Genomic DNA, 56245 nt, shown 5'->3' on the forward strand with positions numbered 1-56245 from the left:
TAAAATTATCATATTCTCAGTTAGCAAATCTAAAGGACATACTGAGTGGTTACTGGGGGTGAATACAATACTCGTTACGCTGCACCGCAGCTCCGCACAGTACCCATCCAGTATTGCGTCAGCGCAGGATGCGACCCTTCGTTCCTCAGGGGGACATACTGAGTGGTTACTGGGGGTGAATACAATACTCGTTACGCTGCACCGCAGCTCCGCACAGTACCCATCCAGCATTGCGTCAGCGCAGGATGCGACCCTTCGTTCCTCAGGGGGACATACTGAGTGGTTACTGGGGGTGAATACAATACTCGTTACGCTGCACCTCTCACCACCTTATCATCTCATCGGGAATTATCCAGTTATTTGGCAAATTGCCATTTGCCACTACGGGATTTTACATCACACCAATCTCACCACCTCACCACCTCACCCTCTCACCCCCTCACCCTCTCACCCCCTCACAAAAAACAAAAACCCCATATGACGAACATACAGGGTTTTTCTTCTTTTTCACAGACTTACGTTTTATATGGGGCCTAACAATCAAACCTTAACCCGATTGAGAAGGATTATTCTTGATTATCAACCACCTATACTGTTTTAGTAAAAAAAGAGAAGCCTATCGCAGAAATACCTGTTTAGTACTTCTCTTTCCGTAAGTTTAGTATATTGAACTAAAACAGAATTATATTATTCCTCCTTCCAATTTCGAATTACATCTTCAATTTCTTCTCGAGTTTTTCCGCTTTTCTCTTGCATCTTTCCTACTATTTCATCAAATTTTCCTTCAGCGAAAACTTTATCGTTATCAAACCATTCGCCGTATTTTTGTTTAACGGCTCCTTTTACTCTTTTCCATTTTCCTTCTAATTCTAACTTATTCATAGGTATCGTTTTTATGGTTATTATTTAATTTATACGGTGAACTGTATTGTCCACTTAAACATTTAGTCTTCATCGGTTGCACATTCATCTAAACATGCCCCTTGGCTAAATACTGTTTTCTTTAAAACTACGGCTAATACAGCTAGGCCTGCAGCCGCACAACAAAGGATTTTTCCATACTTGTAAATTTCATCTTTTTTCATAGGTTCTCTTTTTTAAATTGATTTATAAAAATTGATCAAGCAACATTTTACAATTTATTTTTCCTTTTGTTTTATGCTATTCGTTGGGATGAGTTGGTCTATTATACGTTCCTTTTCGTTCCTTGAACAAGGCGTACAACTACCATGATTAAGGCTACTAACAACAAAATATGTATCAGTTCTCCAATTACTTGCCCAAAGGCAAAATAACCAACTCCCCATCCTAGCAGTAGAAGAATAACAATGATCCAAAAAATATCTCTCATTTTTTTTGATTTTATTATTTTTACTCTATCTATTTAGTCATCCTATTTTCTAGTGATAACTTCTTTTTCTTTGGTAAGAAAAAATTTCGTTCTAGTTGAATATACTCGTTATTTCGTATTTATTTTCTGTTTAAAATAGAACAGTGTATCGCGATACTGTACGTTTTGTTTTTCTTAAAAAAGAAATCGCTTTCTTACTTAAATAAATACAAAAAGCGTACTATATCGAGATTATTTACAAAAAATAACTAAAAAAATAAAGCTAAAAGTTAACGTAAAGCAAGTGAGCCCCTTCGTTCGCTCCCCCTTGTAAATAATCTAAAGATTAAAGGCATTAAATCACAAAAAAACAAATAATGTAGAAAAAAACGGGGATATCATACACTAAATGTATACAATATCCCCGTTAAGTGTAATATAAAACAAAAATAAGATGTATTTCGTATTGGGATGTTGTTTATACCCAAACGCTAAGAAGAATTCCTTAAGAAACTTCGTTTATTTTCTTTTGGTTTGCAGCGTGTTTAGCGGCAATATAACCGAACACCAATCCCTGTCCAATTGTTGCTCCAGCACCAGGATATACTGGGCCAAAAACATTAGCTGCCGTATTTCCAATAGCATAGAGTCCTTCGATTTTCTCGTGATTCTCTACAAGTACTTCTGCATGTTCATTCGTCAATACTCCACCACACGTACCCAAATCAGACAAGACAATTTTTACCGCATATAATTTTCCTTTGAGCGGGCGCAAACAAGGATTCGGCTTTACTGTTGGATCCCCATAATATTGGTCATACTTACTTTCACCTCGTTTAAAATCTGCATCTACCCCACTATTGGCTAGTGTATTAAATCGTTGAAAAGTTTGATCAAATACACTTGGTGCAACCTTTATTTTTTTCGCTAGTTCATGAGCATTAGGTGCTGAAAAAGCAATTTTTGCGTCATACCAAGCCTTTGGAATAGGCATCATCGGAAAAACAGAACCTGCCAATAGATATTGGTTGCGGTACTTTTGATCAAAAATTAACCACATTTCACCAACTGGGTGTTTTTCTTGTTCCAGTTGTAGTACCTTTTGTCCGAAAGACATATAATCAACGGATTCATTAATAAATCGTTCTCCTGCTGCATTAATCATAAAACTACCAGGAAGTGAACGCTCTGCCAAAAGTACTTGAGGGCCTTCTTCCGCTGTAACTGGAGCAACTGCTGGAAACCACCACGATTCTTTCATATTGCCCAGTGAAGCTCCCATCTCTTTTGCTAGGACAATCGCATCACCCGTATTTCCTTCCGCCCCAAAACTCAAGTTATTTCCCAAAGTAGGCGATTGATACTGTTGACGCATCAACATATTATGATCAAATCCACCAGCTGCTAAAACAACCCCATAGCGCGTTTTAATCTCTACCTCTTTTCCTTGCTGCACTACCGTAACACCTGTCACTTTACCCTCATCTACATGAATGGCTGTAAGTGCTGTATTTGTATATACTGGAATTCCCGCTCGCAATACCCCATCAAACATCCCTGCAGCAATAGCCTGACCACCAGCAACGTATTTCTTTCCTAAAAGCAATCCTCCAACTCCTTGAACTAACCGTTTTAAAATAATCGGAAAAGCTTTCCATGGTTTTTTCAGCATCAGGTTAATCCATTTGTAATCATAGCCTGTTACTGGCATAGGCAGAGGCGCTTCCATTTTACCTAAGCGAAAGCGTTCTTTCTCTTTGCCTAGTCGATTTAAATCAAACGGCCTGGATTCACAAGTACGCCCACTAGCCGATCCTCCTGCTACTTCAGGATGATAATCGGAATAGCCCTTTGCCCAGAAAAAATGTAAGGCAGTTTGTCGATACAGCATAGCTATCGTGGCATTTCCTTTATTGAGAAAGGCCTCCCATCGCTCTTTGGGATATTGTTTAGTAAGCAATGCCTCTAAATATTGTTGTCCCGCTTTTATATCATCCTTTGATCCATCTACCTGCAATACTTGGTTACCTGGAATCCAAAACGCCCCACCGGATAACGCAGTTGATCCTCCCACATAAGGCGTTTTTTCAATGACAAGGGTTGATAGTTCATTTTCATGTGCAGCTAGTGCAGCCGCTAAACCTGTTCCTGATCCAACAACGAGTAAGTCTATCGTTTGCTGTTCTATTAATTTGCCTGTTGTTGCTTTTGTATTTTTCATCTGTTTAGAGTTAAATATTAGAGATAATCCTTTTCAATCTACAAGACAAACCGAATTGCTTTCTATGCTTTACCTATTTATTACCCTCAACTAGTTGAACAAAGGAAGATGAACAATCAAAATAGGCTGTGCATGGAGCAGAAAGACGAGTTACTGTTTTATATCTGTAGTATATGAGTACTCTCCCTTATCAAACCTTCAACTAAAACCCTAAGATACAACATTTTATTTATATGTTACACAATGTAACACTTAAATACTTATCTTTGAAAGATGAAAACGAATCAAAGCCAACAGATGAAAGAGCAGCCAACAGCAAGAAAAGATGCCCAACAAAACAAACAAACGTTGATACAAACTGCGCTAGAACTTTTTAAAACACAGGGGCCTGAAGTATCTTTAACGGATATTGCCAAAGCGGCCCAAGTATCGAGAATGACTTGTTATCGCAATTTCCCTGATAAACAAGCTCTCATTGCAGCGGTATTCCAACATAATTTAGATCAACTGGCGAGTTATGCCCAACAGCTGAAAGATGAAGACCAAGCTTTTTTTAAATTACTTCATGCCGTAGTAGAGCTACAAATGGATTATAGTCTTTTGCTTCCACACATGAAAGAAGAACAAAACCGAGAAGCTTCTCAATTCTTATTTTCCATTTTCAGCGATTCGGTTACACAAGCGAAAGCGGCTAATCAATTGCGTCCTGATTTTACACTAGAAGAAGATTTAATTCTCGTATTGATGATGATGGGAGGTGCGATTGCTGCGTTTACAGCGACGCAAGATAAGCAACAAGCGCAACGTGCCTTGAGTTTACTTGTACAAGGATTGCAATACTAGCTCCCCTAAAAGAATCTAACACTCACAAAAGAAGAAATTCCTATCTTTGGTGCAACTTTCAATTCAACTTATGGAGCCGATTCAACTTATTCCCTACACCCCAAATGATTTTGCTATCTTTTATTCTTTAGTAAAAGAGGACCGCGTAATGCAATATGTATCTGGTCAAGGGCTGACTGAAAAACAAGCACAAGAAAAATTTGCTTCTATTCTTGAAGTAAATGCACAAAGTCCGATGTTGGGTTACTTTAAAATATACGATGCCACTGGCGCGTATTTGGGGGATGGTAAAATGGAGTGGAACAAACGCGATCGCACACAATTGGAAATTGGTTATATCCTTAAGGAGTCGTACTGGGGCAAAGGGTATGGAACCCAAATTTGCTCCGAGCTTTTAGCCCTTGCAGCACGCACCAATCCAACTACTTCTATCATTGGAATCATCGATCCAGCGAATATAGCATCACGAAAACTGCTTGAAAAGTTTGGATTTAAAAGCTATTTTATTGGTATTGAAGATGGATTACCTACAGAAAAATTGATTTTAGAAAAAGGAGTTTGATTTTTTATTCTTTTCATTTTCAATTGCTCTTTCATAAAAAGGAGCAATTTCCAAGACTATTTTCTCTCCATTACGAAACACTTGTATTACCGAATCTCCTTTTACTTTACTAATAGAATCTCCTACTTGTAACTTCCCCCAGAAATAACCATTAATACCTTTTATTTCAGTCTGATTAGTGAAAATTAAAATTGAGTTATTATGGTCTGAATTATCAATTTTTTTCTCTTTTATAACTCCAGATAATTCCTTAGTTATCATTCCAGAATAACCTTTATTCAAATAAAACACTATGTCTTTTTTATACACGTTAAAATAGAGAAGTAGAGCTATTCCAACTAAAAAAACAACCATAAACCAAATACTTCCTTCTTCTTTTTTATTTTTTGTCATATTATTCTTACTCATTTAAAAACCAAGTTTTCGTTGAGCTTATCCTTACTCTACCCTTTATTTTTATCTATTAATTCTTCTTTTTTATGATTACATCAACCGTTTCTCGTTTATCATATACTTCAACAGATTCATTTCCTTTCAGATGCTCATTCAAAACTACATAAACCTCTACGAAAGCTCCTTTATCGAAAGAAACGCTGTACAATCCCTTAGTATCGGTTTGTACAACTCTAGTCTCACTTGCGGAATAACTTTCATCAGGACTATTATCATACTTCCAACAAACAACAGTAACATCAGCCCCAGGGATTGGTTTTTTATTTTCGGCCTCATATACTATTCCTTCTATGGTCAGGTCTTGTATATCTCTATGGCAGGAGCAAAGAAAAACCATTACGATGACTAGTATATAATTTCTCATGACTTTATTTTTATGGTGTATATGTCCTATTTATCAACTCTTTTTTTCTAAAATCAAACAACACTCCTGAGATAAAAAACAACAGCTTATTTGATTGAAAAATAGCCAATTAACTTATGTCGTTTTAAGGAGCAGTTCCTATAAAAAATGCTCGTAGATATATGCATCCTCAACTTGTCCTTTCTCCACTAGAATTTTAAAGATCATAATCAAACTTTCTAATTTATGAGCATCTCCAGAAGCATAAAAAACATGATGTTCTATTTTATACCCTAACCAGTTTTTTTCGGATAATTCAAATAACTTCCATTCTTTATTTGCTAGAGTAACATCTACAGCTACTACATCAATTTTGATATTCCACCCTGGGTTATCAATAGTTTCAATTGTTATTCCATAATCATGCTCCCAATCTCCATCACAATTTGAACTATACCAGTTCTGTAACCATTGTATCATATTTTTATAATTATTTAGAAAAAAGTTTATTTAGCCCCAGTTCAACTGACGCTCCAAGGTTTTTTTCGAATATAAGATATCCTCATAACATTTGCTAGTAATAGAACTTAGTATAAAATCATTAGTTATTTAGCAGATACAGTTGGGGCCTACTTCTTAATCTGAACTAGCAAATAAGCATTGCAAAGCCCTTACAACCGAATCGAAGTAATTTGATTCGTGGATTTTGTATTTCTATTTAGGTGCGACTATGCTATTTATATTCGCTGGAGGGGGTGGTCCATCACTGTGAATAAAATTAACGAATATAGGTTTCTTCTCTTTACATGCTTCTAGCAATTCAATCAACCTAGTTACTAATTCTAGAACTTGATGGTCAAAAAAGGAAAATTCCGTTATCCTATCATTTTCCCTTAAAGTAACAAAAACTTCGACATAATCTCGGAAACCTGCCTCATCATTCTCTTCATTTATTTCATTTTTTATGTGTTGAATGACAGTAAAAATCTCTTTCGCTCTTTCTTTCGTGATTCTGATTTTATTAAACTCTCTTGTATCTCTAGTTCTATTTATATCCTTATACAATAACATGGTCGGGTCGGAATCAATATAATAAGTAAATATTGTATCTCTAACTTCATAACTAAGATCAATACTCCAATTCTGAGCCGATAATGTATTACTTTGTATTAAAACAAATAGAATAAATAATATTTTTTTCATCACCTTTTATTTACTTGACGGTCTATAAGTCATGCTTTTTTTGTTTTATCAGCTCTTTTTTTCTAAAATCAAAACAACACTCCTGAGATAAAAAATAACAGCTTATTTGATTGAAAAATAGCCAATTAACTTATGTCGTTTTAAGGAGCAGTTCCTATAAAAAATGCTCATAGATATATGCATCCTCAACTTGTCCTTTCTCCACTAGCATTTTAAAAATATGAATCAAAGCTTCTAATTTAGTTGGATCTCCTGATGTTGTAAATTTATTATTTTCAACAGCATATCCTATCCAATTTTCTTCGGACAATTCAAATAGATTCCATTTTTTTACTGCCACTTTAGATGACAAATTAAAAACCTCAATTTCTAAAAGCCAACCGGGATTATCAAGGGATTGTATTTTTATAACATTTTCATGTTCCCATTCTCCATCACAATGTGAACTATACCAGTCTTGTAACCACTGTATCATATTTGATATAATTATTTATTATTACCCCTAGGCAAAGGCGGAGGAAGCACAATATGGCTTTCTAATATTACCGCTACCTTTTTATCCTTTACGATACTTTCAAACAGTAAAACTATATTCATAAAATCATCATTACATTGCTCAATAACGCAATAAGGTAACTCTATTGTTTTTTCTATTTGCTCTTCTCGTAATAAAATTTTCGAATTAATTCCATCCTTATTATTATCATTTGAGCAATCCCAATCAATATTTTTCTTCTGTAATGATAAAATAGCCTTATGTATTTTTAATGTTTCCTCCTTGTCATAATCATACTTTTCCAATTGTACATTACAATCTACATCCCTGATCATTCTTATTCCTTCTCCCCTAGAATTAACATAGTATGAATCTACTGTATATTTTTTTTCAATACTAAACTCAATGGACCAATCTTTCGTTTTATTTTTATTGGATACACAGCTTCCAAAAACAAAAGAAATTAACCCTACTATTAGTATATTTTTTATTCTCATCATTTCAATTTACACTTCTAATCTAAAATAGTAAAAAAAAGCAATTAATTCTTGCATAAAAAGGCGACTTCTAACTCTCTACACAGCATCTCTATTAATCTCGTGATCTTTTCATTTATCGTCATATTTACCCCTAAAAACAGATTCAATAACTGTAGCAGATAAGACTAGGGCATAATACTATACCACCATTTCTTTTTCTCCCATCTAACATTCAATTTATCTAAAACTTGCTCTTCTAACTCTTGCTTAAATTGTTTATTTTCACTTCTACTTAAATCTCTTAACAAAAAATAACTTCGTGCATTAATTGTCCTTTTATTTAAAAATCGAGGTCCTTCTCCTACAGCTATCAATGCTAAAGTTGTAGTATACTCATCAATCCTTTTTATGTAACACAACAACACTGTTTTTCTATCTTTTAATGAAAAATATGCGTAATACATCGTTCCTTTTTTCTGATCACTTAATCCTCCAAATGAGGAGTTATCTAGCGGTACTTGTAATGAAAGTTCCTTTTGTTTCAATTTCTGTACTTCATTGATTACTTTATCTTCCGAAAGATTTAAAATGTACTGTTCTGCATAGGGGTAACTTCCCACCATAGACAAAGAATACAAAAAATTAAGCATAAAAATAATAACTAAGAAACCAAGCAATATTGTTAAAAACTGAACTATTCTCTTCATAAAAACGATCTAAAATTAGACATCCCTAAATACATCTATTAACCTACAAAGGTCCAAACTGCTAAAATTACTCTTCTATCCATTAAAAGCCTACTTGTACCAGTAATTCCTAATTAGAGCCTTTTTTTAATAAAAAACAACAATCTAGAAGAAAATATCATCATACAAATAGTTGCTAAGAGAAAAGATAGTATAGCGCTTCTTATTAAAAATCCACTTACATCATTCTTAAATAAAAAGCTCAAGCTGCTTGACTCAAAAAAACATAATATGACTCCCTTGATGTGCCAATCCAAATGGATAGTAATTCGTTTCTTCAATGATCTCGCCAACAATTTGATTGAGAAAGTTGGAAGAAGATGTCTGTTTAAATTAAAAACTAGATTTCATTTCTGAAATAATCTATTATCATTATCAACACCAAAATAGAAGTTCCAATTGCAAAAATTAGAATCTTAAGATCATAACCAAAAAACAAAAGTTTCAAAGATTTCTCTCTTTTCTTTTTGGATTCTCTTCTTCGTTCATAAAAATAATAACCCCAGCAAAGGACTGAGACTACTGAATATGCTAGTATATTTTTCATACCTATTGCTTATAAGGTCATTTTTATCATCAACAGTGTTTGAAACACATTGCCTACTCTTTATTAAACTGTGATTCGGAAGAAGATTGGCAGGCATAAAACACAAAGCCCAACAACAAAAGTTTGAAGAAACGGATTGCAATTGTATCTTCTCTCTTATTGATGATTTTATAGCTAAAAGAAAAATTCAATCGATTTTTTAAAACAAATTAAATATAAAAATCATCCATTAATTACACTTCAATTCCTTACATTTTACAACTTGCATATCATAAACAGAGTTTTTAATTTCTATCACATACTTTCCTTTTTCTTTACAAAAAATCGCTCTATACATTTCTTTATCTAGATTATAAATTTTAATAATTGTATAGGACGTATTATCAATCCAACCTACACTAAAATCAATAGTATATTCATATTTATCAACTCCCTGCCAATAATTAAATTTTAAAACAACATCATCTCCTTTAAGCAAATCTTTTGAAACAATTAAAGGGTTTCCCAACATATATGAATGAGTATAAAAAAGTTCATCTTTTTTATAGAAATCAAAATCTATATTTTGAGTAACAATCGTATCATCCACCAATAAGATAATATTACTACTATAATTATTTTGGGACAAACATGTTGTTCCAAGTAAAACTATAAATGCTAAACTTAGCATCACCTTATCTCTTAAGTACTCCATTACTATAATTAGAAAGTATATTATTAATTGCCCTAGAATCTATTTTCATAATTTCTCTTCCTGTAGAATTATAAAACATTCCACTCTTTTTATTGTAATCATTAGGGGGCTTATGTCCTGGAGTATTCCCAATCCGTCTCTATTCTTCAAATTTCTTGATTAAAACTAGAAGAAAATATAAGAACAAACGCTTTACGATTTGATGAATACATACTTTGTAGGGTATTGCCTTATACTTTTAAAAGTAACTCTTTAATTTTATTATCAAAAAAATAATCCCTCCAATCAATAACGCATAGTTGCTAAAATAAAAGGAATTGAAGTATACTACTGAAAATACCTCTCTCTATAAACCAGATTCCTTCTTTGATTCAAAAACAAATTTGGATATTTTACTATTATATTTAAAAACATATTTAATAGTTGCATTATAAATAAACTCTTTGTTACTATCATCATAAAAGACCATATCATAAATACCGACATCAAACACTAAAAATTGCCCATCTATCTCTGGGCTAGATAAACGATAAAAAATAGATTTAGGGTGATTTTTATTAACTACAGGTAAGTTAAATTGTATTTTATCATTGATTAGCTCTATTTCATAATCAAAACATGTATTATTACAATCACAAAAACCACAGGTAAAGTATAATATCTCTTGTTTTGAGATAAACCCTTCTTTTACTGATGCTTCATAACAATCATTAATTATATAGGTATATAAATCACTCATTGTTTGTCCTCTCATTTCAGTAATTGTCATGAGTATGATTAGGAATATAGTCAAAATGCTATTTTTTTTCATAACTAGTCAATTATTAAAATGTTTAAATGTTCTTGCTTCTCTTTTTTTGCTAAAGCCCTCTCTGAAGGCAATTTATAAAAAACGTCCCCCTATACTTTGTTGCAATATCCATATTTTTTACTAAATTCATATGAGATACTTGGATTAAAACCCATTTTTATTTATTATAAAATACTAAGCAACATCTTCAATATAATAGTATCTCAAAGCAAAAAAAATCATCCATTTTTCCAAACACAGTACCTCTTTCTTCATTATTAACAATAAAATCACCTTTCAACTTTAATGAAAATAAATTATTACTAGTCTTAACGGTTATGTAATACTTTTCATCATCAATAGTTGTTATTAAATAATAAAGCCTCTTATTCTTTTGAAAGGATATCCAATGTTTCAAATTTTGTTGTACTATTTTCATAAACTTAAAACTACACCAAGGATGTAATCTACATTTAACTAAAACTTCCTTATTTGAATCAAGTATTCTTAACGTAGAATATATAAAATAATCATTCCTTACTAACCTAAAAACCTCCTTATCCTCACAATAAAAAACACCATCCTTTAAATAATAAACCATCCTATTTATTCTTTTTAATCAAACCAATTTTTATTCTCAAATCAAGCCCAATAAGAGATTTTAAAAATAAACAAAGCCATTCACTCAACGAGTGGCTTTGCTTACTATATTTCCTTCCCAGTCAGTTACATTTGGTTTATGCAACTCGTGCCAACGTTTTACAAAATCATTTATATTTCCCATATCTGATTTTATCAACTTTTTTAGTTTGGCAAGTGCTGCTTCATAGCCTGATTCAGTATAATAGCTACCTATTTTATGTTCAGGTAAAAACATCATATAAAACAAAGGGGGGCCTTTATATCAGTTATGAAAATTTTGTCTCAATTTTTCAATAAATTCTTCATTTTTAGAAGTGATTTCCCAAAATGAAGAATCAATTAATTCGATAATATAATCACAATTTTCTTCCTTTTTATCTTCAATATTTTCTTTATCACCTACCAATACTAAATCATAAATTTGGACTATTTTCTTATTTAAATCTATTAATTCATCATAACTCACTTTCAAACCTTTTTTTACTTCAGCTTCAAAAGCTAACATATCGAATCCTTTAACTGATACTCCTTCAATCCAGACAATTTTCCAATTAAGCTCTTTAGCGGTATTGATAAAACACAAAATATCTCCTAAATTTATTGATAGAATATCTTCGTTTGAATCTCCAAATAATAGTATTTTACTCATATTTTAATGGGGTTGGTTTATTAAATATTATTTTCAATACAAATCCCTTTAATATTTTTTGCAAAATATGGAATTCTATCAATTCTATCTCCTTTTTTCCAAAATACAGTATTTTTGACCCTTACCACAAAACTATTTATATTAATAGTTGGTCGATTAATCAAACTAATTTCATAACATTTATCCTTTTCTATTTCTACATGACAATCCCCAACATTATCATATTTTTCTGATACGACCAAAATCGTATCTCTTTTTTCAAAAAGACAACTAATCAGATACGCTTCTTTAAAGTCTTGTATATTAATGACTCTCATAAGTTTTATTTTTTCATTCGAAAAACAGTAACTTACTGAAAAACATATAATAAATAAATAAAATATTTTTATTTTCATCTTTTTAAATTATTAATTAAAATTTCAGGATTTTTCTTCTTTGAGCCTTCTATATACGGTTTTTTACTTATATACAATCCTTTGGGGGCTAAAATTACATTAGGTTTCTTAAATTTTTTATCAAGACTCATTGCATCATTATGTGCTTTTTGACTTGGATTAACTATCTGCATTGTTTATACTATCCCTGATTCATCTACCTCACTTCCTTCACATGAACTTACTACAATCCATCGACCTGATGAATTATAATGACTATCAGTAGCATTTACATTAACTTGAACAGTTGTTGAATGAATTGCTTCAAGTAATTTTTTATCCGATTTCGATTTAGCTTTAGTATCTTCTGTTCCAACTTTACCATACGCATCCATAGTTAAGTTTAACTTTGTTGATGCTTGTAATCATGCAAAAGCTTCTTGCTTCTTTTCACCTTTATAATTACTTCTTCCCCTATCATTCCTGTTGGATCAGTAAACATAATCGGACCCTTGATGTGCCAATCCAAATGGATAGTAATTCGTTTCTTCAATGATCCGATTAGAAGAATATATTTCATTGTCAGTTATTCTATATTACCTACGTCAAAACCATCATAATAGTTAATATTGTTTTCTTCTACTAATTTATAAAATAACCTATTTAAGTTATTTAATGAATCAATTGTATGATGTTCAATTTTGGAAACTTGAAGATAATACTCTATATCATCTTCCTGATTGATTTTTTCAGCTTTAAATATACAATCAAATTCATATCCAAGTTGTTCAAGTTTAACCCCGAATTCTTGTAATTTTTTCTCGTTTTCATCCAAAAAAAAATAACTCCATAATAGTTTTTCGTCTATATTAAAATCGCTTCCTTCTTTTAAATCTTTAAAAAAATCAATAATTGTTTCTTTACTTATCATACTCATATTTTTTATTCCCTAATATTTGGTTTTGGTTATGCTTGACCTACAGGTATAGTTTGTGTTTGAACAAAATGGATATCTACTTCTGTTTGTTCCCAATTTAAGATTTTACCTCTATCTTATACGCCTTTAACTTTAACTTCTGCACTAAATTTATCTACTCCTTGTTTATTTAGCTTATTCACTTGACTATTTGCTCTTCTTGAAGTACCATTTGCATTTAATTTTCCACTACTAACACCAACTTTATGCCTCACATTCTTAGTATCATTCTTAATCTCATAACCATGTTTTTCCTTTGTCCTTGATTTCGATTTACCATAAACGGACTCAGAACTATCGCTCTGTATATTATTAACAGTATTTGCACCTATAATAGTTCCTAAAGCAACTTCTGCAACTCCTTTAGCCACTAACTCAAGCTATATAGCTTGGCGTTTTTTACATATAAAAGCCCTGCAAATTGCAGGGCTTTATCTCTTTATTTTTTGCTTAAAGCCAGAAGACTTTTGGTAGTGAGGTATTTCAGTCTTTGATATAAAACTCTTGTAAACTCCAATAATCTTCACCATCATTTCCACCAATTCTAATTTGACTAACGGGTTTATTCTATTACAAAAGTGAAAAGTTATATCTGTCCTAGAACTTTTAAATAATAAGAAATTCACAGTTTACCCCTATTTTATCAGCTTCTTTTAAAAATTTCGTCGCTAAATCTAAACAATCAACTTCAATAATTACTTTCTTATCATCCAAAAGAATATCAACATTATTTTTAGATTCACTTAAAGATTTTCCAAGAATATCCATTTGAAGTTTTGTTAAAGAAATTTTCTCTAGTCCTTCTCGCCAACCATTTAATATTATTCTTATCATATTTATTTTACCTTAATTGTTATAGGTGAAAGAACAATTCCTTTATATTTACCTGTTGTTCGTTTCCCTCCTTGAATAATTACTTCATTGGCATTATACTATTGTCCTAAATCTTTAGCAATATCCCTTTATTAATACTTAAATCGGAGGTACTAAAGCCTTCAAAGCGTGTAGTAGATAAAAATAAAACCCTACTATTTTTACACTGTAAGGTTTGTTTTATAAATAGAGATATGAAACTTACCCGTTGTAAAAAAGTATTAATCTTTCTTTTTTAACTGCCTCAATTGAGCCATCGTTAAATTATCTTTTACCTCTCCTTTAATCATTATTTTATAGTCATCAGGCTCTCCACATCTCCAATTTACTTCAATAATAGTATCTTGCTTATGAAAAGAAAACGTCAATTCTCCCTTTCTTTTTATGATAGTATCCCCAATCTCTAATAATCCTTTATAGTTATTTATCCATCGCGTTTCATCTTTGCAATTGCACTTTCTTCCTGTCACTAAGTGGATTCCTTCTGAATTCATATTATACGCACTTGTTGACGGCTTTTTTTCTAGAATTTGTAAGCATTCTACCGCCAAAGCGTGTTTCTTATCTATTTCACAATCGCCTTCTGCACAAGAAGATAATGACAACAATAACACGATAATTCCAACTCTTTTTAAAAGTCTCATTTAAACCAATTTTTAATTATTTTTATTTAGAATGGCTAATTTTATTTGCAAAAAATCTATAACAGCATGTACTTCATGACCTATTATCTCATTTTGATTTAAAAGTAAAAATGTATACTCGTTTTATATGCTATGGCTAGTTCAAACATTTTGATCAAATCTCTTAAATCAGCCTTACTCTTTTTCAATTCATTTAAGATTTCGTTTATAACAGCAAAATCTGTTATATGCTCATCTTCAAATTCATCAATCGTACAAGATGCAATTTTATCAATCATAGAAAAAATGCCCTCGTTCCATAAAGTATTAAATTCTGAATCGGTTAATTCCATTTCAACAAGCTGTTCTTTTTTAGCAATATTATAATCTAAATCATAGGCTGCTTGTTGATCTATAGGCACTGATATTGTTTTTGACATATTAATCTACTGTATTAAATATACTATCCTTTTTGATCTTTCAATAGAAATCATCATGGAATGATTAAAGGTATAAACCCAACTAAAGATAATGAATTAATCTACACCCAAGCAATTCCAATAATCTCCTTGAAATTATGTTTCTTTTTTAGTTCCTGATTCATTACTTTTCATAAAAGATGTATTTACTAGCACTATTTTACGCTCAAAACAAAAAAACAGAAATACACTTCACTTTAAAGCGTATTTCTGTTTTACAAAAGTGAATCACCACCAAATCATCCCTTGTCCCCTTTAAAATAAGGCAATACCTCTTGAGCCAATTCCGCCAGTGTTTCACCGATATCACGTTTACCAAACTGTATTCCTAAAGCAGCGTGATTCACCCCAATTTCCTCCCACTGATGAAGTAAATCCAGTAAACCATAACGCCCCGTTTTCAGGACAAATCCTCCCCTAAGTGGCGTTCGTGGAAAATGCGGATCTTCATCCAATTCAATCCATTCATTGGTCATATGCGGTTTGAATTCCCCCTGAGGGATTAGATTTCTAAATGCCGCTATTTTTTGTTTTAATCCCAATGTATCCTCCTTTGTTGTTGTAGGTCCGGGGTATGTGATCCAACCATCAGCGTGAGTAGCAATCCAATCTAAAGATTGTTGACTCGCCCCTGTGACTAACATCGGAACCCCATGGTGTATAGGTTTAGGCACCACATTTAAATCCTGCATTTGCGTTAAACTCGAATTCATTTTAGGTGTATCGATGCGATGTAAGGTCTGTAGATCTTGGAAAACCTCGCGAAACAATTCCCCTCTGCGCTCAAAAGACTTCCCAAAAGCAGGAAACTCAGCATAACGATCGCCAGACCCTACCCCCAAAAGCAATCGACCATTGGCCAATTGATCAATCGAAGCGGTTGCTTTAGCCAAAGCAATAGGATGCTGTAAAGGCAAAACAATACTCGCTGTACCTAAAGCAACCTGCTCCGTTTGTCCTGCGAGATACGCCAAGTATGTCAAAGGATCATACACCTGCCCTACGTCTCTGAAATTCGGATCATAGACGGGAATATCCCTCACCCACAGCGCGCCAAACCCACTGCGGTCAATTTGTTGGATGTACTTTAAGTGTTGATGTAAGGGCTCCGTATAAGATTCATAAACCCGTAACGGTAAGAAAATACCCAAGGTCAGTTTTCCTGGGCGAAACACGCGATTAAAAACCGAATGTGTAGTAAAAGAAGTATTCATATTAATAGATATTTAGATATCGAGAATTATAGATATAATAGAATATAACAATAGCGCGCTTAGCTGACATTATCGAGCCAATGCTTTACAACGTATGTTGAATATAATGCGCCAATTCGGCTATCTTCTCTTCATTGCGTTTGTAATACGTCCATTGACCATTGCGGACAGATACCAGCAATCCAATAGTAACAAGCGAAGTCAAGTAGGCTGATGTTGTAGATTGAGACAGTCCTACCTTTTTTTGAATGACACTCATACACACCCCAAATTCATGAACTTCAGGTTCAATGTCTTCCAATTCAAAAAAATCATGAGGCGATTTAAGCCACTTCAGTATTTGAACGCGATGTTCATTCGATAAAGCTTTAAAGAGTTCGGTCATTTCTATATATCGAGAATTTACGATGCAAAGAAAGTAAAAAATCCCAACATAGTATAGATAAAATGTTTATTTTGTTTTCAACAAGAACACAAACACTCATTACACACTGAATACCAATAATATAAATAAAAAAAGACCTCCTTATATGGAGGTCTTTCCGTTTTACTTATTTTTTAAAGAAGCCATATCAATTACAAATCGATATTTCACATCTCCTTTTAGCAAGCGTTCATACGCTTGGTTGATGTCTTGCATCTGAATCATTTCGATGTCTGAAGTGATGTTGTGTTTACCACAAAAATCTAACATCTCTTGCGTTTGTGCAATTCCCCCAATCAAAGATCCCGAGAAACTAATGCGATTGAGAATCAAGCTGAATGCAGATACTGGAAGTGGATGCTCTGGTGCACCTACCAACGTCAATCTTCCATCGCGTTTTAATAAATTAATATACGCATTGATATCGTGCTGAGCCGAAACACAATCCAAGATAAAGTGCAACGTATGAGCATTGGCTTTCATTTGCTCTTTATCCGTAGATAAAATAACATCATCCGCACCTAGACGTTTTGCATCCTCTACTTTAGAAAGAGACGTTGTAATAACAACAACTTCAGCACCCATCGCTTTGGCAATTTTTACCGCCATATGACCTAAACCACCAATACCAACAATTCCTACACGTTGCCCTGGCCCTACATTAGCATGACGCAACGGTGAAAAAGTAGTAATTCCAGCACAAAGTAAAGGAGCTGCTGCGGCTAAATCTAAATTTTCAGGCACGCGTAATACAAAGTCTTCATCCACCACTACAGCTTCAGAATAACCTCCAAAAGTTTGTTGGTTCAAGTGAACATCAGGACTGTTATAGGTTCCAATGTTTCCATTTTCACAATATTGTTCCAATCCCTCTTTACAGCTCTCACATGTACGGCAGCTATCAACCATACAACCTACACCCACTAAATCTCCTACTTTAAACTTAGTTACTCCTGTTCCTACTTGGGTTACACGTCCAACGATTTCATGTCCAGGTACATTAGGGTATTGGGTTCCGCCCCACTCATTGCGAGCGGTATGCAAATCAGAATGACATACACCACAGTATAAAATATCGATCGCCACGTCTTTTTCTGTCACAGCTCTACGATTAATCTCCATCTGTTTTAAAGCCGCATCTGGAGCTTCCGTTCCGTATGCTTTTACATTTTTTGTTTCCATTTTCACTTTTTTTTATTTCGATTTTATTGGTTTTATGCTGAGGTAAAAGTACCCATTAGATGCTATATTTCCGTTGCTCTACAGCTCAAAGTTCATTGCTCTACGGCTCAATTCACACCAATTTCAGAAGGTGGAATTCCATATTGTTTTTTAAAAGCAGTAGAAAAATGGGACGGATTTTTAAACCCAACTTCCCAATAGACATCCTGCACTTTAGCCTGCTCTTCTTTGAGCTTGATATAAGCTGTTTCTAAACGCTTTTTAATGATCCATTTCTGTGGGGTGAGCGTACTGACCTTTTTAAAATCCCTTTTAAAAGTCGCCAAACTACGTCCGGTATAAGTCGCCATTTGTTCAATCGTCAGATCATCCTTATAATGTTCATGTAAGAAATCGAGAATATCTATTTTCCACGGTTCTGTGAAATCAAAAAGCAGCGGATAAAATACCGTCGCATTATTGAGTAGCGCGTATATTCCCTCCAATAACTTAAGGTGAATAACTTCCTTACTGGGTTGTATATTTTGATCAAAATAAGGCGTGAGCGACTCAAATAAACTGGTAATATCTGGGCGTTGTTCAATAGCAAAGACATTTTTATCTGAAACTGATACCTTTTTAGGCAATTGTGTTTTGTCTAATTTACTGTAAAACTCGCGTAAAACATGGCGATTAAAGGTTAACGAAATCCCTTTATAATGTTCATTTCCAGCACTATTTTTATGCATCACCAACTGATGATTGCGTCGAATGAATACACATTGACCCGCTTTTACTCGCGTTCTCTTGTTTCTATCTTCAATAATCTGTTCTCCTGAATACACATAAACCAAAACATGTTCTGGCGTTGCATGAAAGCATTTCTCGCTAAAATCTGTATAACAGGAAAGAAAGATTCCTTCATAGTTTAATGTTTTTAGGGTATTCTGCGGCATAATTCATCCTTTTTTTAGTATGCTAAATATACGAAAAGGAAGAGGGTTTATCTTACTCTAAGGTTCATTTTTATTTTCTCAAACGTTCATTTTAGGACATAAAATTCCAAAATAAGTAAAAGAACGTTTTAAAACGACTTTACATCCACCCCCTGCTCCTAAAAAAAAGAGTATGATACACATACTCTTTTTCGACTTGACTTATAAATTAGTCCCCAGGTAAAACTTGAAAAGTGTTTTTATTGACAATGATTTGTTTCTTATTTCATCTCAAATGAAAACGAATATATTGAACGAATTATTCGGCTACATTCAGTTCAACAAAATTAGAAGTAGTTTCGTCATTTTCATTTTCCATTTTTTGAACAATTCATTCATTTTGTAATATATTGCACGCCCTAATCCTTAAATCTACACTGGTTATGTCTCTTGCTGTTACTCTTGATGATCTATACAAATTATATGAAGCTAATCATCCGCAACACGCAAAAGGGATGATCATCATGAATCAAGTATATCAGCCTCTAGAGGAGGGAGTAGATTATCGCCAACAATTTGATGGCCTTATTTTGAGTTTTATGACGCAGGGTCACATGGACGTTCGCATTCAGACAGAAAGCTATCGCATCGACAAAGGAGATATTGCCATTATTTTACCACAGGTGATTATTGAACCCTTAGCTGCAAGTACAGATGCAACCATGACTACCGTAGGACTTTCTTTGGATTTTCTAAGTAATTTTCCCGTTCTGCTTCAGTTGATTCACAACACTACCCTACGCAATCATCCCTTAATTCAATTAAACGAGGAAGACACCGCTGTTTTTAAAGAGTTACTGCACTTATTGCAAAATGTATATGTGAAAAATAATGCGTTCAAAACAACGGAAACCCTACATTACCTTACGCTTTCCCTAATTTCTTTTGTTCTTGAAGCTTATGCGCCTACGGATCAAACCAATCATACGCCGATTAGTCGATCTTCTGCGATTGTACACGAATTTTATCAGCTAGTATTGCATCAAGCGACACAGCATCGAAGTGCCAAATTCTATGCGGAACAACTGCATCTAACCCCTCAATATTTAACCACGTTACTCAAAGCAGAAACGGGTAAATCCATCTTAGAATGGGTTACCTTCTTTGTGATGATACAGGCGAAAACCTTATTAAATACAACCAACCTGTCCATCAAAGAGGTTAGCCACGAGTTGCATTTTACTGATACCAGTTTATTTTGTCGTTATTTTAAACGAAATACGGGCCTTTCCCCAGAAAATTATAGGATACAAACGGGATTACCCACAAATCTAGCTGCAAATAAAGTGCGTTAAACACTGCGTCTAATTCGACTCAACGAAGAGGACGTAATCCCCAAATAGGAGGCTAACATACTCAAAGGCACTCGGTTGACTAATCCTGGATAATGAGCTAAAAAAAGTAAGTAACGTTCTTTTGCTTCTAGATTCAACATCATATTGGCCGTCTTCAATTTGCTTTCGGTTGCAAAGGCATGTAGTTTAGCCATCAATAAGGGCCATACCGAGATTTTCTTTTCGAGCTGGCAAAAATCAGCATAATCAATGCTCCAAACACAAGCATCGGTAATTGCTTCTACATAATCATTCGCAGGAGCTTGAATAAAGAAATTGTGCAAATCGCCAACAAAACGCCCTTCATAAATGAAGTAACGCGTAAAATCATCCCCTTTTTTATTGTAGTATAATGAACGGAATACCCCCGATTCTACGAAGGCAATCGCATGGCTATTCTTACCACTTTCTACAAAATACTCCCCTTTCGCAATGCGTTTAAACGTAAATACGGCTTGTATGCGTTCGCGTTCCGCTGCTGTAAGTGTGGCAAATTTCTCGATATAGATTACTAGTTCTTCCATGTTCTTTTATTTCCCGTCACGATAAAGTTAACGAATCTCCTTTTTAATCTTCTTTTTAATCTTCTTTTTAATCTCCTTTCAACTTCAAAATTTCTTCTCTTTGAGGTCCTGTTGAAAGATAAGTGACAGGTACACCAACAGTTTGTGCAATAAAATTAAGATACGCTTTATACGCTAAAGGCACTTGATTTTCTGTTTTAATTTGAGTGAAATCACCCGTCCAGCCTTCAAAGGATTGATAGATGGCTTGTGTTGTTTTTTCATCTTGATGAACACGGAAGTACGCCTGTTTTTTTCCTTCCACTTCATAGTGGGTACAAACAGGAACTTCTTCCCTATCACTGAGAATATCGCCTTTTGTGACAATCAGTTGGGTAACGCCATTCACCATACAGGCATACTTTAATGCAGGTAAATCCAACCAGCCCACACGTCTTGGTCGTTTCGTATTGGAGCCAAATTCCCCTCCTTTAATGCGGAGTTGCTCTGCTTCTGCTCCCGTTAACTCTGTCGGAAAAATCCCTTCTCCAACACGGGTTGTATACGCTTTTGTTACGCCAAAAATCTCCCCTACTTTTTTAGGAGAAACCCCCAATCCAGTACAGGCACCTCCAGCAACTGTACTCGACGAAGTCACATACGGATACGTACCGTGATCGATATCCAACATCGTGGCCTGCGCTCCTTCTGCTAATACCTTTTTTCCTTCATTTAACGCTTGATTGACGTATAGCTCTGTATCGGTAATCAGTAGTGTTTTCAAGAATGCAATCCCATCCATATAAGCCGCTTCCATTTCCTTTAAAGGGGGCAAGTCGCACTGCAACTGTTCCAATTCTCGGTATTGTCGGGCGAGTATAGCCTGTAATTCACTGGTAAATTGTGCGCTATAAATATCACCCACACGCAAGTTTTGGCGGAGTATTTTCGCTGCATATGCAGGTGCAATTCCATTCTTTGTAGTACCTATCGTACGATAATCGGGATGGGCTTCATAAAACTGATCGAAATAAGCATAAGTAGGTAAAACCAAATGAGCTTTAGCCGAAAGCAACAACCGCTTAGGTAGAGCCAAAGTAGCATCCAAAGCCATCAACTGTTCTATTTCTTGTTGCAATTGGATTGGATTCACCACTACGCCTGTTCCAATTACATTCATCGTATTCGGATAAAAAACACCCGATGGAAGCAGTTTCAACGTTACTTTTTCTCCGTTGTAGTAAATGCTATGCCCCGCATTGGCTCCCCCATTAAAGCGAGCTACAATGTCATATTGGCTGCAAATGTGATCGATAAACTTACCTTTTCCTTCATCTCCCCATTGGAGTCCGACTAAAATATCCATACTCATGTTGTTCAAACGTTAAAGAATTAAACAACAAAAGTAGAGGGCCTCCTTTCAAAGGCAATTGCCATATGACAAAAAAGGTTTTCTATGGCAAATTATTTCATTTAAAAACTTGATAATCAATACATATCATTTATCTTCTTCTATAGTAAAAAATAATACTAAGGCGTACAATGATCAAATTTCACCCGTAAATATTCTTCATACAAAGGGGCTTGTAATGCTTTTGAGTCTAGGGAGTCAATGTTGCTTCTCAGTAGCTTTGGCTCTTTCGCAAATCGCGTTGTACCGTTATACTTCAACAAGAAGAATAACAGCAACAGACTCACAATACCCAAGCTATAGCGCACATATCGCATCTCGTTCCACTCGTTTAGGGTTGTCTCAATTTATTTAAGGTCGCTTCAATCATTTCCATGCGCTTCTTCACTTTTTCAGCAGAAGCATCCAAGGTATACCCTTCTTCCATTAATTCCTTGATCAATAACATTTTTTTAATGTTCTCGTAGTTATAGCGTCTGTTTTTTCCTTCCTCTTCCGTTAAACTGCTAATAATCCCCTTCTCTTCCCAATAGCGAATTTGACGTGTTGGAATGCCCGTAATTTGAGCAACTTCCCCAATGCCTACAACCAATTTATCTAAAAAATCAAAGTCAAATGACAGTTCTTTATTTTCCTTATTCTCCATGATTTGTAAATAACTTACAATTAATGTTGTAAATATAAAATATAAGTCCTTCATTTGCAATTGTAGATTATTTACAATTAATGACACTTAAAAACAACTTAGGTATGAAAAGAACAATTTTAATCCTTTGTATTTGTTTCACCTTTCTTTCATCTTTGACTATGACAGCTCAAACTCCTTCAACAGAACAAGTAAAAAAAGAGATCCTTCAACTTGTAGAAGACACCTTTTCTCAAGGCGCTTTAAATGCGCTAAACTATGAGGCGATGTACCAAGGCTTTCACCCTGACTTTGCCATTCTTATTCCTACAGAGACAAACGGCCTGTTTAAACTGCCACTAGCTACCTGGGTAGCCTTAGTAAAAGCTTACAAAGAGGACGCTCAACAAATGGCTTCTGGTGTGCGCAACTTAGAGTACCTCATCGACGTACTGGATGTAACGGATACGATTGCGCTGGTAAAAGTGCAATACTTTAGAGCCCAACAGCTCATCATCACGGACTACCTCTCGTACATCAAATTTGACTCCCGTTGGTTGGCCGTTTCAAAAGTTTCTAAAGACCATATTACTAACCCTTTAAATCTCAATTTATAATGAAACAATTCGTTTTACTCACGCTTAATTTAATTTTTATGATGACGATGCAAGCACAAACAAAAGAAAAAGCAGCTTTACTTTTAATTGAAACACAAAATGAGTGGATGCATCCACAAGGCAATCTCTACAAGGCTTTAGTAGAAGATCAAGCCCTAATGCAACAGTCGATCCAGCAGATTGAAAAGGCGTTGACTTATGCGCGTAACCATAACCTGACAGTCATTCATGTGGGTTTGAGCTTTACTGCAGGATATCCAGAACTGGGCCTAGCTACGAGTGGTTTACGCCATGCCATTCCCAAAGCAGGCACCTTTCAAGCAGGTGCATTTGGCACTTCTTTCTATGAAACGGTTCAACCTATTGAGGGTGAGTTTATCGTTAAAGGTCGCACAGGAGCGAGTGCCTTTACTGGTTCAAACCTCGATGTGTATTTGAGAAATAACCACATAGAAAAACTTTTTTTAGTAGGCTATGCTACCCATGTTTGTGTAGAAAGTACTTTTCGAGATGCACATGAAAGAGGATATCATGCGGTTGTGCTCTCTGATGCTACAGCAGCCTTTAATGCGACACAACAACAGTATTTCTTAGATGAAATCGTCCATCACTTTGGAAGTCAGCAAACAACGGAAGCATTTACATCTAGCAAGTAAAAACAAAAAAGACTCATTCTTGCGACAGTAAGAATGAGTCTTTTTTTATCGTATAACTAATATAAACTTATTGTTTTTTCCCCTCAAAAAATATACGCTTTTGATTTTCCATTATTTTTTTTCCAGAAAACTTTAGTGTTTTTGTCTCTGCAACATAGACCAACACACCTGCTAATTCTCCTGTTTTATGCATAACATCCTGATGATCTGTATGTTCAGAAACGAACTGAACTTCCATCTCAATAGGCGTTCTATCATTACCGCTCATTCTGATTTTGTTATTTCCCAAATCTTCAACTACGAGCAATTTATTAAATTCTTTAGAATCATATGCCCCCATATAACTCCCTGCAACTGTTGCAGATGCAGATCCTTTTTTCACTCCTCCACTGTTGTCATCACTACTGCTACAACTTGTTCCTGAAAACAAAATACCAAGGAATACCAAAGAATAAGATACAATTTTTTTAATCATGATTTTCTTTTTTTAATACTATTATATGAATCGAACAAAGGTACCTCAATTCCTTTTCTATAATAAATTATTATTAAAAGAACAACTACTAATTAAAAATATATTTCGTTTTTTATAGAAAATTAACTACAAATTACTCAATTTAAACAAATAACACATAGAATATAGGCTTTATAAAAATGTGTTTTTTTAGCAATCCAACTTCACCAAACTTCCGCTTCCCTTCCCCCATGGCCTATTTTATTCTAACCGTGCGATTTTTATTAACTTATTTCACTATAAATCAAGATTTTAAACAACTATAAAGGTCCTTATCTAAACTATTTTGAACAACTAAGATTTGCATTTTTCTCAATACACCCTAATCTTCTCTTACATACAACATAAAAACTACGCATCCTTTTGTTTGTTCCTATACTGGGAAGGAGTCATCCCCTTGTATTTCTTAAACAATTTAGAGAAGTGACTCTCATCGTTAAAATCTAATTCAAAGGCAATTTCTTTTAATCGCATTGTACTGTACTTCAAGCGGATTTCTGCTAATTTCAACTTGTAATCCAGAATATAATCTTGCAGCGATAGTCCCACTTGTTTTTTAAAATACGCCCCAATATAACTCTTAGCCATACCAAATTCCTGCGCCAAGGAAGCAATAGACAATTTATCTCGATCAGCAATATGCTGTTGAATGTAGGTGATTACCTTCATAACATCGCGTACTTTCTGCTTTTCTGCTGTAGAATTGTAATCACTTTGAATCAAATTACGCGCCACGAGATTGAGCAATATCCCCATCGCTTGGCGAATAATCAGGTAATCTTGGATTGGGTTTTGTGCTTCTCGCTCCATGGCATATAACAGCTGTTCAGCCAATACGCCATCTTCCGCGATGCGAAATACACAACCGGCTTTGGCGTGGTAATTATGTGTAATATAGCTCAGCTTCGTCAAGTTATCACAGGTTTCGATGCGATCTGCTTCTAGGCGAATTTGCGTAATAAAACTTTGCGGACACGCAATCACCAAAAAGCGACTGCGCTTCGCACTATCGAAGCTGTATTTTGCATCAAAAGGAATCAAAAAGAGCTTGCCTTGCTGAAAGGGAATCGCTTGATCTTCAAAATGAGTCACCCCATCTCCTTCTAACACATACACCAAGGTTAATTCTGCTTTAGACTGCATCGTATAGACATCAGCAATACAAGCTACTTGTTCAATAAGAATGGGATCAACTCGATTTAACTGCATGGCTTAAACCAACAAAAACCTTTTTAGATACAATTTATTTTGTATCGAGCGTGTTTTCTTTGCAAAGAAATAAAAAATAATCGAATGAACGAATATAAAAACAGATGGACTATCTTGCGTTACCTCGTCGTAGGGGCGTTTTTATCCCCTTTGGATTACTTCATCGTCAACATGGCTTTACCAGCCATTAAAACCTCTTTTCAAGCAACCGATAATCAACTGCAAATGGTGATTGCTATTTATGGACTAACCTATGCAGCTTTAGTTGTTTGCAGTGGAAAATTAGGGGATATATACGGCCGAAAAAACATTTTTACGCTGGGCTTGTGGATTTTTCTCTTCTCGTCCATTGCCTGTGGCTTATCCCCAACGATTCAATTCCTCATCTTTGCTCGCTTTTTACAAGGGATTGGAGCTTCTTTACTAGCGCCACAAGTATTGGCTTCAATTAAAATACTCTTTGAAGAACAAGAACGCGCCAAAGCCTTGGGATTCTTTGGGTCCGTATTTGGATTAGCCGCTATTATGGGACAATTATTGGGAGGCGTTCTATTAGAACTCCAACTCGGAGGCTTGACTTGGGAAATTATCTTCTTCGTCAATGTTCCTGTTGCCGCTCTTTGTTTATACGGAATCTACACCAATATGCCTACAGAACCCCTGCGAAAACAACGGTTGGATTATGGTGGTGTTATACTGATTATCAGCACCCTACTTTGTTTTATAACACCACTTATCTACGGGAGAACGTTTCATTGGGCCTGGTGGATATGGGGACTTATCGGCTTGAGTTTGATCTTATTGACAGCATTCATCCAGTATGAAAGAAACAGAGAAAAACAACATAAAAATGTAGTGATATCCTTGCGTTTATTTCACAACAAAGCCTTTGCACTGCATCTGCCGATTATCTTATTCTACAACTTTACAGCTGGACTATTCATTTGTTATCCCTACTATTTACAAACGCATTTACACTGGTCTGTTTTAGCTACTGGATTGGCAATTGTCCCTTATGGCATTGGATTTTTTTTAGGTCCAATTCTATTTGCTAAAGTAGAACGAAGTGCTGCTTTTTGGATTCCATTTGCCTTAACGCTCTTAAGTCTTTCTTTTGTCTCTCTTGGCTTGTTCTTTTACAACTTCCCTACCCCTAATCTCCTTACACATGGTTTATTTTTATGTGCAGGTCTAGGTCATGGGCTCATTATGCCCGTCATGATGAAGGAAAGCATTCGCCCCATCACCGTAGAGCAAGCCGGACAAGCTTCGGGTATTATCAGTACCATTATTCAAGTGGGTAGTGTATTAGGTGGAGCAATTCTAGGTACTGTCTTTTTTAGTTTGAGTGAAACCCTTGGATTTCCGATCGCTTTTGCCACAGCTTTAGCTACAATTGGAACGGTACAACTCTTTGGTATCCGTTTCTATTTAACCAATAAAAAAAATAAAATCTTTTAAATCAATACAATGCATACAACCGCGCTTATCGAACTTGGTAAAAAACAAGTTCAAGATTTTTGTCACCACATCGAAATGTGGTTCAATGGCACAGCCACAGACCAACAAGCCCTATATGAGGCAATAACCAATACGTTTGATCCTGCCTTCCAATTAGTCAACGGAGATGGCAATACGGTCGACTTCCCTATGTTAACACAATGGCTACACCAAGTGTATGGGCAATTTCCACAGCGAAAAGTGGAAGTAAAAAACATAGAAGCACAAGCAACTTCGCATCATGTTCTTGTTTCTTATACTGAAATTCAATATACCGATGACAGTCAAAATACAAGACAAGCTTCTGCGGTTTTCCGCTATGAAAATGGACAAACCTTGTGGTATCACTTGGTTGAGGAATGGGTGTAATACAAGAAAAAGCGCTAATCTTACTTAGCGCTTTTTCATTTTATTTATCTGTTAAACCAGCATGTTTACTAATTTCTTATCCCAAACTGTCGCATGAGACCACTAATTAATCCATTTGTATGCTTTCATTTCTATTCACTGCCAATTGAGCTACTTTTTCTGCATATTGATCTCCCCAATGTTCCATAGCAGCAATAATGGGTAATAAAGTTGCTCCAAAAGCAGTTAAATGATAGGCCACCTTTAAGGGATATCCTTCGTATACCTCTTTTGTTAAAACCTCATAATCGACCAATTCTGACAGCTGTTTATTAATTACGCGTAAACTGGTGTGTTTAATCGTTTTTTGAATATCAGTAGGTCGTTGAATCCCAGTAGCAACACAATCGATGATGCAGGGTTTCCACTTCCCTCCCATCACCTTCAATGTCACGGTTACACCATAATCCAAATGCTGTGGTATTTTATTTCTATACATAATCTAAAGGGCAAAAATCAAAACAAAATTAAGAAGAAAACCGCAAAGCAGTTGCTTTTGTACTAGTGGATAAAATTGTCCATAGGATTAATTTGTGTCTTATTCCAGATTTGAAAGCATCAAAATACCTTTGCCTCAAATTCAAAACACATGAAATACATTTTTCTTATCGCTGCTATTTTAGCTGAAGTTATCGGTGCATTAGCTACTAGACAATCCAATGGTTTTACAAAATTAATTCCCTCAATTATCGCTATTTTAGGCGTTGTAGGAGCCTATTATTTACTGTCGCTTTCGCTCAAACAGGGAATGTCTATAGGAATTGCCTATGGTATTTGGGCAGCACTTGGTATTACCGTACTCGCCCTTATTGGCTTAGTCGTTTTTAAAGAAACCCTAACCATCATCCAGCTTTTCGGACTTGCACTGATTATCGCAGGGGTATTAGCTCTTGAACTAGGAAAAGCTTAAGCTGAATCCTAAATTAAGCCTTACTATTCATCCTTTATTCATCCGTTCCGCTTCCTTCTTTTGGGGATATACCCCTCTAAATCGAATAATCCTTGTACTTTTGCTTTCTTTATTAAAATTTGTATGACAAGATGAGTTACAAAAAATTCGACATAGAAACATGGAACAGAAAAGAACATTTCTACCATTTTAAAGATCAATTGCGTTGTGGGTTTAGCTTAACCACAAAAATAAACATCAGCAAAGTCCTTCCTTATATCAAGGCGAATGACTATAAATTCTATCCCACAATCATTTATTTACTGGCAAAGGCAGTGAATAGACACGCTGCTTTTAAATTTGCCATGAAAGAGGGGGAACTTATTCAATGGGATATTATCCATCCTGCTTATACGATTATGCATCCAGAGACGGAAACATTCTCTGAATTATACACGATGTATACCGACGATTTAAAGGTATTCTTAGCGGAATATGATCAAACACACGACCAGTATAAGGACAATTATGCCTTATCTCCTCAACAAGGCATCGAAAATATATTCAATATATCAATGATTCCCTGGGTAAGTTTTGATGGTTTTAACCTGAATGTTCCAGGTTTTGGCGATTACTTTGCGCCTATTTTTACGTTGGGAAAATACTCCATTCAAGGGGATGAGATTTTAATGCCGATTTCCATTCAAGTGCATCACGCTACTTGTGATGGTTTACATGTAGCTCAATTATTACACAGTTTACAAGAATTGTGTGATGAAATTGGGCAATAGTTTTTTTGCTTTTTTGTTGGTTGTTATTTGCTTTTTCGTGAAGAGCAAAGCGCACAAAGAACGACTTCACAAAAAAGCAAAAAAATTGTCTTTTACAAATTGTGAATCCAAATCTTCAATACGTTCAGCGAATCATCTATCTCTTCTTTGTTTTAGGTACATCCTTACTGCTGTAATAAAAGATTAGCTCGTTCAAAAACTTCTCTTTTTTCTACAAGTTGATGCTAAACACATTATCGTTTACTCTTGATTTTTCATACAAAAAACTAAATTCTGTTTTAACGTTGATTTTGTTCTAAGCTTTTTAGCGCCCGTTTGTTCTTTCTTTTATTTTTTTTTATGCTTACCATCTACAGGCACTTCAGTCGCTGTCTTTTCAATCCTGCTACGCTCTCTAGCCAAAACTTCTTCTGAAATTTTAATATCTGGATACCCTCCCCTTCTTCGTTGATTACTAATATATCCTGTATTAATAATCAATTCTGCTGAAGGAGCGTTATCTACTAAAGTAATGGTATAAAATTTTTCCTTTTTATCGAGTTTAACTTCTTTCGTTTCGCATTCTTTAAAAGAAACCACAAGATAATTATCCTTTTTATTTTTCACTCTTATTTCAAATTTTCCGTCCAAATCTGTGTTTACACTATTTTTTGTTCCTTTTTCCACGATAGAAGTTTCAGGTAAAGGATAACCATCCTCTCCTAACACCTGTCCTTTAATTACGCGTTTACCTGCTAAGACATTCAAACTGCATAACAGTATGAAACAATAAAGTAAATTTTTTTTCATTTCTTTCATTCTTTGGGGTGAATAAAACTAATGTAGTAAATAAATCAATTGTTCTACTGTTGTATAACTATTTAATTTCTATCAAAACAATAATAGGTACCACTGTGTTTTGCTTTTTTGTCTTTTTGTTTTTTTGAAAGATTATCACAAAGCACAAACCTCACTTTCCTCACCATCTATCTCATGGGTTTATATTTGTTTTGGTATTCGATGAATCTACACTGCGTTCCGATTTCACCTCCTCACCTCCTCACCTTCCTCACCATCTTCACAAAGCACAAAAAAACAAAAAAGCCCATCTCCTTACAAACTGCACGTACAAACTTATATTTTCCCCATGATGAACTGCGTTCGTCATATTTTTTTGTAACTTAAGGTGCAATACAACTATGTTTGTCCTTAAAAGTAGTGTCGAATGGAGAAAACGCAAAAATGGTATACCAAACCTTTCGTAGAGGAAGTGATTTACTTCTGCGCCTTGTTTGCACTTATCATGCTGCCCGAATTAATGAAGTCCATCTCACAAGCAGATTTCATTAAAACCCTCCTATTCTTTTCCCTTGTCTATGGGCAAGCGATTTTTCATCGCTACTTTCTTTTTTCTTTATTTCTCAACAAAAAATACCTCCTCTATGGAATAGCAGCGGTTATTTTCACGCTACTCGGAGCGGGTATATTACTGGCTGCAGATTATTGGTGGATTGACCCAACCTACTATTTAACGGATGAAGATACGCTCCTAGACCATTATGTCTCGCATCTCGTTCTTTGTGTAATTAGTACAGCGGCTATTCTATCCATCTTGTTAGTTCGCACCTACTCGCATGAAGTGCAAAAACGCAATGAAGCACAATTGATGCTGAGTGAAATTCAAATCAAATACTTACATGCCCAACTGAACCCCCACTTTGTTTTTAATATGTTCAATAACCTCTACGGGGTTAGCTTAACGGATCCTACGCGTACGCCAGATCTCATTCTCCAACTTTCAAACTTAATGCGGTATCAATTGGAAAATTCTAAAAAAGATACCGTTACCTTAGAAGAAGAATTGGCCTTTATCAGCAATTATATCGCACTCGAAAAAGAGCGCGTAGGACAACGTTGTGTCATTACCTACACGATTGAGGATCCTGAGAAATTAGCTCCACACTACGTGATTGCTCCCCTATTGCTCATTACCTTAGTAGAGAATGCATTCAAACACAGCTTAACCATTCAACACCCTTGGTTTGTATCCTTAGCAGTAACCATAGAAAAACAAGTCATTCATCTAAAAGTGGCCAATTCGTTAGGCGATCAACTCCTTCAGAACAATTCAACAGGCATCGGACTAATCAATATCCGCCAACGGCTTGAATTACTATACCACAATCGTTTTACCCTAGAAACAACACAAGATCAAAACACGTACACCACGAACTTAATTATACATTTAAACTAACACACCCACACCCATGAACAAGACACTCAAATGTATGATCATTGACGACGAAGAAGGCGCACACTTAGTCCTCCGGCATTACATTCAAAAACTAAAACAACTCGACTTACAAAAGTCGTTCTACAATCCCATCGAAGCCATGGAATACATGTATGAAAATCCTGTAGACCTCCTCTTCTTGGATATCAATATGCCGGGTATCACAGGATTAGAAATGCTCAAAGCCCTTCAAAATCCGCCCCTTGTTATATTGACCACCGCTTATAAAGAATATGCATTAGAAAGCTATGAATACCGCGTAGTGGATTACTTAGTTAAACCTTTTGATTTAGCGCGCTTTATGGCTGCAATAGACAATGTATTTTCCCGCTATAAACCCATCAGTGAAACGACAGACGCAATGCCGAAAGAACAAGAAACATCGTATATTTTGCTTCGCGTAGATGGTGATACGCTTAAACTGCACTACAGTGATATCACCCACCTGCAAAGTTGGGGAAACTACGTCAAAGTATTTACCAAAGAAAAACAGTACCTCAGCCCAATTACAACCACTGAAATAGAAAAGAAATTAGATCGCAATCACTTTATGCGCATCCACAAATCGCATATTGTTGCCTTGAATCAAATTAAAAAGATTTCAGGAGGTCAAGTGGAACTAGAAAGAGGAGTTATCTTACCGATAGGATCGACGTATAAAAGAGAATTACTCGATAAATTAGAAGAGTAAAATAGTCGTCTACATCCCCTAAACAGATGTTGCTGAATGCGTTTGGTCATAAAAATCAGCCCGTTCATCCTTTTTTTTTGATGGAAAGAAAATGCAAGGAGATATTTGCCTCATATATTGAAACGTATGCTCCTTTCACATCCATAAAACATGAAAAAGAAACTTTTATATATCGCCTTGGTCAGTGTATCCACTGTAGGAAGTCTAGGACTACTTAGCTGTTCGGATAAATCAGATAAATCCGAAACACCCACAAAAAAAGAAGAACAAATGACAACGAAGTTGGAAAGAATTGCACAACAAAACGGCAAAGCAGATAAACCTGGTTTTACGTACCAAGTACATTTTGACCAAGGCGCAACGTATACGGGAGCTGTTGGTTTGGCGACACTAGATCCTGCTCGCCAATTACAGGTTGATGATGTATTCAATATTGCATCCATCTCCAAGCAATTTACTGCTTTTGGTATCCTGTTATTGGAACAAAAAGGAAAACTAGCGCTTGATCAGTCCCTATACACTTATATGCCAGAATTGGGTGACTATGTAAAACCCATTACCCTTGCGCATTTAATCAACCATTCTAGTGGACTATCTGATTATATGCAAATTGCCTATAACAAAGGACTTGATGGACAATATCCGCTAAGCAGTGCTGAAACAGTACAACATTTATGCGAATTAACCCATACAGAGTTTGAAGTAGGTACCCAACAAGAGTACAGCAATACGGGCTATTTCTTATTGGCGCAGATTATAGAACGCGTAAGCGGTATGTCAATGAAAGACTTTAGTCAGCAGTATATTTTTACTCCTTTAGGGATGAATAATACCTTCATCGTCGATCAGTACCCGATTGAACGCCATCACGTTTTATCGTATAATGAAGCAGATCAACCCGATGAAGTATTTTGGACCCACACCGGAGATGGTCAAGTACATAGTACTGTTGGCGATTTAGTCCGTTGGGGGGAGAATATGACCTCGGGAAAAGTAGGTGGATCAGCACTTGTCAAAAAGTTTGCTACGGCTTTCCCTTCGGTTACCCCTGAGGGCAAAGACATTGTCGATTATAGTCCCTATGCCTTTGGCATTGGATTAAGCAAAATACAAGGCCTAGATGCCCTAGAACATTCCGGAGGATGGATGAGTTACAATTGTAATTTGATTCGCATTCCCAGTAAAAAATTAACCCTAGTGGTCCTGAGCAATAGTGCCAACATCGATGCTGTAGAAATCAGCTATCGACTTGCTCAAGCGGTACTAGAATAACCCCAATTTAAAAAAAGCAATGAAATCTATTCATACCCTACTCCAGCATTACCAAAAGGAAATTCAAAACAAGAAGATAGCCCAAGCCTATCATTTTCTCTTGCGCTTTTTGATGCAATCTAAAGCAGATTTTGCTCTTCATCACAAAGCGGAATTTAAGGTAGGGAATATTGCACCTGGGTATCTCGATTACAGCTATTTTTCTTTTTTTAATCGAGAACTAAGAGACAAGAAGTTGAGATATGGCATTGTGCTCAATCACGCTAAAATGCAAATCGAACTTTGGTTAATGGGGCAAAACGCTAAAGTGCAACAAGAGTATTGGAAAACCTTGAAAAAAAGCAAATGGAATGCACACCGCACCGCCATGCCTCAGTATGCTATTTTGGAGGTGGTTCTATTGGATGAGCTCAACTTCGATCGGACAGAGGATATGCTCTTGGCTATTCGGACCAAAGCCTTACAGACCATAGTGGAAATTAATCCTTTGCTTTAATTCCGAACCCCTTTAGTACTGTACTTCAACTAGATGGTCTTACAAAAAAGAAAAAAGTACAGTACCTCTCAATTTTAATTTTACAGAAATGAAAAAAACAATACTCTTAGTATTCCTACTCTTGAGCGGGGTACTCTGTGCACAAACGCAACTGAAAGGCACAGTAAAAGACACACAAAATCAGCCTGTTGGATGGGCTACTTTACTCTTACAAGCGATAGATAATCCCAAAGAGGAATACGTGACCATGAGTGAAGAAAATGGAAGCTTCAGCTTTACAATAAACAAGAACAAGGGAGATTATAAACTGCTGGTGAGCTTTATTGGTTATCAGGCAGTAGAACAGCAACTTTCCTTAGCTGCTGCCCATACACCGCTAGCAATTACCCTTGCTAGTGATGAAAACATCCTCGATGAAGTGCTTATTACCAGCCATAGAAAAGCATTGAAGGTAACGCCTGGTAAAGCAACCTTAAATATTGAGCAAAGTAATTTAGCGCAAACACAATCAGCTTATGATGTATTGAAATCATTACCTGGTGTGACCATGAGCCAAAGTGGAGAACTTAAAATCAAAGGGAAATCAGGTGTAACTGTACTCATGGATGGACAACCGACACAGCTCACAACGGAGCAATTGAAAACCATCCTCAAAGGCACCCCGGGTTCTACCCTACAGACGATTGAAATCATGAATATTCCACCTGCCAATATTGATGCTTCAGGAACGGGTGGTGTTATTAATATTATTTCAAAAAAGAAATTAGTACAAGGTTTCTACGGTTCTGTAAATTCAACAGTGGGTATTAGCCATAAAGTTAGTACCGATCACGCCTTGAACCTCGGATACGGCAATGACCATTGGAACTATAATTTGATGTATTCCTACAGTTATGCGCCCGATCGATGGAGAGAGAACTATGAGAAAAAAGACGTAGCAACGGTGAATCAAGATTGGTTGGATCAGTCTCAGCGTACCTTTTTGAACAGCAAGTCACATCTAGTTAAGTTTGATGTCGCGAGAACCTTTGAACGAGGTCATGTCTTGCGCTTAACAACATCTTTCGACTATAATGATACGCCAAGTACCGTTAAGACACATACAACGACAGGTACAACAGAAGCTTCCCCTGAGCACTCCATGCAAAAAAATGACAGCAAAAGTAAATTGACCACGTTTAAAACGGATCTACAATACACCCATAAATTGGCAGAAAAAGAAAGTTGGACTACCTCAGCGGGTCTAGTATATGTCAAATCGGATGTCACAGATTTTATTGTAGGAAAAGTAGCTCCTTTTGCACCTGGAAACCCTTGGATGACAAAGCAACATAATGTATACCCAACAGATCGCAAAGAGTTTAATTTTAAATCAGATTATCAAAACACCTTATGGGACGAAGCACAATCGAGCGCTAAAGTTGAATTTGGTATCAAGAGCAATTATGCGAGTTTACAGACAGATGAGCGTTTACATACCTTACTTGCGCAAGGTGAAGACCTCAATCAGCTGAACCGAAGTAAATTTGAATATAAAACGGGGGTACATGCCTTTTATGGATCTATTGATATAACACAGGGTAAATGGGCTATTATAGCAGGTTTACGTGGAGAATACACCCATATCAATGGGGATACCTTACAGCATAAAAACTTAGTCAAACAAGATTATTTTTCTCTATTTCCAACCGTACAGGTTACCTATACGCCTAGTGAAAACTACGCCATCATGGCATCCTACGCTCGAAGAATAGAACGACCTGAATTTGACAAATTGAATCCTGCTGTTCGCTACCTCAACAACACCACAAAAACTTGGGGTAATCCCAATTTACAACCCGAATTTTCGAATAATATCGAACTGACGCAGCAATTTCTAGGTTTTATTGATCTGACTTTAGGATATAGCCGCATTACAGATCCGATGTTGTATAGCTATTTTAATGAAAGCGTAAACAGCGCTTACTTTACTAGTGTCAACGGAAAAAGTAGAAGCGAATGGCAAGCGTCTTTATCGTTGCCCATTCCAGGATTCAACGGTTGGGAAAATTATCACGGTGTTTATTTTTACAATACTAAGTTTGATAATAACCGAATCAATACAAACAAAAATAGCATTGGTGTATTTACGTACAACAATTTTAAATTACCGGCGAAGTTCAGTTTGGAAGTAACGGCTTGGTATCAAAATGGTGGAATCGACTCTAACTTTAGCTATCGCTCACTAGGGGAAGTTAATGTAGGGGTAAGTAAGAAATTTTGGCAAGATCAATTTACCGCCACCTTTGCGGTAAGTGATTTATTCAAAACGGGTGGTTTTAGAACATCCATTCTAGAAGATCCTAATCAACAAACGCGTTTTACGTTCAACAATGATATGAGGGTATTCAAGTTGGGAATCACTTACAATTTTGGAGGTAAAAACAAAAAAGAAGAACACAAAGAAGAAGATCCAACACTAAATAAAGCGCATCCTGCTATAAAGGTTATAAAGTAACTATTAATAACTATGTTTAAACACGACCAGTGCATTCAAAATTTTTACGTGATCTCTTCATTCATAATGCTTAATGTAGAATCATTGGTCAAAAAGGAACCCTTGAGGGTTCCTTTTTTTATACTCTTCTATTTCCGTTGGTCTATAGCCCAACGCAGTATATCATAATTCCCCTCCTGTTCATCCTTATTATTTGATAAGACACTATGACACAGCTATTTTGCACCACCAAAAGGAAGATACAAGCCCCACTACACCAATAGATCGCTTAGATCGCTTCCTTTTTACTACCCTTTTGCAATCTAGTTAATTTCTATACATGAACAAGTTGATTCACACCCATTATTCAAAACCTACAGTTGTCTTTTTTTTACTGCCTTTTGCGCTCTTGTTGAAAATTGCACTTGTACTTTATAGTCTTGATTGTCTATCAGTCCACGGCTATATTTTTATTCAAAAGGATTGGTTTTACTTTATCAATCACCATGTACAACAATCCCCCGAAACCCTGGCAAACCTCACTCAATTGGGTGATGCCTTAATCTTGTTGTCTTTTTTAACGCTTTTCATTCTGTATGCGCCTAAACTTTGGGAAGCACTCTTGACTAGTTCCCTCCTTTCCTTTCTCTTTGCTATCATAACCAAGGAGGTATTCGCAATTCCCAGACCTGCAAAAGCCTTTGACTATACCACATTCAACATCATTGGAGAAAAACTATCAGGATCGACAAGCTTTCCCTCAGGACATTCGATAACGGTATTTACCGTATTGACAGTTGTCCTGTTTGCGATGAGTCCGCAAAATAAGAAGTACAAAATCCCATACTTTGTTGGAATGATCGTGTTGGGCTTACTTTTTGCTTTTACACGTGTTGCCGTAGGAGCGCATTATCCCTTGGATGTACTTGTGGGCTGTATATTAGGGTATACTTCAGGGATATTGGGAACCTATATTAGTCAACGATATGCCTTATGGCCCTGGATTTACAACAAAAAGTACTATCCCGTATTCTTTGTTATTTTTCTGATCTGCTGTATTATTTTGCTCTTTCGCATACAAAGTGAAAACTTATTTATTTATTATTGTGCTTTACTCAGCTTTCTATTTTCGCTCTATAAAATGACACAACGCTATGTTCAAAAATAAATATCAAACCCGAACATTTGCCTTTTGGATGAGTATCATCAATACGGGGCTATACCATCTTCCCTTTTTTCAATTTGTATTTCAACATATTGAATCCAAAGGGATTCATAAACTTGCCTTAATCTGTAGCCTATTTCTCCTCATGATCTTGGCTAACTTCTTTGCTTTTTACCTCTTCCTTGCGCTCGCACATCGGTTAGGGAAAGGACTCTTGAGTTTGTTTTTTGCACTGAATGCAGTAGCCCTCTATTTTATCCATACCTATGGTATCATTATAGATGAAAGTATGATTGGCAATCTATTGAATACGAATTATGAAGAATCGAGTAGTTTTTTCTCTTTTAAACTGGTGGGGTATTTTCTGTTTTTAGGAATTGGACCTAGTATCTTAATCTATCGAATAAAAGTAATCAAAGATCAGCTAAAAACCGTTCTCCTTAGCTTTGGGGCTTCACTCCTCGGAATCATCCTCTTAGTCTTGATGAATGCGACGAATCTCCTGTGGATTGACAAACACTCCAAACAGTTGGGCGGTTTAGCCATGCCTTGGTCCTATACCGTTAATACTGCGCTTTTCTATGTTCACCAAGCACAGCAAAACAAAAAAGAAATACGCCTACCTGATGTGACGCATACTACAGAGGAAAAATCTATTGTTGTACTTGTGATAGGGGAATCGGCAAGAAAGCAAAACTTCTCCCTCTATGGCTATGAAAAGAATACCAACCCACTCCTATCTCAAACCAAACAGCTCTATCACTTTGATGCACAATCCTCCGCTACCTATACAACTGCTGGGGTAAAGAGTATTTTGGAACACAAAGAGACCAACGACTTATATGAGATATTGCCCAATTATTTATACCGCAATCAGGTTGACGTCATTTGGAAAACAACCAATTGGGGAGAACCTCCCGTGCATATTGCAAACTATCAAAGCAAAGAGCTGTTGCGCCAAAATTGTGTAACAGGCAATTGTGACTATGATGAAATACTACTGACCAACCTCAAAGAAGATATCTTAGCGAGTACGAAAAACAAAATACTGGTGGTCCTGCACAGCAGTACGAGTCACGGACCGACGTACAACACAAAATACCCCCCTGCCTTTGAAGTATTTAGTCCCGTTTGTTCTAGTGTAGAACTAGCCAATTGCGAACAAGAGGAACTCATCAATGCGTATGACAATACCATTGTTTATACGGATTATCTCTTACACCGCATCATTGAAGACCTTCAAACCTTGCCCGATTTCAAGAGTACGATGGTATTTGTTTCAGATCACGGGGAATCACTAGGAGAGAAAAACCTGTATATGCACGGCTTACCCATGAGCTTTGCGCCTAAAGAACAGTATGAGATCCCATTCATCGTCTGGGTGTCTGACGATGCTATAAAACTCAAACCTAATCCTTTATTATCTCAACATCACGTCTTTCACAGCGTCCTCCATTTCTTAGGTATAACGAGTCCTATTTATGATGAAAAGATGAATATTTTTGAACCGTAACGCAACAAACATACCGTTACCCTTCTTTCGGAACTACTAATCAAAAGAGAGCTTCCTTTGGTCAAAGAAAATTGTCTAAATACCTAAACTGAAGGTTATTTGCTTCCATAATTTAAATCATTAAAATGAAAGCAACAATTTTTAGTTTAGGTATGCTATTAGCCGTTTGTAGTGTAAATGCTCAAAACCAAAATCCTTTTCAACTGGGTGTAAAAGTAGCGTCAAATCACGCGAATATTGCAGGTAATTTAGAAAACCTAAGCAAATCAAGTGCTATGGGATTCTCTGCTGGGGTTACAGCAAAATACCACATGGATCGTTTTTTCGTTCAAACTGAACTATTGTACAGCGAATCTAAATCTTCTCTGGACAACCCTTTAATTGACCGTGCAAAATGGAAAAGTATTGACCTTCCTGTTTCGATTGGTTATACCTTGTTTGATTTCAATACCGTACGTCTTCATGTATTAGCTGGGGGTGTTTATTCTCGAGTAATCAACGACAAATTAAGCGCCATTGATAATCTAACAACGGGCGATTGGAACCTCAACAAAAACAATGTCAAAGCACAAGTAGGTGCTGTGGTAACGATGGGCCGATTTGCAGTTGAATTAACGTATGCACGTCAATTAAACAGTCTTTCTAAAAACTTCAAATCCAAATCAAATCAAGTGCAACTAGGGGTCAGCTATATGTTCTTGTAATAAAAAGAAAAAAGCATAGCTTAAGGGCTGTGCTTTTCTCTTTTTTAACCAAAACCATTCATCAAAAAATTCATTCCATTGGTCAAAAAATAGTTCACGGAATCAAATCATTATCCTTTATTTACCTTTGTAGTTCAAATTTAAGTGATTCATGCATCCAACGATCAATATAAGCAAACACAAACGCCTTTTTTTTATTTTATTCTGGTCCGTCCTCGCTCTTTCGGTATGGCCGTATATCCACATCAATAATCGCCCGCTTTATTGGCTTTTACATTGCTTGACGATTATGTTTTGCTTTATTACCATCGCCCATTATTTAAGTGATATTGTACTGCCTAAAGCTTTAAAAGAGGGGAAAATGAAACGCTTTATTCTGGTTTTCTTTGTGGGCATCCTTTTTCTAAATATACTGATTTCCTTCCTCTTTACGCTATTTCCATACTACGTCAACGATACTGTTGTACTCCGCGATGCAGGTGCCGTTACTTGGCAACAGTTTTTTGTACATAAATTGTTTAGCTCCTTTCCTTCTGCTATGGCTATTGTAACAACAACTTGTGGTATTCGATTCTATGAGGAACACTATAAAATTGAACAGATAAATGCCAAATTGAAGCAAGAGCATTTAGAGGCGCAAATTAAGCTCCTACAGGATCAAATCAATCCACATTTGATGTTCAACATCCTCAATCACATTCACATCCTGATGCAAAACAACGTAGAATTAGCGTCAACGGTACTGCTTAAATTCTCGGATATCCTGCGTTACCAGCTCTATGAATGCAACCAACAGCATGTTTTCTTGCATCAAGAAATTCAATATTTACAAGATCTAGTAGCCATTGAAGAAATTCGATGGCAAGAGGAACTCACGGTTCAATGTGTATGGGAAATCGAAACTAAACAGTTGCAAATTGCTCCTTTACTACTGGTTCCTCTCGTAGAAAACGCTTTCAAACACGTCTCTCGATTGCCTCATCAACAGGGTTATGTATACATCCACTGCAAAGAAGAAAAAGGAAAGCTAACTTTAGCCATCGAAAATTCCTATAACGACCGATACAAAAGAGAAAAACAGCAAGGTGGTATTGGAATTGTCAATATAACAGAACGATTAAAAATACAATATCCTGATGCACATACGTTTCGATTAGAGGAAAAAGAAGATACCTTTACTGTAGTGCTCCAAATTGATTTAAACCATGACAACAGATAAAAATACACTCCAACTAAAATGCCTCGTCATTGATGATGAACCTCTAGCGCGAAGAGCTATTGTGGATTTTATTGCGCAAGTAGACTTTTTAACTGCCACAGCTTCGTGTGGATCTGCATTAGAGGCTCAAGAATTAATGAGTAAGGATAAGTTTGATTTGCTCTTCCTCGATATCAATATGCCTTATTTATCGGGTATTGATTTTTTAGAAGCTATTAGTCAACCGCCCATGGTTATTTTTACAACGGCTTATTCGGAACATGCGTTAGAGGGCTACCGCTTGCAAATTGTAGACTACTTACTAAAACCCATCGCCTTTAAACGCTTTTATCAAGCTGCCCTAAAAGCCAAAGAATGGTATGAGCTGAAACATCAACAGAAAGCAGAACTAGGCTTAGCGGATGGCTCCATGTATATTAAACACGAGGATAGTTTTGTCAAAATTCAATGGGCAACCATCCTCTACATCGAAGGCATGCAAAATTATGTCCGCATTCACACCCCCCAAAAAAGCTATATCATCCACCAAACAATGGTAGCCTTAGAGGAGTTATTACCCAAAGAACACTTTTTTAGAATACACAAATCCTATCTCATTAACATCAACCACATGAGTTCTATTTCTGGGAATAAGGTCCTCATCCAAGGTACTTCTTTACCCATCGCACGTTTGCGTAAGGAAGCACTCCTCAATGATATTATCTATAAAAACTTATTAAGCAAATAAAAAAAGAGACGAATTACAATTCGTCTCTTTTTTATTTGCTTATTGTTTTGTAAGGCCAAATGGCCTTTTCTTCTTTATTTATTTGTCATGTTAGGGGGCAAATTGCCATTTGCCAATACATCAGGGGCAAATGGCCTTTTCTTCTTTATTTATTTGTCATGTTAGGGGCAAATTGCCATTTGCCCCTACAGGGCCCACTTTAATTTTACGGCACCGTAAAACGTCGTGGTGAATCGTGGATCGGCTTCTTTTTTCTCTTTAAAAATATTCTTAATCTTGCGCTCATTATACGAAAAGGAACGAACAAGCGAACTACCTGCGGTTAGAGACAAAGTTAGATGGTCATTAAACTTAAACTCCGGTCGCAAACCGGCAACAATCTGTTGGAATCCCAAGAGCATATTTTTGTCGTCTTGTTTAATCACCGCCGTCATCCCTTGTAAATCAGCTGCTAGCTTTACATCCACCATTTCATTGACCTTATACCCTACTTCTGCGCCTTGAGGGAAAGCTACGCGTACATAGAAATCACCATGGGTTTCCCAATTAAAATAAATACCTGGTAAAACCATAGGTACCCCAAAACTATTCGTCAAAACAGGTCCCACTCCCAAGGCTACTTTCTTGTTGAAATGCTTGATGAAAAACACCCCTCCTTGTCCCAAGATAGCCTGACTATTAATCACTTCCATATCTGTATATAAACCAACGGTTCCCATCACTAAAAGGGACCAAGAGTCGCTAATCGAACGAAAGTGTTTAACCCCAATTTGCGCATTTAATAGTTCAGTCGGAAATAGCTCTTCTTCATATAATTTATGCTGCATTTTAGCATAGGCTCCTTGTGCAATAATGGACCAAGTACGCGGTTTTCCACGCTTATCCATGTGCATGGATAGGGGAATTTCAATGTTTATTTCTGCTCTTCTAAAATCTGTTTTCGCAGGTGTTTTCAAACTGTCTATCGGTCGTACATAGTTGGAAAAAGGGACATAATCCACCTTAAATTCTCCTATCATCTTTTCTTGTGACTGCATCGTTAACACTCCTAAAAGGAAAGCCCAACAAACGGCAACTAAACGTATCTTCATTTCTTTGATTTTAGTGCAAATCAATTCCAAATCCCTCAACCGCGCGAATCTCTTTGACCACTGGTTTATTTTATTTGATGAATAGCACCTGTACCGGCATAACCTAATCCAAGAATGAGAGAGCGAAAGACAACTAAATAAGAGGAATCTGCTATCTTTGTCCGATCAATTTCAACCTCAACTGTATGACAACCTATATTGCTTTGCTTCGCGCTATTAACGTAAGTGGTAAGAATAAAATTACGATGGATGTTCTAAAACAGCTCTTCCACACGATCGGATTTGCCCAGGTACAAACGTATATTCAAAGTGGTAACGTCATCTTTCAATCGGAAGAAACGGATGTCAATACAATCACAAATCGCATCGAACAGGCCTTAACGGACCAACTGGGTTTACTCGTTTCCGTTCTTACACTACCGCTTACTTCCCTTCAAACAATCCTGGACCACTGTCCTTTTACACAGCCTAAGCAACAAGCACAGCTGTATATTTCCTTTTTTAATTCCAAACCTACAGTGTTCGAACCCGCAGCTTTGCTAGATAAAAAAGCACCCGAAGAACACTTAGCCCTAACGGATACAGCAGCTTATTTCGTCGCAACAAATGGATACGGTAAAACCAAAATAACCAATGCTTTACTGGAACAAAAACTGCATGTCGTGGCTACTACCCGCAATTATAAAACCTGTTTGAAACTACTGGAACTAGCAGCACCGCTACAATAAACTTATATTTTATAGAATGACCCTTCTTCTAGCGCCCAACTTATCTTTTATTTGGCGAATACTTCATTGTATATAAACAACATAGCTTCATTTTCCTTTCTCTAGAACACAGGGAATAAAGAAGAAATAAGCATTGGTCACTAGCGTTATATTGTGTATCTTTGGTCTACTTACTCTTGTTTAATAAACATTATTACATAGTCCATATGAAAAGGCTTTGGAAACTAGAAATTCGCTTCGATCAAACGGCTGACAAACCCATTTATCTGCAAATAGCGGATGCTATTATTGATGCTATCCAACAGGGCAGACTTCAAAAAGGTGATATTCTACCGAGTACGCGAACCTTGGCAGAAATGTTGACGGTCAACCGCAATACGATTGTCAAAGCCCTTAGTGTTTTATTAGATGAAGAGTGGTTGGTATCTGTAGAGCGCAAAGGCATCTATATTGCGCAAACGATGCCCCAATCTAGACCAGTAAAAAGTAAAACTCCTTCAGTTACGCTAACAGCTGCGGACCTACAACATCCTGCGCCACTTGTTTTTGACAATGGATACCCGGATAGTAAAATTGTACCAGTCAAAGAATTAGCCCGTGCCTATCGACAAATTTTCAACCGAAATGCAAAATGGCAAATGATGGGATATGGCAATGCGCTAGGGGATCCTCGATTTATTCAACATATTGCGCATATGCTCAACCACCAGCGAGGCATGCACGTAAAAGAAGATTGTGTATGCATCACACGTGGGGGGCAAATGGCCATCTATTTGATTGCGCAATGTTTACTTCAAAAAGGAGATGCTATTTTAGTGGAAAACCCCGGTTATCAATCTGCTTGGCAAGCTTTTGAACACGCAGGGGCAACCTTGGTTCCCATTCCAGTTGATGCAGAGGGCATTTGCGTGGAAACCATGAGAGAAAGACTGCAACAAAATACAACGATTAAAGCCGTTTACCTCACCCCTCACCATCAATTTCCAACAACCGTAACACTGAGTCTACAACGACGCCTAGAGATTATTCAACTGGCGAATCAATACAATATTACCGTCATTGAGGATGATTATGACAATGAGTTTCACTATACCTACCGACCTGTACTACCGCTGTGTAGTTACCCCGAACTGGAAAATTACGTCTACATTGGCACCTTAAGTAAGGTTGTAGCGCCAGCACTCCGCGTCGGTTTCTTAGTAACAAGTCACAACAGCTTGATTGAAAAAATAACCCAATTGAGAAAAATCATCGATATTCAAGGAGATCGTATCATGGAACAAGCCGTACTTCAACTTATTGAAGACGGCATGATCAAAAAACATATTAAAAAAGCGACAAGTTTATACAAAGAGAAAAGAGACTTCACACGTCAACTCATTCAAAAATACTTAGGGGATCGGGTAACGTTTAACCTTCCAGACGGTGGATTAGCCTTTTGGATTAAACCGCTATATCCGCTTGATTATACCCTATTCATTCAACGCTTAGCAGCGAAAGGCGTTCAGCTAGTCAATCCAAATGACTACTATGCACCTTCCACTACAGCGGATGGATTGCGTTTGAGTTTTGGTACGCTTTCTACCCTAGAACTAGAGCGAGGAGTTCGCCTCATCAGTGAATGCCTACAGGAATACGAACCCTAAGCTTATTTCCATTGCGCTAAGGTTGTGATTCCCCCTTCTACTTTATCCCCTAGTTGTACGTTCACCGTACAATCCAAAGGCAAGAGTAGATCCACCCGTGATCCAAACTTAATAAACCCCATTTCTTCTGTTTGCATAGCTCGTTCACCTATGCGCAAATAGTTGACAATGCGATTAGCCAAAGCACCTGCAATTTGCTTCGCCAGCACTTCTTTGCCATTAGCATGCTTATAAACAACACTATGGCGCTCATTTTCAGTGGAAGATTTCGGATGCCAAGCCACCAAGTTTTTTCCTTTGTGGTAACAGCTATACACGACTTCGCCTTCAATGGGATTTAGGTTGACATGCACATTAAGCACACTCATAAAAACGGAAATTTGCAAGCGCTTTTCACTGAAATACTCATCGGGTTCTACTTCTTCAATCACCACTACGGTACCATCACAAGGCGCTTGAATACAGGAGTCGCCTTGAATCAATACACGCTTTGGAATTCGAAAGAAAAAAAGGACTAAACCCAATAAAACGGAAGTTAAGAGCAAAATAAACCCTTGTACATACCACAACGTTGTACTCAGTAAACCAAACGCTAATCCGTTGCACAATAAAAATACGCAACACGCAACAGTAATCGGACCTTTTCCTTCTCGGTGTAATTTCATGAAATTGATATTTAAAAGTGAGTCCCTCCAAGTACCTGCTGCGGTCAACCGAAATGACAGCGAGTTGAAACCAAACAGCAGATGACAAGAAGGATGTAAAAAATTAAAGATGATGTTGTGTGTAGTGCACGGTGTACGGTGTACCGCTGTTAACTGTAAACCATTCACCGTTAACTATTCACTGTCAACCATTAACTAATTTGAGGTTCCAGTTGGATTCGAACCAACCTACTGGTTATTGCGTAACCAGGCCTACCACTCAGCCACAGAACCATTTTTTGGCGTACAGTTTACGGTTTACGGCTCACTGTCAACCGTTAACTAATCTCGAGGTTCCAGTTGGATTCGAACCAACCTACTGGTTATTGCGTAACCAGGCCTACCACTCAGCCACAGAACCATTTTTTGGCGTACAGTTTTCGGTTCACTGTTAACCGTTAACTAATCTCGAGGTTCCGGTTGGATTCGAACCAACCTACTGGTTATTGCGTAACCAGGCCTACCACTCAGCCACAGAACCATTTTTTGGTGTACAGTTTGCGGTTCACTGTCAACCGTTAACTAATCTAGAGGTTCCGGTTGGATTCGAACCAACCTACTGGTTATTGCGTAACCAGGCCTACCACTCAGCCACAGAACCATTTTTTGGTTTACGGTTTACCACTGTTAACTGTCGACCCATAACCCTCAACCCTTAACTAATTTGATACAAACATACAGCCTCTCTGGAGGACTAGAATGATACAGAATTGCGATTTTAAGGGTGGTCCAGAAGGGGGTTTGTGAGGGTTGCTCTTTGCTTTTTTGTGAAGTTGCAAGATTCGCTGAGATAGAAGGTTTATTCCTTTTTTATAAGGAATTACTAGTCTGATCGCGCTCACGAATAGTATGTCTCCCTGACGCAGGAAGGGTCGCATCCCGCGCTCACACCCTGCTGTGGAGCAACTAATCGGAGTATTAGTAAGAGTAACAAGCGTCGATTAACAGATGCGATGCTTCCTTCGTCAGCATGACATACACCCCTCACAAAGTCCTCCCTTTCTTTTTTAAAGGGTAAAAAAGAAACAAAAAACCCTTCAACTAATCCAAATAAAGGTCAAATTAGTTTTCTATTATCTGCTAAGTCGTTTTTTTGTTTTTTGTGAAGTTGTAGGTTTATCGATTAAAGACGATTTGCAAAAAAAACTCTTTAAACAGAGTCTTTCTTTAATCAATAAAACCCACGATTTCACAAACCTCACAAAGCACAAACCTCACCCCCTCAAACACCTTTTATTTTTACAGCCTTTTCAAACATTTGACGCTCTTTATTTGACTTACGTTGGAGGTAGATTGTCTTTTGTAAAGATGTTTTTTGCTTTTAAGTAAATTGGTTTTGTTTTTTTGCAAAAGGCTTTTTGCAAATCGCCTTTAATCGATAAAACCCACGATTTCACAAAGAGCAAACCTCACAAAAAACAAACCTCACAAATCCCTCCTGGCCCACCCTCATATTCCAATACTGTACCACAACAATCCCTTCAAAGGGCCTTACTTTTAACCTACAATTTGAATAATCAATTTAACACGATGTAAAATGAAAAAAGTAGTTTTTTATCATGCAGGTTGTCCCGTTTGCGTGAGCGCAGAGCAGGACTTATTACACTTAATTGCCGATCACCCAATTGAAATTATTCACTTAGGAGAAGAGCAAGAAAAGGTACAAGACGCAGAACGCGCTGGAGTACAATCCGTTCCCGCATTAGTTTTACCGAATGGCCATGTGTTACACATCAACTTTGGAGCTTCTATTGCTGATTTAAAATAGAACACAAAAAACGCTAAGAGTGGTACTCTTAGCGTTTTTTTTTATTTAGGCAATACCTATACAGTAAAACTTCCTTTTTTATTCCTTTTTTTCCGTTTTTACTCCTTTTTGGGCTATTTCAAAAAACACAAAAAACTGATTATCAGAGCTAATCAAAAACACCACTAAAGGTTTGTTCGGTAGTTGTTCGGATCATCCTAGGATTTACGTGGGTTAAACCCTATTTTACCGAAGGTGACCCAAACGAAACCCGAACAAGAGTCAGAGGAAGATACGGTTAACAGTTTTCATTTTCAGGTAAAGGTTATGAGTTATGAGGTAAAGGTTATGAGGTAAGGTACTTCACCAATCTCACCATCTATCTCACCGAGTTGCTATTTTGTTTTGGCGTTCGATGAATATATCTCACCTATTTTATATTGGTTTTTGTGTTCGATGAATCTACACTTCGTTTCGATTTTCACTGCGTTTCGATTTCACCTCCTCATCGTCTCATCTCCTCACCAATCTCACCTCCTCACCCTTACCCCAAATACCTCACCATATAATAAATACCCCAAGCGACGACGACAATTATAGTAATCCACACCCAATACGGAATACTTTGCGGTGTTTCACTACCCGTCACCAAAAACGTTTTGGGATCTCCTTTTCCATAGGCATTAATCATAATATCGACAACGCCATCCACCACTGCTTGTTCTTTGATACCTTCCACTTCAATCGAAGGGCCATTCTTAACCGTAAAGGGAATCGTTCGAATTCCCTCTTTTCCAGTATAATCCTGACTGACAATTTTTAATACATGGGCGCCATCCGTTAGTCGGTGGGTATCCAATTCAAACGTGATAGGTGTTTCCAATACAGCCAGCGGTTGTGTATCCTCATCCATAAAGAGATACACCTTGCTTTTTTGCTCCATACTATGACTCATTTAAAACAGTTCTTTTGATGTGATTCCCTTGCTTCTCCCCTGGTTTTACCAACCATTTCACCGAAAAGAACAAGGTCAATACTACAATGATTGCAACGATTCCAATAATGAGATAATCCCATTGACTATCAGGGCCAGCGCCATGCACAACGCCTTTTAAGAGCTTGGGTTGATTGCGTTCACAAACAGGACAAGCGTATAAGCCTGTGGTGGCTAACAATCCCACCACCAACACGAGGATACTTTGTTTCACTTTCATTTTTTCTCTTTGATTTGGTTAATATAATCCATGATTTGCTGTACTTCTTCCACGCTGACTTGTGGGGCTTGATTTCCCCAATTGTTGCGTTCATAATTAACGATGGCAGTTACTTCATTAGCGGTCCAATTTAAATTAGTTCCCACTGCAGGCATAACCCCGTATTCCCCCCTCGCATCATAACCATTCAAGATGATATCTACAAAAAGCTGTAGATTGTCACTCATCACAATGGGGCTATTTTTCAAAGGCGGAAAAGCTCCTGCTAAACCTTCCCCATTCGCCTGATGGCAAGTGGCACAATTGGTCATATAGAGATTTTTTCCATCCACGCCTGTATCTACTACTTGAGTTCCACCTGTTGTTGTGGCAGTTGCCTCTTTTAAAGGATATAGAAATTCGGGCGCTACCGTTGCTTCTGGCAGCTTAGCTTGTTTCAATTCTTGTAGATAAGCCACTAAATCTAAAGCCTCCTGACTAGCAACAACTTGTCCTTTACCTGGTTTCATCATTCCTTCCGGAACAGCAACCACCACATCCGTATCGGTTGGATTTTGCTTATAGTCAAACAAAAAAGGATACGCTGGCATAATGGATTCCTTTACTACAATCCGCGGATTATACAAATGCACCAGATGCCAGTCGATACTCGGTTGACGGGTGCCTATATCCGTTAAATCAGGCCCTGTGCGTTCTGTTCCCATCAACGTGGCCGTATTGGTCCATACATCGATGCGCTTATTTCCGGCATAATCCGCAGACATTGAAGGTCGACCTCCCCATTTGCGATCCATTTCAACATTGCGCACCTGCTGACTATGACACGCTACACATCCGTTGGCAATAAACACTTGCTTGCCTCTTACTGCGGCGTCACTCAAGGGTATCTCATCCGGTAAAGGCTGTATTTTAGCTTGATTATCTAGCGCTGGTAGTAGCGCTACAAAAAGAGTCAACAGCACAAATAGCACACTCGCTAGGAGGTATAATTTCTTGTGATTATTGAAGATTTCCATAATTGACAATTAAGAGTTGGTAGTCGATTTCATTCGTTGTTGTACTTGTTCCAGGGCTATATCCGTCTGTATGAGTTCCTCAGGTTGCAGCGTTCGTGTCATGCGATAAAAATTAAAAGCAAAAAACAGATGAGAAACCCACATCAGTGTTCCACCAATGGCACGCCATAACCAATAAGGCATCATGAGTTTGACACTTTCAATAAAGGGAGCATCCCCCATCCAAAGGATACCGCGTAGGGTTCCGCCATACATCAACGGAATAGAATAAAACAACAACCCAATCAGTGCCAGCCAAAAGTGCGCGCCTACGGTAATTTGAGGCGCTTCTTTTCCGGTTAACTGCGGTACAAGAGCATAAATGCCGCCCCAGAGTAAAAAGGCGATAATTCCATACATCGTCAGATGCGAATGCGCCACTGTAAAATCGGTAAAATGCCAAAGGAGATTGGTGAATCGAAATGATTCGGCTGTTCCTTGTAAAGATCCTGTAAAGTAGAAGATAATCCCCACAACAAAGAAAGGAACGGTATAACTATCTCTCATTTTGTGCCAAGCACCTTTAAACGTCATCACAAAATTGGTTGTACCCGCTACAACGGGAATGACCATCCCCACACTCGCTACAATCGCAACCGTTTGCAACCACCAAGGAATAGCACTGAACACAAAATGGTGCGTTCCAATAAGCGTATAAAACAAGATCTGTGTCCAAAACGCCAAGATACCCAAGCTATAAGAGTAAATGGGTTTATTCAACTGTTGGGGCACAAAGTAGTACACAATACCCAAAGTAAATAACATAAACCACATCCCTACCGCTTGATGCATATAGTACCCTTGTACAATAGTTTCTCCTAATCCATCTTGCCAAAAGGGCAAATACCCTACGATTGCCACCACAGTAATAAAAATAACAGCCGCTACGATATACCAATTCGAGATATAAATTTCTTCTGTTTTGCGTTGTGCGATGGTTTGAAGGTAATTTCTCAAGGTAAAATACAACCCCAAAGCAAACAGCAACATAATCGGCCATATGTATTCTCTATATTCTCCACCTCCATTGTTTATTCCCATCATCAAACTAAGGGAACCAAAGAGAACCGAGGCATTAATCAAAATAAGCGAATACCAAGCCCAAGAATAGTTGGCCAAAGCAGTATTGCTAACCCGAGGAACGATATAATACCCCAATCCAATCATCCCTAAGGAAGACCATCCCCAAAATACAGCATTGGTGTGTACAGGACGCAGTCTTCCAAAACTCAACCAGTTGTTGTGATCAATATCAGGGGCAACAAACTTAATACCCAAATATTCCCCTACTGTTGTTCCTACGAGTAACCAAAAACTTGCAGTACCCAAAAACCAAAGAATCACTTTCGCCAATTGAGGATCAACAGTCAATTGGGTTGCATTGCGTTTCTTCGCGGATACTACAGGCAATCCTTCTCGCTCTTGAATATGAATCAATCCGCGTTGATCCGCGGCCTCCTCATTACTCAGTAGCGTTTCTCGAGAAAGCGTATAATCCAAAGCCTCCTTGCGCTGCATGAAAACTTCCAAATCTTCTTCGGACAAATTTTCAAAGTAATGTACCAGGTGGTCGATATCTTGCTTGACCATCTTTTTCCTTTGACTCTGAATCAAACGGCGAACTTGTACTACCATCATCCATACTCCCAAAACAATGGGAATCAACAATAAACCAATGGTAATTAAAATTCCAGGTTCTTGAAGCAACGGACGATCTTCTAGCTTCATCGAAGTTTGCGCCCAAACAACAGGCGTACAAAACAAGCCCAAGAACAGCAATAAGCCGTGTTTTTTTGATCGCAAAACAAGCAACAGCTTTTTGATTTGCTGGGGCGTTAAACGGATAAATGGCTGAGCATCCTTCCCTAGCAGTTGGGTTTTATTTTTTTGATACGCCTGAAGCAAGCTTTTTGCTTCCATATACAAAAATCCACAGGCAAATACCATCAGCATTCCCATAACCACTAGAAACAAGATGGCGGTATTACTCCCATTAAACGCAAAAGAAATAGGTTGCATCGTTTGCGTCTCAACCGCTATAGCTGGTGTAAAAAACAACGAGCTAAGCGAAACAGAACACTCCGTAAAAAAGACAGTTTTCATTCTAAGTATGTATTACAGTTGATTTCCAAGACAAGTTTCCCCTAGAGAAGGATGCTCAATTAGGAAGTATAAATCCCTGTTTTATAGTGGTTTACCTCTTCCTCCTCTGGATCTCCTCCTTATTTACCTTCAAAGGTATAGCTCTACTGCACTATAGCTATGGTGCAGATTTTATAAAACTGAATAGACCAGGTAGTGGTGAGATTGGTGAGATTGGTGAGGGGGTGAGATTGGTGAGATTGGTGAGATTGGTGAGACTGGTGAGACTGGTGAGTTTTTTGAAATGGGTTAGACTTTAAGTAAAAACCTAACCCAGCTTTATTTTTAACTTACACACTTTAAGAGATAGTCCCGATAGTCCCTTTGTTTACCGCCTCACCTCATCCTCTCACCCTCTCACCCCCTCACCACCTCACCTCCTCACCACCTCACCCCCACACCCTCTCACCCCCCTTAACCCATCCCCCCAACCCTAAAAAAGACAATTTCCTCTTTTATTTACACACTTGTGATTTGAATCATAAAATACACCTACAAGAAGGCGGTAACTTTGGGTTAAAATAATATCTAAACTATATCAAGATGAAATCAAAAGTCCTATCATTTATGCTACTTGCAGGCTGTTTAACACTCGTATCATGTGGTGATAAATCGGCAAAACCTATGTCAGAAGAAAGTGTAACAACGAATGAAAGAAAAATAGAAACGACAACTCCTACCCCATCGAGTTCAGCAACCACAGATGCAGCCAATGCACCTGCTTCTGAGCGAATTGATTTAGTAAATAAAGGGAAAGGGCCAATCAAAACGTTAATGCTGGGTGATATTGATCAAGCCATGGCAGCAAAAGGTCAAGAAGTATTCAAAACCATGTGTACTGCTTGTCACAAACCAGACAAAAAGTTTATTGGACCAGCTCCTAAAGGCATTTTAGAGCGTCGTACACCAGAATGGGTAATGAACATGATTCTAAACCCTGAAAACATGCTGGAACACGATGCCTTAGCACAAGATTTACTGAAAGAATTCAATGGTGCACCAATGGCGAACCAAAATCTGACAGAAGAAGAGGCTCGTGCCGTACTGGAATATTTTAGAACACTGTAACCTTAATAACATCAAGTATGAAAAAGTATATAAATCTCACTTTAGTCAGTTGTCTGGTTGGACTTACCTTCGTCAGTTGCAACAAAGCCAAGCAAAACAACAAAGGAGCGCTTTCCTCCAATGCAGCTGAAAAAGTGTATGTAGCACCTGGTGAATACGACGAATACTATGGTTTCTTTTCGGGGGGATTTAGCGGCCAATTATCAGTATATGGATTGCCATCAGGGCGATTATTCAAAGTAATTCCGGTATTCTCTCAAGATCCAGAAAAAGGCTACGGCTATAGTGAAGAAACAAAACCCATGTTGATGACTTCCCATGGTTTTATTCCTTGGGATGACTCCCACCACCCTGATATTTCTCAAACCAATGGAGAATTAGATGGACGTTGGATTTTCATCAATGGAAATAATACCCCGCGTATTGCTCGTATTGATTTGGAAGACTTTAGTACAGCCGAAATTATTGAAATCCCCAATAGTGCGGGAAATCACAGCTCGTCTTTCGTAACGGAGAATACCGAATATGTAGTGGCTGGAACTCGTTTTTCTGTGCCTATTCCACAACGCGATATTCCAATTAAAGAATACAAAGGAAACTTTAAAGGAACCTTATCTTTCATTAAAGTAGATCAAAAATCTGGAGAAATGGATTTGTCTTTCCAAATTCAGATGCCTGGTTTCAACTATGACTTATCACACCCTGGGCGAGGTAAATCGCACGGATGGTTCTTCTTTACCACCTATAATACCGAAGAAGCACATAGTTTACTAGAGGTAAATGCCTCTCAAAACGACAAAGATTTTATTGCTGCGGTAAACTGGAAAAAAGCAGAGGAATACATCAAAGCAGGAAAAGGGAAAAAAATGCCAGTGAAATATGCACACAATAAGTTTGACAATGCGACGCATATGGCAACGCATACCATGAAAGAGGAAGTGCTTATTTTAGATGCAAGTGAGTTTCCTGATTTGGTGTACTTATTGCCTACGCCAAAATCACCCCATGGATGTGATGTTGACCCCTCAGGAGAATACATCATTGGAAATGGTAAGCTCTCAGCTAACTTAACCGTGCACTCTTTCACCAAAATGTTAGATGCCATTGAGAAAAAGAAATTTGATGGAGAGGCTTATGGTCTTCCGATTTTAAAATTTGAGGATGTATTGGCTGGTGTAGTAGAACAACCTGGATTAGGTCCTTTACATACTGAATTTGATGGACAAGGAAATGCATATACGACCTTCTTTATTTCTTCGGAAGTAGTGAAATGGAAATTGGGTACTTGGGAGATTATTGACCGCAAACCAACCTTCTACTCTGTTGGGCACTTGATGATTCCTGGTGGAAACTCAAGAAAACCAGATGGAAAATACTTGGTAGCGATGAATAAAATTACCAAAGACCGCTATTTACCTGTAGGTCCAGATTTGAACCACTCGGCTCAGCTCTATGATATTTCTGGCGATAAGATGGAATTATTACTTGACTTCCCTACGATTGGTGAACCGCACTATGCAGCAGCCATTAAGGCGGACAAGATTAAGGATAAAGCCCGACAGATTTATAAGCTAGATGAAAACAAACACCCGTATGCGGCAAAATCACCTGCCGAAACAAAAGTAACGCGAAACGGAAAAGAGGTACACATTTACATGACGATGATTCGCAGTCACTTTACACCGGATAATATAGAGGGAATTAAAGTAGGAGATAAAGTGTATTTCCACGTGACCAACTTAGAGCAAGACTTTGACGTACCACATGGAATCAGTATGTTAGGTGCCAATACAACCGAACTCTTAGTTACACCAGGAAAAACAGAAACCTTTGTTTGGGAACCAAAACAAGTTGGAGTGTGGCCATTCTATTGTACGGATTTCTGTTCTGCTTTACACCAAGAAATGCAAGGTTACGTACGCGTATCCCCAGCGGATTCAACACTTCCTCTTTCTTGGTCTTTAGACGATGAATAACACGTAATATAAAGCCGCTTTTTAATCTTAATTCACAAAAGGACAGGCGTAAAACCCTGTCCTTTTTAAAAAGAAAAACATGAAAAAATCCTCTATTTTAATGATAGTGGGGGCTAGTTTACTCCTATCCTTATTCTATTTTCCGCTATGGAACATTGAACTTGGAGCTCCACAATATCCTATTCCCTTGGGAATGAATATTTATATTGATGGGATTAAGGGTGTAGGAGAATTTGACCTTCAAAATATTGACGGTTTGAATCATTATATTGGGATGAAAACCATCCCAAAACCAGAACAGATGTGGGAATTTACTGTGTTCCCGATTGTAGTGGCCTCCATGGCTATCCTCGGTATTGCCTTGGGTATTGGGGGATACTTCAATAAAGTAAAACCTTCTTTCTTTTTGGGTTGGCTTGTGCTTATGGCCGTTTTAGGAATCGCAGGGATGTATGATTTTAACCTTTGGTTAATTGATTACGGCAGTGATTTAGATCCACATGCGATCATGAAGATGGTCGATGCCCAAGGAAATCCTTTAACCTATGAGCCTCCGTTATTTGGTCATCGCAAAATACTAAATTTTGACGCTTATTCTTATCCTCATCTTGGGGCTTACCTCATGGGATTCGGATTGCTACTCACCTTCCTCGCTTATGTGCTGGGAATTAAATCTAAAAAAAAGTAATATGAAACCATTCGCTTATCTTATCCTTCTTGTACTTTTTGTTTCTTGTACCGTAAAAGTACAACCCATTGAATATG

At 37.1% G+C, this 56245-nt stretch carries 66 protein-coding genes and 4 tRNA genes (1 of these 70 cut by a window edge); 26 read left to right on the forward strand and 44 right to left on the reverse strand.

From position 1 onward, the window contains the following. Positions 1-687: 687 nt before the first annotated feature. The 4 genes from ACUTSE_RS13160 to ACUTSE_RS13175 all read right to left on the reverse strand — a co-directional run bounded on the left by ACUTSE_RS13160 (position 688) and on the right by ACUTSE_RS13175 (position 3551). A complete protein-coding gene (locus ACUTSE_RS13160) occupies positions 688-882 on the reverse strand; it encodes a CsbD family protein (RefSeq protein WP_002991971.1) in 195 nt (64 codons plus the stop codon). Positions 883-944: 62 nt separating this feature from the next. Further along, positions 945-1085: a hypothetical protein gene (locus ACUTSE_RS13165; RefSeq protein WP_002991970.1), complete on the reverse strand. Its 141-nt coding sequence runs from the start codon at positions 1083-1085 to the stop codon at positions 945-947. Between the two features lie 101 nt (positions 1086-1186). Then, entirely contained in the window at positions 1187-1351 is a 165-nt protein-coding gene (locus ACUTSE_RS13170) for a lmo0937 family membrane protein (RefSeq protein ID WP_445640555.1), read from the reverse strand. A 484-nt stretch (positions 1352-1835) separates the two neighbouring features. Beyond that, entirely contained in the window at positions 1836-3551 is a 1716-nt protein-coding gene (locus tag ACUTSE_RS13175; RefSeq protein ID WP_445640556.1) for a 3-ketosteroid-delta-1-dehydrogenase, read from the reverse strand. A gap of 273 nt (positions 3552-3824) precedes the next feature. Here ACUTSE_RS13175 and ACUTSE_RS13180 point away from each other — a divergent pair, with 273 nt between their 5' ends. Both ACUTSE_RS13180 and ACUTSE_RS13185 read left to right on the forward strand, forming a co-directional pair. Beyond that, the gene (locus ACUTSE_RS13180; RefSeq protein ID WP_445640557.1) at positions 3825-4394 is read left to right on the forward strand and encodes a TetR/AcrR family transcriptional regulator; all 570 of its coding nucleotides are present in this window, start codon (positions 3825-3827) and stop codon (positions 4392-4394) included. A 70-nt stretch (positions 4395-4464) separates the two neighbouring features. After that, entirely contained in the window at positions 4465-4956 is a 492-nt protein-coding gene (locus ACUTSE_RS13185) for a GNAT family N-acetyltransferase (protein WP_445640558.1), read from the forward strand. On the opposite strand, the gene ACUTSE_RS13190 is transcribed toward ACUTSE_RS13185, so the two are convergent. The 23 genes from ACUTSE_RS13190 to ACUTSE_RS13300 form a co-directional block, all read right to left on the reverse strand. Further along, positions 4939-5364, reverse strand: coding sequence for a hypothetical protein (locus ACUTSE_RS13190; RefSeq protein ID WP_445640559.1), 426 nt, complete (start codon positions 5362-5364; stop codon positions 4939-4941). The two genes, ACUTSE_RS13185 and ACUTSE_RS13190, sit on opposite strands and share 18 nt — an antisense overlap. Positions 5365-5419: 55 nt before the next feature. Then, positions 5420-5773 carry a hypothetical protein gene (locus ACUTSE_RS13195; protein WP_445640560.1) on the reverse strand — a complete coding sequence of 118 codons (354 nt, stop codon included), beginning with the start codon at positions 5771-5773 and terminating at the stop codon, positions 5420-5422. Between the two features lie 138 nt (positions 5774-5911). Continuing rightward, positions 5912-6232, reverse strand: coding sequence for an immunity 53 family protein (locus ACUTSE_RS13200; protein WP_445640561.1), 321 nt, complete (start codon positions 6230-6232; stop codon positions 5912-5914). A gap of 234 nt (positions 6233-6466) precedes the next feature. After that, complete coding sequence (locus tag ACUTSE_RS13205) at positions 6467-6955, reverse strand: hypothetical protein (protein ID WP_445640562.1); 489 nt, start codon at positions 6953-6955, stop codon at positions 6467-6469. 154 nt (positions 6956-7109) lie between these two features. Further along, a complete protein-coding gene (locus ACUTSE_RS13210) occupies positions 7110-7430 on the reverse strand; it encodes an immunity 53 family protein (RefSeq protein ID WP_445640563.1) in 321 nt (106 codons plus the stop codon). An 11-nt stretch (positions 7431-7441) separates the two neighbouring features. Next, positions 7442-7951: a hypothetical protein gene (locus tag ACUTSE_RS13215; protein WP_445640564.1), complete on the reverse strand. Its 510-nt coding sequence runs from the start codon at positions 7949-7951 to the stop codon at positions 7442-7444. Between the two features lie 164 nt (positions 7952-8115). Continuing rightward, entirely contained in the window at positions 8116-8637 is a 522-nt protein-coding gene (locus ACUTSE_RS13220; RefSeq protein ID WP_445640565.1) for a hypothetical protein, read from the reverse strand. A gap of 815 nt (positions 8638-9452) precedes the next feature. After that, on the reverse strand, positions 9453-9917 hold the full coding sequence (locus ACUTSE_RS13225) for a hypothetical protein (protein ID WP_445640566.1): 465 nt from the start codon (positions 9915-9917) through the stop codon (positions 9453-9455). A gap of 346 nt (positions 9918-10263) precedes the next feature. Then, positions 10264-10728 carry a hypothetical protein gene (locus tag ACUTSE_RS13230; protein WP_445640567.1) on the reverse strand — a complete coding sequence of 155 codons (465 nt, stop codon included), beginning with the start codon at positions 10726-10728 and terminating at the stop codon, positions 10264-10266. Between the two features lie 883 nt (positions 10729-11611). Beyond that, a complete protein-coding gene (locus ACUTSE_RS13235) occupies positions 11612-11998 on the reverse strand; it encodes a hypothetical protein (RefSeq protein ID WP_445640568.1) in 387 nt (128 codons plus the stop codon). A gap of 20 nt (positions 11999-12018) precedes the next feature. Further along, a complete protein-coding gene (locus tag ACUTSE_RS13240; protein ID WP_445640569.1) occupies positions 12019-12393 on the reverse strand; it encodes a hypothetical protein in 375 nt (124 codons plus the stop codon). Continuing rightward, entirely contained in the window at positions 12390-12566 is a 177-nt protein-coding gene (locus ACUTSE_RS13245; RefSeq protein ID WP_445640570.1) for a hypothetical protein, read from the reverse strand. The genes ACUTSE_RS13240 and ACUTSE_RS13245 overlap by 4 nt, the downstream gene beginning before the upstream one ends. 3 nt (positions 12567-12569) lie before the next feature. After that, positions 12570-12767, reverse strand: a complete 198-nt coding sequence (locus ACUTSE_RS13250; RefSeq protein WP_445640571.1) for a hypothetical protein — start codon at positions 12765-12767, stop codon at positions 12570-12572. 8 nt (positions 12768-12775) lie between these two features. After that, entirely contained in the window at positions 12776-12952 is a 177-nt protein-coding gene (locus ACUTSE_RS13255; RefSeq protein WP_445640572.1) for a hypothetical protein, read from the reverse strand. A gap of 6 nt (positions 12953-12958) precedes the next feature. Further along, on the reverse strand, positions 12959-13303 hold the full coding sequence (locus ACUTSE_RS13260) for a ribonuclease E inhibitor RraB (protein ID WP_445640573.1): 345 nt from the start codon (positions 13301-13303) through the stop codon (positions 12959-12961). A gap of 122 nt (positions 13304-13425) precedes the next feature. Beyond that, a complete protein-coding gene (locus ACUTSE_RS13265; protein ID WP_445640574.1) occupies positions 13426-13719 on the reverse strand; it encodes a hypothetical protein in 294 nt (97 codons plus the stop codon). A 235-nt stretch (positions 13720-13954) separates the two neighbouring features. Next, on the reverse strand, positions 13955-14182 hold the full coding sequence (locus ACUTSE_RS13270; protein WP_445640575.1) for a hypothetical protein: 228 nt from the start codon (positions 14180-14182) through the stop codon (positions 13955-13957). Between the two features lie 260 nt (positions 14183-14442). Further along, positions 14443-14865, reverse strand: coding sequence for a hypothetical protein (locus tag ACUTSE_RS13275; RefSeq protein WP_445640576.1), 423 nt, complete (start codon positions 14863-14865; stop codon positions 14443-14445). Between the two features lie 98 nt (positions 14866-14963). Continuing rightward, complete coding sequence (locus ACUTSE_RS13280) at positions 14964-15284, reverse strand: hypothetical protein (RefSeq protein WP_445640577.1); 321 nt, start codon at positions 15282-15284, stop codon at positions 14964-14966. Between the two features lie 278 nt (positions 15285-15562). After that, positions 15563-16537 (reverse strand): LLM class oxidoreductase, encoded by a 975-nt coding sequence (locus tag ACUTSE_RS13285; protein WP_445640578.1) that lies wholly within the window; start codon positions 16535-16537, stop codon positions 15563-15565. Between the two features lie 85 nt (positions 16538-16622). Beyond that, on the reverse strand, positions 16623-16922 hold the full coding sequence (locus tag ACUTSE_RS13290; protein ID WP_002991961.1) for an ArsR/SmtB family transcription factor: 300 nt from the start codon (positions 16920-16922) through the stop codon (positions 16623-16625). A gap of 162 nt (positions 16923-17084) precedes the next feature. Then, positions 17085-18143, reverse strand: coding sequence for an NAD(P)-dependent alcohol dehydrogenase (locus ACUTSE_RS13295; protein ID WP_002991959.1), 1059 nt, complete (start codon positions 18141-18143; stop codon positions 17085-17087). A 107-nt stretch (positions 18144-18250) separates the two neighbouring features. Beyond that, positions 18251-19078 carry an AraC family transcriptional regulator gene (locus tag ACUTSE_RS13300; protein ID WP_445640579.1) on the reverse strand — a complete coding sequence of 276 codons (828 nt, stop codon included), beginning with the start codon at positions 19076-19078 and terminating at the stop codon, positions 18251-18253. A 422-nt stretch (positions 19079-19500) separates the two neighbouring features. Between ACUTSE_RS13300 and ACUTSE_RS13305 the strand changes: the two genes are divergently transcribed. Continuing rightward, positions 19501-20412: a helix-turn-helix domain-containing protein gene (locus ACUTSE_RS13305; protein ID WP_445640580.1), complete on the forward strand. Its 912-nt coding sequence runs from the start codon at positions 19501-19503 to the stop codon at positions 20410-20412. Here ACUTSE_RS13305 and ACUTSE_RS13310 read toward each other — a convergent pair. The 3 genes from ACUTSE_RS13310 to ACUTSE_RS13320 all read right to left on the reverse strand — a co-directional run bounded on the left by ACUTSE_RS13310 (position 20409) and on the right by ACUTSE_RS13320 (position 23011). After that, positions 20409-20975, reverse strand: a complete 567-nt coding sequence (locus tag ACUTSE_RS13310; protein ID WP_445640581.1) for a Crp/Fnr family transcriptional regulator — start codon at positions 20973-20975, stop codon at positions 20409-20411. The genes ACUTSE_RS13305 and ACUTSE_RS13310 overlap by 4 nt on opposite strands. Positions 20976-21042: 67 nt before the next feature. Further along, a complete protein-coding gene (locus tag ACUTSE_RS13315) occupies positions 21043-22320 on the reverse strand; it encodes an adenylosuccinate synthase (RefSeq protein ID WP_445640582.1) in 1278 nt (425 codons plus the stop codon). A gap of 376 nt (positions 22321-22696) precedes the next feature. Continuing rightward, a complete protein-coding gene (locus ACUTSE_RS13320; RefSeq protein ID WP_172462241.1) occupies positions 22697-23011 on the reverse strand; it encodes a MerR family transcriptional regulator in 315 nt (104 codons plus the stop codon). A gap of 104 nt (positions 23012-23115) precedes the next feature. On the opposite strand from ACUTSE_RS13320, the gene ACUTSE_RS13325 reads away from it, so the two are divergent. After that, positions 23116-23607: a nuclear transport factor 2 family protein gene (locus tag ACUTSE_RS13325; protein ID WP_445640583.1), complete on the forward strand. Its 492-nt coding sequence runs from the start codon at positions 23116-23118 to the stop codon at positions 23605-23607. Next, positions 23607-24263 (forward strand): cysteine hydrolase, encoded by a 657-nt coding sequence (locus tag ACUTSE_RS13330; RefSeq protein WP_445640584.1) that lies wholly within the window; start codon positions 23607-23609, stop codon positions 24261-24263. The genes ACUTSE_RS13325 and ACUTSE_RS13330 overlap by 1 nt, the downstream gene beginning before the upstream one ends. 67 nt (positions 24264-24330) lie before the next feature. Here ACUTSE_RS13330 and ACUTSE_RS13335 read toward each other — a convergent pair whose 3' ends face one another. Next, a complete protein-coding gene (locus ACUTSE_RS13335) occupies positions 24331-24738 on the reverse strand; it encodes a hypothetical protein (protein ID WP_445640585.1) in 408 nt (135 codons plus the stop codon). A gap of 390 nt (positions 24739-25128) precedes the next feature. Further along, a complete protein-coding gene (locus ACUTSE_RS13340) occupies positions 25129-25986 on the reverse strand; it encodes a helix-turn-helix domain-containing protein (protein ID WP_445640586.1) in 858 nt (285 codons plus the stop codon). 84 nt (positions 25987-26070) lie between these two features. On the opposite strand from ACUTSE_RS13340, the gene ACUTSE_RS13345 reads away from it, so the two are divergent. After that, positions 26071-27447 carry an MFS transporter gene (locus ACUTSE_RS13345; RefSeq protein ID WP_445640587.1) on the forward strand — a complete coding sequence of 459 codons (1377 nt, stop codon included), beginning with the start codon at positions 26071-26073 and terminating at the stop codon, positions 27445-27447. A 9-nt stretch (positions 27448-27456) separates the two neighbouring features. Next, the gene (locus ACUTSE_RS13350; RefSeq protein WP_445640588.1) at positions 27457-27855 is read left to right on the forward strand and encodes a hypothetical protein; all 399 of its coding nucleotides are present in this window, start codon (positions 27457-27459) and stop codon (positions 27853-27855) included. 106 nt (positions 27856-27961) lie between these two features. Here the strand turns inward: ACUTSE_RS13350 and ACUTSE_RS13355 are convergent, their stop codons facing one another. Beyond that, a complete protein-coding gene (locus ACUTSE_RS13355) occupies positions 27962-28333 on the reverse strand; it encodes a winged helix-turn-helix transcriptional regulator (protein ID WP_002991945.1) in 372 nt (123 codons plus the stop codon). A 150-nt stretch (positions 28334-28483) separates the two neighbouring features. Between ACUTSE_RS13355 and ACUTSE_RS13360 the strand changes: the two genes are divergently transcribed. Together ACUTSE_RS13360 and ACUTSE_RS13365 are read left to right on the forward strand one after the other, a co-directional pair. Continuing rightward, a complete protein-coding gene (locus tag ACUTSE_RS13360; RefSeq protein ID WP_445640589.1) occupies positions 28484-28804 on the forward strand; it encodes a DMT family transporter in 321 nt (106 codons plus the stop codon). A 131-nt stretch (positions 28805-28935) separates the two neighbouring features. After that, positions 28936-29574: a CatA-like O-acetyltransferase gene (locus ACUTSE_RS13365; protein WP_445640590.1), complete on the forward strand. Its 639-nt coding sequence runs from the start codon at positions 28936-28938 to the stop codon at positions 29572-29574. A gap of 327 nt (positions 29575-29901) precedes the next feature. On the opposite strand, the gene ACUTSE_RS13370 is transcribed toward ACUTSE_RS13365, so the two are convergent. After that, positions 29902-30363, reverse strand: a complete 462-nt coding sequence (locus tag ACUTSE_RS13370; protein WP_445640591.1) for a carboxypeptidase-like regulatory domain-containing protein — start codon at positions 30361-30363, stop codon at positions 29902-29904. A gap of 415 nt (positions 30364-30778) precedes the next feature. Between ACUTSE_RS13370 and ACUTSE_RS13375 the strand changes: the two genes are divergently transcribed. The 10 genes from ACUTSE_RS13375 (at position 30779) to ACUTSE_RS13420 (ending at position 42109) form a co-directional block, all read left to right on the forward strand. Next, the gene (locus tag ACUTSE_RS13375) at positions 30779-31807 is read left to right on the forward strand and encodes a sensor histidine kinase (protein ID WP_002991938.1); all 1029 of its coding nucleotides are present in this window, start codon (positions 30779-30781) and stop codon (positions 31805-31807) included. A 13-nt stretch (positions 31808-31820) separates the two neighbouring features. Next, positions 31821-32537 carry a LytR/AlgR family response regulator transcription factor gene (locus ACUTSE_RS13380; protein WP_445640592.1) on the forward strand — a complete coding sequence of 239 codons (717 nt, stop codon included), beginning with the start codon at positions 31821-31823 and terminating at the stop codon, positions 32535-32537. A gap of 150 nt (positions 32538-32687) precedes the next feature. Next, positions 32688-33809 carry a serine hydrolase domain-containing protein gene (locus ACUTSE_RS13385; RefSeq protein ID WP_445640593.1) on the forward strand — a complete coding sequence of 374 codons (1122 nt, stop codon included), beginning with the start codon at positions 32688-32690 and terminating at the stop codon, positions 33807-33809. Between the two features lie 19 nt (positions 33810-33828). Then, entirely contained in the window at positions 33829-34305 is a 477-nt protein-coding gene (locus ACUTSE_RS13390) for a DUF7000 family protein (RefSeq protein WP_445640594.1), read from the forward strand. Between the two features lie 88 nt (positions 34306-34393). Further along, a complete protein-coding gene (locus tag ACUTSE_RS13395) occupies positions 34394-36802 on the forward strand; it encodes a TonB-dependent receptor domain-containing protein (RefSeq protein ID WP_445640595.1) in 2409 nt (802 codons plus the stop codon). A gap of 319 nt (positions 36803-37121) precedes the next feature. After that, a complete protein-coding gene (locus ACUTSE_RS13400; RefSeq protein ID WP_445640596.1) occupies positions 37122-37949 on the forward strand; it encodes a phosphatase PAP2 family protein in 828 nt (275 codons plus the stop codon). Beyond that, on the forward strand, positions 37936-39459 hold the full coding sequence (gene eptA / locus ACUTSE_RS13405; protein WP_445640597.1) for a phosphoethanolamine--lipid A transferase EptA: 1524 nt from the start codon (positions 37936-37938) through the stop codon (positions 39457-39459). The genes ACUTSE_RS13400 and eptA overlap by 14 nt, the downstream gene beginning before the upstream one ends. A 125-nt stretch (positions 39460-39584) precedes the next feature. Next, positions 39585-40163 carry a porin family protein gene (locus ACUTSE_RS13410; RefSeq protein WP_445640598.1) on the forward strand — a complete coding sequence of 193 codons (579 nt, stop codon included), beginning with the start codon at positions 39585-39587 and terminating at the stop codon, positions 40161-40163. Between the two features lie 151 nt (positions 40164-40314). After that, complete coding sequence (locus ACUTSE_RS13415; RefSeq protein ID WP_445640599.1) at positions 40315-41382, forward strand: sensor histidine kinase; 1068 nt, start codon at positions 40315-40317, stop codon at positions 41380-41382. Then, positions 41369-42109: a LytR/AlgR family response regulator transcription factor gene (locus tag ACUTSE_RS13420; protein ID WP_445640600.1), complete on the forward strand. Its 741-nt coding sequence runs from the start codon at positions 41369-41371 to the stop codon at positions 42107-42109. The genes ACUTSE_RS13415 and ACUTSE_RS13420 overlap by 14 nt, the downstream gene beginning before the upstream one ends. Before the next feature lie 185 nt (positions 42110-42294). Here the strand turns inward: ACUTSE_RS13420 and ACUTSE_RS13425 are convergent, their stop codons facing one another. Continuing rightward, complete coding sequence (locus tag ACUTSE_RS13425) at positions 42295-43200, reverse strand: DUF6268 family outer membrane beta-barrel protein (protein WP_445640601.1); 906 nt, start codon at positions 43198-43200, stop codon at positions 42295-42297. Between the two features lie 185 nt (positions 43201-43385). Between ACUTSE_RS13425 and ACUTSE_RS13430 the strand changes: the two genes are divergently transcribed. Together ACUTSE_RS13430 and pdxR are read left to right on the forward strand one after the other, a co-directional pair. Next, complete coding sequence (locus ACUTSE_RS13430; RefSeq protein WP_445640602.1) at positions 43386-43928, forward strand: DUF1697 domain-containing protein; 543 nt, start codon at positions 43386-43388, stop codon at positions 43926-43928. 206 nt (positions 43929-44134) lie between these two features. Further along, positions 44135-45574, forward strand: a complete 1440-nt coding sequence (pdxR, locus tag ACUTSE_RS13435; RefSeq protein ID WP_445640603.1) for a MocR-like pyridoxine biosynthesis transcription factor PdxR — start codon at positions 44135-44137, stop codon at positions 45572-45574. A 2-nt stretch (positions 45575-45576) separates the two neighbouring features. On the opposite strand, the gene ACUTSE_RS13440 is transcribed toward pdxR, so the two are convergent. The 5 genes from ACUTSE_RS13440 to ACUTSE_RS13460 form a co-directional block, all read right to left on the reverse strand. Next, positions 45577-46239: a phosphatidylserine decarboxylase family protein gene (locus tag ACUTSE_RS13440; RefSeq protein WP_445640604.1), complete on the reverse strand. Its 663-nt coding sequence runs from the start codon at positions 46237-46239 to the stop codon at positions 45577-45579. Positions 46240-46442: 203 nt separating this feature from the next. After that, positions 46443-46512: transfer RNA gene (locus ACUTSE_RS13445), tRNA-Ala, on the reverse strand. A gap of 57 nt (positions 46513-46569) precedes the next feature. Then, positions 46570-46639, reverse strand: a tRNA-Ala gene (locus ACUTSE_RS13450). A gap of 50 nt (positions 46640-46689) precedes the next feature. Beyond that, a tRNA-Ala gene (locus ACUTSE_RS13455) sits at positions 46690-46759 on the reverse strand. Positions 46760-46809: 50 nt separating this feature from the next. Further along, positions 46810-46879, reverse strand: a tRNA-Ala gene (locus ACUTSE_RS13460). A gap of 936 nt (positions 46880-47815) precedes the next feature. Between ACUTSE_RS13460 and ACUTSE_RS13465 the strand changes: the two genes are divergently transcribed. Further along, a complete protein-coding gene (locus ACUTSE_RS13465) occupies positions 47816-48046 on the forward strand; it encodes a thioredoxin family protein (RefSeq protein WP_445640605.1) in 231 nt (76 codons plus the stop codon). A 523-nt stretch (positions 48047-48569) separates the two neighbouring features. Here the strand turns inward: ACUTSE_RS13465 and ACUTSE_RS13470 are convergent. From ACUTSE_RS13470 to ACUTSE_RS13485, 4 genes are read right to left on the reverse strand one after another with little or no spacing between them, the layout of a single operon-like run. Continuing rightward, on the reverse strand, positions 48570-48968 hold the full coding sequence (locus tag ACUTSE_RS13470) for a hypothetical protein (protein ID WP_002991912.1): 399 nt from the start codon (positions 48966-48968) through the stop codon (positions 48570-48572). Between the two features lies 1 nt (position 48969). Beyond that, positions 48970-49239 carry a hypothetical protein gene (locus ACUTSE_RS13475; protein WP_115090132.1) on the reverse strand — a complete coding sequence of 90 codons (270 nt, stop codon included), beginning with the start codon at positions 49237-49239 and terminating at the stop codon, positions 48970-48972. Continuing rightward, the gene (locus tag ACUTSE_RS13480; protein ID WP_445640606.1) at positions 49236-50255 is read right to left on the reverse strand and encodes a cbb3-type cytochrome c oxidase subunit II; all 1020 of its coding nucleotides are present in this window, start codon (positions 50253-50255) and stop codon (positions 49236-49238) included. The genes ACUTSE_RS13475 and ACUTSE_RS13480 overlap by 4 nt, the downstream gene beginning before the upstream one ends. 9 nt (positions 50256-50264) lie before the next feature. Continuing rightward, positions 50265-52397, reverse strand: coding sequence for a cbb3-type cytochrome c oxidase subunit I (locus ACUTSE_RS13485; RefSeq protein WP_445640607.1), 2133 nt, complete (start codon positions 52395-52397; stop codon positions 50265-50267). Between the two features lie 582 nt (positions 52398-52979). Between ACUTSE_RS13485 and ACUTSE_RS13490 the strand changes: the two genes are divergently transcribed. The 4 genes from ACUTSE_RS13490 to ACUTSE_RS13505 all read left to right on the forward strand — a co-directional run. Then, complete coding sequence (locus ACUTSE_RS13490) at positions 52980-53504, forward strand: c-type cytochrome (RefSeq protein WP_002991908.1); 525 nt, start codon at positions 52980-52982, stop codon at positions 53502-53504. A 17-nt stretch (positions 53505-53521) separates the two neighbouring features. Beyond that, positions 53522-55480 carry a Sec-dependent nitrous-oxide reductase gene (gene nosZ / locus ACUTSE_RS13495; protein ID WP_445640608.1) on the forward strand — a complete coding sequence of 653 codons (1959 nt, stop codon included), beginning with the start codon at positions 53522-53524 and terminating at the stop codon, positions 55478-55480. A 79-nt stretch (positions 55481-55559) separates the two neighbouring features. Beyond that, on the forward strand, positions 55560-56168 hold the full coding sequence (locus tag ACUTSE_RS13500) for a hypothetical protein (RefSeq protein WP_115090128.1): 609 nt from the start codon (positions 55560-55562) through the stop codon (positions 56166-56168). A 1-nt stretch (position 56169) separates the two neighbouring features. Next, positions 56170-56245, forward strand: the 5' end (the start) of a protein-coding gene (locus ACUTSE_RS13505) for a nitrous oxide reductase accessory protein NosL (RefSeq protein ID WP_115091618.1). The gene runs 362 nt beyond the window's last position; the window shows 76 of its 438 coding nt (coding positions 1-76); its start codon is at positions 56170-56172; its stop codon lies beyond the right edge, outside the window.

The sequence above is a fragment of the Myroides sp. TSA_177.3 genome, from assembly GCF_052691955.1.

Bases quoted from the DNA above. Each gene is read 5' to 3' on its own strand.
- ACUTSE_RS13160 (WP_002991971.1), bottom strand. From the start codon at position 882: ATGAATAAGTTAGAATTAGAAGGAAAATGGAAAAGAGTAAAAGGAGCC.
- ACUTSE_RS13165 (WP_002991970.1), bottom strand. From the start codon at position 1,085: ATGAAAAAAGATGAAATTTACAAGTATGGAAAAATCCTTTGTTGTGCG.
- ACUTSE_RS13170 (WP_445640555.1), bottom strand. From the start codon at position 1,351: ATGAGAGATATTTTTTGGATCATTGTTATTCTTCTACTGCTAGGATGG.
- ACUTSE_RS13175 (WP_445640556.1), bottom strand. From the start codon at position 3,551: ATGAAAAATACAAAAGCAACAACAGGCAAATTAATAGAACAGCAAACG.
- ACUTSE_RS13180 (WP_445640557.1), top strand. From the start codon at position 3,825: ATGAAAACGAATCAAAGCCAACAGATGAAAGAGCAGCCAACAGCAAGA.
- ACUTSE_RS13185 (WP_445640558.1), top strand. From the start codon at position 4,465: ATGGAGCCGATTCAACTTATTCCCTACACCCCAAATGATTTTGCTATC.
- ACUTSE_RS13190 (WP_445640559.1), bottom strand. From the start codon at position 5,364: ATGAGTAAGAATAATATGACAAAAAATAAAAAAGAAGAAGGAAGTATT.
- ACUTSE_RS13195 (WP_445640560.1), bottom strand. From the start codon at position 5,773: ATGAGAAATTATATACTAGTCATCGTAATGGTTTTTCTTTGCTCCTGC.
- ACUTSE_RS13200 (WP_445640561.1), bottom strand. From the start codon at position 6,232: ATGATACAATGGTTACAGAACTGGTATAGTTCAAATTGTGATGGAGAT.
- ACUTSE_RS13205 (WP_445640562.1), bottom strand. From the start codon at position 6,955: ATGAAAAAAATATTATTTATTCTATTTGTTTTAATACAAAGTAATACA.
- ACUTSE_RS13210 (WP_445640563.1), bottom strand. From the start codon at position 7,430: ATGATACAGTGGTTACAAGACTGGTATAGTTCACATTGTGATGGAGAA.
- ACUTSE_RS13215 (WP_445640564.1), bottom strand. From the start codon at position 7,951: ATGATGAGAATAAAAAATATACTAATAGTAGGGTTAATTTCTTTTGTT.
- ACUTSE_RS13220 (WP_445640565.1), bottom strand. From the start codon at position 8,637: ATGAAGAGAATAGTTCAGTTTTTAACAATATTGCTTGGTTTCTTAGTT.
- ACUTSE_RS13225 (WP_445640566.1), bottom strand. From the start codon at position 9,917: ATGGAGTACTTAAGAGATAAGGTGATGCTAAGTTTAGCATTTATAGTT.
- ACUTSE_RS13230 (WP_445640567.1), bottom strand. From the start codon at position 10,728: ATGAAAAAAAATAGCATTTTGACTATATTCCTAATCATACTCATGACA.
- ACUTSE_RS13235 (WP_445640568.1), bottom strand. From the start codon at position 11,998: ATGAGTAAAATACTATTATTTGGAGATTCAAACGAAGATATTCTATCA.
- ACUTSE_RS13240 (WP_445640569.1), bottom strand. From the start codon at position 12,393: ATGAAAATAAAAATATTTTATTTATTTATTATATGTTTTTCAGTAAGT.
- ACUTSE_RS13245 (WP_445640570.1), bottom strand. From the start codon at position 12,566: ATGCAGATAGTTAATCCAAGTCAAAAAGCACATAATGATGCAATGAGT.
- ACUTSE_RS13250 (WP_445640571.1), bottom strand. From the start codon at position 12,767: ATGGATGCGTATGGTAAAGTTGGAACAGAAGATACTAAAGCTAAATCG.
- ACUTSE_RS13255 (WP_445640572.1), bottom strand. From the start codon at position 12,952: ATGAAATATATTCTTCTAATCGGATCATTGAAGAAACGAATTACTATC.
- ACUTSE_RS13260 (WP_445640573.1), bottom strand. From the start codon at position 13,303: ATGATAAGTAAAGAAACAATTATTGATTTTTTTAAAGATTTAAAAGAA.
- ACUTSE_RS13270 (WP_445640575.1), bottom strand. From the start codon at position 14,182: ATGATAAGAATAATATTAAATGGTTGGCGAGAAGGACTAGAGAAAATT.
- ACUTSE_RS13275 (WP_445640576.1), bottom strand. From the start codon at position 14,865: ATGAGACTTTTAAAAAGAGTTGGAATTATCGTGTTATTGTTGTCATTA.
- ACUTSE_RS13280 (WP_445640577.1), bottom strand. From the start codon at position 15,284: ATGTCAAAAACAATATCAGTGCCTATAGATCAACAAGCAGCCTATGAT.
- ACUTSE_RS13285 (WP_445640578.1), bottom strand. From the start codon at position 16,537: ATGAATACTTCTTTTACTACACATTCGGTTTTTAATCGCGTGTTTCGC.
- ACUTSE_RS13290 (WP_002991961.1), bottom strand. From the start codon at position 16,922: ATGACCGAACTCTTTAAAGCTTTATCGAATGAACATCGCGTTCAAATA.
- ACUTSE_RS13295 (WP_002991959.1), bottom strand. From the start codon at position 18,143: ATGGAAACAAAAAATGTAAAAGCATACGGAACGGAAGCTCCAGATGCG.
- ACUTSE_RS13300 (WP_445640579.1), bottom strand. From the start codon at position 19,078: ATGCCGCAGAATACCCTAAAAACATTAAACTATGAAGGAATCTTTCTT.
- ACUTSE_RS13305 (WP_445640580.1), top strand. From the start codon at position 19,501: ATGTCTCTTGCTGTTACTCTTGATGATCTATACAAATTATATGAAGCT.
- ACUTSE_RS13310 (WP_445640581.1), bottom strand. From the start codon at position 20,975: ATGGAAGAACTAGTAATCTATATCGAGAAATTTGCCACACTTACAGCA.
- ACUTSE_RS13315 (WP_445640582.1), bottom strand. From the start codon at position 22,320: ATGGATATTTTAGTCGGACTCCAATGGGGAGATGAAGGAAAAGGTAAG.
- ACUTSE_RS13320 (WP_172462241.1), bottom strand. From the start codon at position 23,011: ATGGAGAATAAGGAAAATAAAGAACTGTCATTTGACTTTGATTTTTTA.
- ACUTSE_RS13325 (WP_445640583.1), top strand. From the start codon at position 23,116: ATGAAAAGAACAATTTTAATCCTTTGTATTTGTTTCACCTTTCTTTCA.
- ACUTSE_RS13330 (WP_445640584.1), top strand. From the start codon at position 23,607: ATGAAACAATTCGTTTTACTCACGCTTAATTTAATTTTTATGATGACG.
- ACUTSE_RS13335 (WP_445640585.1), bottom strand. From the start codon at position 24,738: ATGATTAAAAAAATTGTATCTTATTCTTTGGTATTCCTTGGTATTTTG.
- ACUTSE_RS13340 (WP_445640586.1), bottom strand. From the start codon at position 25,986: ATGCAGTTAAATCGAGTTGATCCCATTCTTATTGAACAAGTAGCTTGT.
- ACUTSE_RS13345 (WP_445640587.1), top strand. From the start codon at position 26,071: ATGAACGAATATAAAAACAGATGGACTATCTTGCGTTACCTCGTCGTA.
- ACUTSE_RS13350 (WP_445640588.1), top strand. From the start codon at position 27,457: ATGCATACAACCGCGCTTATCGAACTTGGTAAAAAACAAGTTCAAGAT.
- ACUTSE_RS13355 (WP_002991945.1), bottom strand. From the start codon at position 28,333: ATGTATAGAAATAAAATACCACAGCATTTGGATTATGGTGTAACCGTG.
- ACUTSE_RS13360 (WP_445640589.1), top strand. From the start codon at position 28,484: ATGAAATACATTTTTCTTATCGCTGCTATTTTAGCTGAAGTTATCGGT.
- ACUTSE_RS13365 (WP_445640590.1), top strand. From the start codon at position 28,936: ATGAGTTACAAAAAATTCGACATAGAAACATGGAACAGAAAAGAACAT.
- ACUTSE_RS13370 (WP_445640591.1), bottom strand. From the start codon at position 30,363: ATGAAAAAAAATTTACTTTATTGTTTCATACTGTTATGCAGTTTGAAT.
- ACUTSE_RS13375 (WP_002991938.1), top strand. From the start codon at position 30,779: ATGGAGAAAACGCAAAAATGGTATACCAAACCTTTCGTAGAGGAAGTG.
- ACUTSE_RS13380 (WP_445640592.1), top strand. From the start codon at position 31,821: ATGAACAAGACACTCAAATGTATGATCATTGACGACGAAGAAGGCGCA.
- ACUTSE_RS13385 (WP_445640593.1), top strand. From the start codon at position 32,688: ATGAAAAAGAAACTTTTATATATCGCCTTGGTCAGTGTATCCACTGTA.
- ACUTSE_RS13390 (WP_445640594.1), top strand. From the start codon at position 33,829: ATGAAATCTATTCATACCCTACTCCAGCATTACCAAAAGGAAATTCAA.
- ACUTSE_RS13395 (WP_445640595.1), top strand. From the start codon at position 34,394: ATGAAAAAAACAATACTCTTAGTATTCCTACTCTTGAGCGGGGTACTC.
- ACUTSE_RS13400 (WP_445640596.1), top strand. From the start codon at position 37,122: ATGAACAAGTTGATTCACACCCATTATTCAAAACCTACAGTTGTCTTT.
- eptA (WP_445640597.1), top strand. From the start codon at position 37,936: ATGTTCAAAAATAAATATCAAACCCGAACATTTGCCTTTTGGATGAGT.
- ACUTSE_RS13410 (WP_445640598.1), top strand. From the start codon at position 39,585: ATGAAAGCAACAATTTTTAGTTTAGGTATGCTATTAGCCGTTTGTAGT.
- ACUTSE_RS13415 (WP_445640599.1), top strand. From the start codon at position 40,315: ATGCATCCAACGATCAATATAAGCAAACACAAACGCCTTTTTTTTATT.
- ACUTSE_RS13420 (WP_445640600.1), top strand. From the start codon at position 41,369: ATGACAACAGATAAAAATACACTCCAACTAAAATGCCTCGTCATTGAT.
- ACUTSE_RS13425 (WP_445640601.1), bottom strand. From the start codon at position 43,200: ATGAAGATACGTTTAGTTGCCGTTTGTTGGGCTTTCCTTTTAGGAGTG.
- ACUTSE_RS13430 (WP_445640602.1), top strand. From the start codon at position 43,386: ATGACAACCTATATTGCTTTGCTTCGCGCTATTAACGTAAGTGGTAAG.
- pdxR (WP_445640603.1), top strand. From the start codon at position 44,135: ATGAAAAGGCTTTGGAAACTAGAAATTCGCTTCGATCAAACGGCTGAC.
- ACUTSE_RS13440 (WP_445640604.1), bottom strand. From the start codon at position 46,239: ATGAAATTACACCGAGAAGGAAAAGGTCCGATTACTGTTGCGTGTTGC.
- ACUTSE_RS13465 (WP_445640605.1), top strand. From the start codon at position 47,816: ATGAAAAAAGTAGTTTTTTATCATGCAGGTTGTCCCGTTTGCGTGAGC.
- ACUTSE_RS13470 (WP_002991912.1), bottom strand. From the start codon at position 48,968: ATGGAGCAAAAAAGCAAGGTGTATCTCTTTATGGATGAGGATACACAA.
- ACUTSE_RS13475 (WP_115090132.1), bottom strand. From the start codon at position 49,239: ATGAAAGTGAAACAAAGTATCCTCGTGTTGGTGGTGGGATTGTTAGCC.
- ACUTSE_RS13480 (WP_445640606.1), bottom strand. From the start codon at position 50,255: ATGGAAATCTTCAATAATCACAAGAAATTATACCTCCTAGCGAGTGTG.
- ACUTSE_RS13485 (WP_445640607.1), bottom strand. From the start codon at position 52,397: ATGAAAACTGTCTTTTTTACGGAGTGTTCTGTTTCGCTTAGCTCGTTG.
- ACUTSE_RS13490 (WP_002991908.1), top strand. From the start codon at position 52,980: ATGAAATCAAAAGTCCTATCATTTATGCTACTTGCAGGCTGTTTAACA.
- nosZ (WP_445640608.1), top strand. From the start codon at position 53,522: ATGAAAAAGTATATAAATCTCACTTTAGTCAGTTGTCTGGTTGGACTT.
- ACUTSE_RS13500 (WP_115090128.1), top strand. From the start codon at position 55,560: ATGAAAAAATCCTCTATTTTAATGATAGTGGGGGCTAGTTTACTCCTA.